At 46.8% G+C, this 57,671-nt stretch carries 59 protein-coding genes and 1 riboswitch (1 of these 60 cut by a window edge); of the genes, 30 read left to right on the top strand and 29 right to left on the bottom strand.

Features of this window, described 5'->3' with window-relative positions:
• Positions 1-10: 10 nt before the first annotated feature.
• A complete protein-coding gene (gene hemB, locus QWZ05_RS13020) occupies positions 11-1,015 on the bottom strand; it encodes a porphobilinogen synthase (protein WP_494338388.1) in 1,005 nt (334 codons plus the stop codon).
• 239 nt (positions 1,016-1,254) lie between these two features.
• Between hemB and QWZ05_RS13015 the strand changes: the two genes are divergently transcribed.
• Positions 1,255-2,016, top strand: a complete 762-nt coding sequence (locus QWZ05_RS13015; RefSeq protein ID WP_264874612.1) for a TatD family hydrolase — start codon at positions 1,255-1,257, stop codon at positions 2,014-2,016.
• 80 nt (positions 2,017-2,096) lie between these two features.
• Here the strand turns inward: QWZ05_RS13015 and tatC are convergent, their stop codons facing one another.
• The 7 genes from tatC to rmuC form a co-directional block, all read right to left on the bottom strand.
• On the bottom strand, positions 2,097-2,846 hold the full coding sequence (gene tatC, locus QWZ05_RS13010; RefSeq protein ID WP_264874613.1) for a twin-arginine translocase subunit TatC: 750 nt from the start codon (positions 2,844-2,846) through the stop codon (positions 2,097-2,099).
• 99 nt (positions 2,847-2,945) lie between these two features.
• Positions 2,946-3,368, bottom strand: a complete 423-nt coding sequence (gene tatB, locus QWZ05_RS13005) for a Sec-independent protein translocase protein TatB (protein WP_264874614.1) — start codon at positions 3,366-3,368, stop codon at positions 2,946-2,948.
• A gap of 3 nt (positions 3,369-3,371) precedes the next feature.
• Complete coding sequence (gene tatA / locus QWZ05_RS13000) at positions 3,372-3,608, bottom strand: Sec-independent protein translocase subunit TatA (RefSeq protein WP_264874615.1); 237 nt, start codon at positions 3,606-3,608, stop codon at positions 3,372-3,374.
• Positions 3,609-3,645: 37 nt separating this feature from the next.
• Positions 3,646-5,310 carry a ubiquinone biosynthesis regulatory protein kinase UbiB gene (ubiB, locus tag QWZ05_RS12995; protein WP_290298752.1) on the bottom strand — a complete coding sequence of 555 codons (1,665 nt, stop codon included), beginning with the start codon at positions 5,308-5,310 and terminating at the stop codon, positions 3,646-3,648.
• Positions 5,307-5,912, bottom strand: a complete 606-nt coding sequence (locus QWZ05_RS12990) for a ubiquinone biosynthesis accessory factor UbiJ (RefSeq protein ID WP_290298750.1) — start codon at positions 5,910-5,912, stop codon at positions 5,307-5,309. The genes ubiB and QWZ05_RS12990 overlap by 4 nt, the downstream gene beginning before the upstream one ends.
• Before the next feature lie 9 nt (positions 5,913-5,921).
• Complete coding sequence (ubiE, locus tag QWZ05_RS12985; protein ID WP_289960182.1) at positions 5,922-6,704, bottom strand: bifunctional demethylmenaquinone methyltransferase/2-methoxy-6-polyprenyl-1,4-benzoquinol methylase UbiE; 783 nt, start codon at positions 6,702-6,704, stop codon at positions 5,922-5,924.
• Between the two features lie 77 nt (positions 6,705-6,781).
• A complete protein-coding gene (gene rmuC, locus QWZ05_RS12980) occupies positions 6,782-8,311 on the bottom strand; it encodes a DNA recombination protein RmuC (RefSeq protein ID WP_264874619.1) in 1,530 nt (509 codons plus the stop codon).
• Positions 8,312-8,443: 132 nt separating this feature from the next.
• Between rmuC and QWZ05_RS12975 the strand changes: the two genes are divergently transcribed.
• Both QWZ05_RS12975 and QWZ05_RS12970 read left to right on the top strand, forming a co-directional pair.
• Positions 8,444-9,349: a DMT family transporter gene (locus QWZ05_RS12975; protein ID WP_264874620.1), complete on the top strand. Its 906-nt coding sequence runs from the start codon at positions 8,444-8,446 to the stop codon at positions 9,347-9,349.
• Between the two features lie 153 nt (positions 9,350-9,502).
• The gene (locus QWZ05_RS12970) at positions 9,503-11,557 is read left to right on the top strand and encodes a sensor domain-containing protein (protein WP_264874621.1); all 2,055 of its coding nucleotides are present in this window, start codon (positions 9,503-9,505) and stop codon (positions 11,555-11,557) included.
• Positions 11,558-11,620: 63 nt separating this feature from the next.
• On the opposite strand, the gene QWZ05_RS12965 is transcribed toward QWZ05_RS12970, so the two are convergent.
• From QWZ05_RS12965 to ftnA, 3 genes are all read right to left on the bottom strand, one after another.
• Positions 11,621-12,814, bottom strand: a complete 1,194-nt coding sequence (locus tag QWZ05_RS12965) for a BaiN/RdsA family NAD(P)/FAD-dependent oxidoreductase (RefSeq protein ID WP_264874622.1) — start codon at positions 12,812-12,814, stop codon at positions 11,621-11,623.
• Between the two features lie 108 nt (positions 12,815-12,922).
• Positions 12,923-13,246 carry a universal stress protein UspB gene (gene uspB, locus QWZ05_RS12960; protein WP_264874623.1) on the bottom strand — a complete coding sequence of 108 codons (324 nt, stop codon included), beginning with the start codon at positions 13,244-13,246 and terminating at the stop codon, positions 12,923-12,925.
• 78 nt (positions 13,247-13,324) lie between these two features.
• Positions 13,325-13,852: a non-heme ferritin gene (gene ftnA, locus QWZ05_RS12955; protein WP_264874624.1), complete on the bottom strand. Its 528-nt coding sequence runs from the start codon at positions 13,850-13,852 to the stop codon at positions 13,325-13,327.
• Positions 13,853-14,062: 210 nt separating this feature from the next.
• Here ftnA and QWZ05_RS12950 point away from each other — a divergent pair, with 210 nt between their 5' ends.
• Positions 14,063-14,488 carry a universal stress protein gene (locus tag QWZ05_RS12950; RefSeq protein ID WP_264874625.1) on the top strand — a complete coding sequence of 142 codons (426 nt, stop codon included), beginning with the start codon at positions 14,063-14,065 and terminating at the stop codon, positions 14,486-14,488.
• 9 nt (positions 14,489-14,497) lie between these two features.
• On the opposite strand, the gene QWZ05_RS12945 is transcribed toward QWZ05_RS12950, so the two are convergent.
• Positions 14,498-15,001, bottom strand: a complete 504-nt coding sequence (locus tag QWZ05_RS12945; protein WP_264874626.1) for a hypothetical protein — start codon at positions 14,999-15,001, stop codon at positions 14,498-14,500.
• 77 nt (positions 15,002-15,078) lie between these two features.
• The gene (locus QWZ05_RS12940) at positions 15,079-15,867 is read right to left on the bottom strand and encodes a class I SAM-dependent methyltransferase (RefSeq protein WP_264875452.1); all 789 of its coding nucleotides are present in this window, start codon (positions 15,865-15,867) and stop codon (positions 15,079-15,081) included.
• Positions 15,868-15,975: 108 nt separating this feature from the next.
• On the opposite strand from QWZ05_RS12940, the gene asnC reads away from it, so the two are divergent.
• Complete coding sequence (asnC, locus tag QWZ05_RS12935) at positions 15,976-16,434, top strand: transcriptional regulator AsnC (RefSeq protein WP_164649516.1); 459 nt, start codon at positions 15,976-15,978, stop codon at positions 16,432-16,434.
• A gap of 11 nt (positions 16,435-16,445) precedes the next feature.
• Here asnC and tsrA read toward each other — a convergent pair whose 3' ends face one another.
• Positions 16,446-16,730: an H-NS-like global regulator TsrA gene (gene tsrA, locus QWZ05_RS12930; protein WP_264874627.1), complete on the bottom strand. Its 285-nt coding sequence runs from the start codon at positions 16,728-16,730 to the stop codon at positions 16,446-16,448.
• Positions 16,731-16,895: 165 nt separating this feature from the next.
• Positions 16,896-18,080, bottom strand: a complete 1,185-nt coding sequence (locus QWZ05_RS12925) for a multidrug effflux MFS transporter (RefSeq protein WP_290298744.1) — start codon at positions 18,078-18,080, stop codon at positions 16,896-16,898.
• A gap of 108 nt (positions 18,081-18,188) precedes the next feature.
• On the opposite strand from QWZ05_RS12925, the gene QWZ05_RS12920 reads away from it, so the two are divergent.
• Together QWZ05_RS12920 and QWZ05_RS12915 are read left to right on the top strand one after the other, a co-directional pair.
• A complete protein-coding gene (locus QWZ05_RS12920; protein ID WP_264874629.1) occupies positions 18,189-19,124 on the top strand; it encodes a LysR substrate-binding domain-containing protein in 936 nt (311 codons plus the stop codon).
• Between the two features lie 68 nt (positions 19,125-19,192).
• Positions 19,193-20,989, top strand: a complete 1,797-nt coding sequence (locus QWZ05_RS12915) for an aminopeptidase P family protein (protein WP_290298741.1) — start codon at positions 19,193-19,195, stop codon at positions 20,987-20,989.
• 138 nt (positions 20,990-21,127) lie between these two features.
• Here QWZ05_RS12915 and thiH read toward each other — a convergent pair whose 3' ends face one another.
• The 12 genes from thiH to dnaA all read right to left on the bottom strand — a co-directional run bounded on the left by thiH (position 21,128) and on the right by dnaA (position 35,016).
• Positions 21,128-22,240: a 2-iminoacetate synthase ThiH gene (gene thiH / locus QWZ05_RS12910; protein WP_290298739.1), complete on the bottom strand. Its 1,113-nt coding sequence runs from the start codon at positions 22,238-22,240 to the stop codon at positions 21,128-21,130.
• Positions 22,241-22,256: 16 nt separating this feature from the next.
• The gene (locus QWZ05_RS12905) at positions 22,257-23,024 is read right to left on the bottom strand and encodes a thiazole synthase (protein ID WP_290298737.1); all 768 of its coding nucleotides are present in this window, start codon (positions 23,022-23,024) and stop codon (positions 22,257-22,259) included.
• A 3-nt stretch (positions 23,025-23,027) separates the two neighbouring features.
• Entirely contained in the window at positions 23,028-23,237 is a 210-nt protein-coding gene (thiS, locus tag QWZ05_RS12900; RefSeq protein WP_264874633.1) for a sulfur carrier protein ThiS, read from the bottom strand.
• Positions 23,238-23,252: 15 nt separating this feature from the next.
• Positions 23,253-24,038 carry a HesA/MoeB/ThiF family protein gene (locus tag QWZ05_RS12895; protein ID WP_290300794.1) on the bottom strand — a complete coding sequence of 262 codons (786 nt, stop codon included), beginning with the start codon at positions 24,036-24,038 and terminating at the stop codon, positions 23,253-23,255.
• Complete coding sequence (locus tag QWZ05_RS12890) at positions 24,028-25,296, bottom strand: thiamine phosphate synthase (RefSeq protein ID WP_264874634.1); 1,269 nt, start codon at positions 25,294-25,296, stop codon at positions 24,028-24,030. The genes QWZ05_RS12895 and QWZ05_RS12890 overlap by 11 nt, the downstream gene beginning before the upstream one ends.
• A 3-nt stretch (positions 25,297-25,299) precedes the next feature.
• Positions 25,300-27,234 (bottom strand): phosphomethylpyrimidine synthase ThiC, encoded by a 1,935-nt coding sequence (gene thiC, locus QWZ05_RS12885; protein ID WP_290298734.1) that lies wholly within the window; start codon positions 27,232-27,234, stop codon positions 25,300-25,302.
• Positions 27,235-27,353: 119 nt separating this feature from the next.
• Positions 27,354-27,452, bottom strand: a riboswitch (TPP riboswitch).
• A 74-nt stretch (positions 27,453-27,526) separates the two neighbouring features.
• Entirely contained in the window at positions 27,527-27,910 is a 384-nt protein-coding gene (gene crcB / locus QWZ05_RS12880) for a fluoride efflux transporter CrcB (RefSeq protein ID WP_264874636.1), read from the bottom strand.
• A 188-nt stretch (positions 27,911-28,098) separates the two neighbouring features.
• Positions 28,099-28,533, bottom strand: a complete 435-nt coding sequence (locus QWZ05_RS12875) for an Hsp20 family protein (RefSeq protein WP_264874637.1) — start codon at positions 28,531-28,533, stop codon at positions 28,099-28,101.
• 394 nt (positions 28,534-28,927) lie between these two features.
• Positions 28,928-31,345, bottom strand: coding sequence for a DNA topoisomerase (ATP-hydrolyzing) subunit B (gyrB, locus tag QWZ05_RS12870; protein ID WP_264874638.1), 2,418 nt, complete (start codon positions 31,343-31,345; stop codon positions 28,928-28,930).
• Between the two features lie 14 nt (positions 31,346-31,359).
• Complete coding sequence (gene recF, locus QWZ05_RS12865; RefSeq protein ID WP_264874639.1) at positions 31,360-32,451, bottom strand: DNA replication/repair protein RecF; 1,092 nt, start codon at positions 32,449-32,451, stop codon at positions 31,360-31,362.
• A gap of 1 nt (position 32,452) precedes the next feature.
• Complete coding sequence (gene dnaN / locus QWZ05_RS12860) at positions 32,453-33,553, bottom strand: DNA polymerase III subunit beta (protein WP_264874640.1); 1,101 nt, start codon at positions 33,551-33,553, stop codon at positions 32,453-32,455.
• Positions 33,554-33,609: 56 nt separating this feature from the next.
• Positions 33,610-35,016, bottom strand: a complete 1,407-nt coding sequence (gene dnaA, locus QWZ05_RS12855) for a chromosomal replication initiator protein DnaA (protein WP_290298729.1) — start codon at positions 35,014-35,016, stop codon at positions 33,610-33,612.
• Positions 35,017-35,380: 364 nt separating this feature from the next.
• On the opposite strand from dnaA, the gene QWZ05_RS12850 reads away from it, so the two are divergent.
• From QWZ05_RS12850 to glmU, 23 genes are all read left to right on the top strand, one after another.
• Positions 35,381-36,127: an amino acid ABC transporter substrate-binding protein gene (locus QWZ05_RS12850; protein ID WP_264874642.1), complete on the top strand. Its 747-nt coding sequence runs from the start codon at positions 35,381-35,383 to the stop codon at positions 36,125-36,127.
• A 95-nt stretch (positions 36,128-36,222) separates the two neighbouring features.
• The gene (locus tag QWZ05_RS12845) at positions 36,223-36,894 is read left to right on the top strand and encodes an amino acid ABC transporter permease (protein ID WP_264874643.1); all 672 of its coding nucleotides are present in this window, start codon (positions 36,223-36,225) and stop codon (positions 36,892-36,894) included.
• Positions 36,891-37,625 (top strand): amino acid ABC transporter ATP-binding protein, encoded by a 735-nt coding sequence (locus tag QWZ05_RS12840; RefSeq protein WP_290298726.1) that lies wholly within the window; start codon positions 36,891-36,893, stop codon positions 37,623-37,625. Before QWZ05_RS12845 ends, QWZ05_RS12840 begins: the two co-directional genes overlap by 4 nt.
• Before the next feature lie 285 nt (positions 37,626-37,910).
• Positions 37,911-38,045 carry a 50S ribosomal protein L34 gene (gene rpmH / locus QWZ05_RS12835; RefSeq protein ID WP_009600312.1) on the top strand — a complete coding sequence of 45 codons (135 nt, stop codon included), beginning with the start codon at positions 37,911-37,913 and terminating at the stop codon, positions 38,043-38,045.
• A 45-nt stretch (positions 38,046-38,090) separates the two neighbouring features.
• Positions 38,091-38,414: a ribonuclease P protein component gene (gene rnpA, locus QWZ05_RS12830; RefSeq protein WP_239502567.1), complete on the top strand. Its 324-nt coding sequence runs from the start codon at positions 38,091-38,093 to the stop codon at positions 38,412-38,414.
• Entirely contained in the window at positions 38,381-38,635 is a 255-nt protein-coding gene (gene yidD / locus QWZ05_RS12825) for a membrane protein insertion efficiency factor YidD (RefSeq protein ID WP_264874645.1), read from the top strand. The genes rnpA and yidD overlap by 34 nt, the downstream gene beginning before the upstream one ends.
• Positions 38,636-38,641: 6 nt before the next feature.
• A complete protein-coding gene (yidC, locus tag QWZ05_RS12820; RefSeq protein ID WP_264874646.1) occupies positions 38,642-40,255 on the top strand; it encodes a membrane protein insertase YidC in 1,614 nt (537 codons plus the stop codon).
• Between the two features lie 122 nt (positions 40,256-40,377).
• Positions 40,378-41,739, top strand: a complete 1,362-nt coding sequence (mnmE, locus tag QWZ05_RS12815) for a tRNA uridine-5-carboxymethylaminomethyl(34) synthesis GTPase MnmE (RefSeq protein ID WP_290298721.1) — start codon at positions 40,378-40,380, stop codon at positions 41,737-41,739.
• Positions 41,740-41,847: 108 nt separating this feature from the next.
• Positions 41,848-42,285 carry an FMN-binding protein MioC gene (gene mioC / locus QWZ05_RS12810; protein WP_264874648.1) on the top strand — a complete coding sequence of 146 codons (438 nt, stop codon included), beginning with the start codon at positions 41,848-41,850 and terminating at the stop codon, positions 42,283-42,285.
• A 476-nt stretch (positions 42,286-42,761) separates the two neighbouring features.
• Positions 42,762-44,660: a tRNA uridine-5-carboxymethylaminomethyl(34) synthesis enzyme MnmG gene (mnmG, locus tag QWZ05_RS12805; protein ID WP_290298719.1), complete on the top strand. Its 1,899-nt coding sequence runs from the start codon at positions 42,762-42,764 to the stop codon at positions 44,658-44,660.
• On the top strand, positions 44,657-45,289 hold the full coding sequence (gene rsmG, locus QWZ05_RS12800) for a 16S rRNA (guanine(527)-N(7))-methyltransferase RsmG (RefSeq protein WP_290298717.1): 633 nt from the start codon (positions 44,657-44,659) through the stop codon (positions 45,287-45,289). Before mnmG ends, rsmG begins: the two co-directional genes overlap by 4 nt.
• 14 nt (positions 45,290-45,303) lie before the next feature.
• The gene (locus QWZ05_RS12795) at positions 45,304-46,077 is read left to right on the top strand and encodes a ParA family protein (RefSeq protein WP_264874651.1); all 774 of its coding nucleotides are present in this window, start codon (positions 45,304-45,306) and stop codon (positions 46,075-46,077) included.
• A 23-nt stretch (positions 46,078-46,100) separates the two neighbouring features.
• Entirely contained in the window at positions 46,101-47,015 is a 915-nt protein-coding gene (locus tag QWZ05_RS12790) for a ParB/RepB/Spo0J family partition protein (protein WP_290298715.1), read from the top strand.
• Between the two features lie 149 nt (positions 47,016-47,164).
• Entirely contained in the window at positions 47,165-47,569 is a 405-nt protein-coding gene (locus QWZ05_RS12785; RefSeq protein ID WP_264874653.1) for an ATP synthase subunit I, read from the top strand.
• Positions 47,562-48,386, top strand: coding sequence for a F0F1 ATP synthase subunit A (gene atpB / locus QWZ05_RS12780; RefSeq protein ID WP_264874654.1), 825 nt, complete (start codon positions 47,562-47,564; stop codon positions 48,384-48,386). Before QWZ05_RS12785 ends, atpB begins: the two co-directional genes overlap by 8 nt.
• A gap of 44 nt (positions 48,387-48,430) precedes the next feature.
• Entirely contained in the window at positions 48,431-48,649 is a 219-nt protein-coding gene (gene atpE / locus QWZ05_RS12775; RefSeq protein WP_164646964.1) for a F0F1 ATP synthase subunit C, read from the top strand.
• Positions 48,650-48,724: 75 nt separating this feature from the next.
• Positions 48,725-49,195, top strand: coding sequence for a F0F1 ATP synthase subunit B (gene atpF, locus QWZ05_RS12770; protein ID WP_264874655.1), 471 nt, complete (start codon positions 48,725-48,727; stop codon positions 49,193-49,195).
• 15 nt (positions 49,196-49,210) lie between these two features.
• Positions 49,211-49,741, top strand: coding sequence for a F0F1 ATP synthase subunit delta (locus QWZ05_RS12765; RefSeq protein WP_264874656.1), 531 nt, complete (start codon positions 49,211-49,213; stop codon positions 49,739-49,741).
• Between the two features lie 16 nt (positions 49,742-49,757).
• Positions 49,758-51,299, top strand: coding sequence for a F0F1 ATP synthase subunit alpha (gene atpA, locus QWZ05_RS12760; RefSeq protein WP_264874657.1), 1,542 nt, complete (start codon positions 49,758-49,760; stop codon positions 51,297-51,299).
• Between the two features lie 34 nt (positions 51,300-51,333).
• Positions 51,334-52,203: a F0F1 ATP synthase subunit gamma gene (atpG, locus tag QWZ05_RS12755; protein ID WP_164649532.1), complete on the top strand. Its 870-nt coding sequence runs from the start codon at positions 51,334-51,336 to the stop codon at positions 52,201-52,203.
• Positions 52,204-52,237: 34 nt separating this feature from the next.
• Positions 52,238-53,641 carry a F0F1 ATP synthase subunit beta gene (atpD, locus tag QWZ05_RS12750; RefSeq protein ID WP_264874658.1) on the top strand — a complete coding sequence of 468 codons (1,404 nt, stop codon included), beginning with the start codon at positions 52,238-52,240 and terminating at the stop codon, positions 53,639-53,641.
• A gap of 24 nt (positions 53,642-53,665) precedes the next feature.
• The gene (locus QWZ05_RS12745; protein ID WP_164646971.1) at positions 53,666-54,082 is read left to right on the top strand and encodes a F0F1 ATP synthase subunit epsilon; all 417 of its coding nucleotides are present in this window, start codon (positions 53,666-53,668) and stop codon (positions 54,080-54,082) included.
• A gap of 114 nt (positions 54,083-54,196) precedes the next feature.
• Complete coding sequence (gene glmU, locus QWZ05_RS12740; RefSeq protein WP_290298712.1) at positions 54,197-55,558, top strand: bifunctional UDP-N-acetylglucosamine diphosphorylase/glucosamine-1-phosphate N-acetyltransferase GlmU; 1,362 nt, start codon at positions 54,197-54,199, stop codon at positions 55,556-55,558.
• 69 nt (positions 55,559-55,627) lie between these two features.
• Here glmU and fadA read toward each other — a convergent pair whose 3' ends face one another.
• Both fadA and fadB read right to left on the bottom strand, forming a co-directional pair.
• On the bottom strand, positions 55,628-56,803 hold the full coding sequence (gene fadA / locus QWZ05_RS12735) for an acetyl-CoA C-acyltransferase FadA (RefSeq protein ID WP_264874660.1): 1,176 nt from the start codon (positions 56,801-56,803) through the stop codon (positions 55,628-55,630).
• Positions 56,804-56,818: 15 nt separating this feature from the next.
• Positions 56,819-57,671, bottom strand: the 3' portion of a protein-coding gene (gene fadB / locus QWZ05_RS12730; protein WP_290298711.1) for a fatty acid oxidation complex subunit alpha FadB. Its footprint extends 1,319 nt past the window's final position; the window shows 853 of its 2,172 coding nt (coding positions 1,320-2,172); its start codon lies off the right edge, out of view; it ends in the stop codon at positions 56,819-56,821.

Raw genomic sequence — 57,671 nt, 5'->3', positions numbered from 1 at the left:
CCTAGTAAAATTAGTCGGACTTCAGCGCTTTCGCTGCTTGCGCGTTATCTTCAGCCAACCATTCAGCAACCTGTTTAGCAAAGTACGTCAAGATGCCATCGGCACCCGCTCGCTTAAAGCACAGTAGCGATTCAAGCACCGTATCACGCTCACTCAGCCAACCGTTTTGAATCGCCGCTTTGTGCATCGCGTATTCGCCGGACACTTGGTAAGCAAAAGTCGGCACTTGCAACTCACTCTTTACACGGCGCACGATATCAAGATAAGGCATGCCTGGTTTAACCATCACCATGTCAGCGCCTTCATTGATGTCCATCGCCACCTCTTGAATGGCTTCATCGCTGTTGGCTGGGTCCATCTGGTAGTTCTTTTTATTACCACCCTTCAGGTTCGATGCTGAGCCGACTGCATCACGGAATGGGCCGTAGTAGCAAGACGCATATTTCGCTGAATAAGCCATGATCTGCGTGTTCACATGCCCGGCTTCCTCTAATGCTTCACGGATAGCACCGATACGACCATCCATCATGTCCGAAGGTGCAACTACATCTGCGCCCGCTTCGGCATGAGACAACGCCTGCTTGATGAGCACCTCTGTGGTTTCATCATTTAATACATAGCCTTCATCGTCGATAATGCCGTCTTGGCCATGAGTCGTGAATGGATCAAGCGCTACGTCAGTGATCACGCCCATCTCCGGCACATGCTCTTTTAATTCGCGCACGGCGCGTTGCACTAAGCCCTCTGGGTTGAACGCCTCTGCTGCACATAGACTTTTCGCATCTTGATTCACCACCGGAAACAACGCGATAGCGGGTACACCAAGTTGAGCAAGGTATTGCGCCTCTTCGAGCATCAAGTCAATGGATAGACGTTCAATGCCCGGCATAGAATCAACAGACTCACGGCGATCTTTACCCATCAAAATAAACATTGGGTAAATCAAATCACTTGCAGAGAGCTGGTTTTCAGCCATTAAGCGACGGCTAAAGTCATGTTTGCGCATACGGCGCATACGGCGAAGTGGGAACTGACCTAATACTGCTGCTGACACAAGATTCTCCTTGGCTAGTAATATCCTCAAACTCAAGTAAGTCGGCATGTCATCGCCCTATCGCTTACTTGAGAAGCTCTGTTAGAATCATATCACTATGCGGTAATCTATCTAGCAAATACAACACAAAATCACTGCTTGCTTTGAAAAACCTCGAGAGTAAGCTATCCCCATTACTTACCGACGAATTTAGCACCGATATGATTGATACCCACGCTCACATCTATGCCAGTGAATTTGACCAAGACCGCGATGACGTGGTGCAACGCGCCCTTTCACAAGGTGTAAGTCAAATTCTGCTACCTAACATCGACCTCGACTCAATAGAGCCAATGCTTACGACCGAAGCCCGCTATCCAGACATCTGCCGTTCAATGATGGGGCTGCACCCTTGCTATGTTGACGGTGATGTCGAGCAAACACTGGCTATCATTAAAGCTTGGTTTGATAAGCACGCTTTTATTGCCGTTGGGGAAATCGGTATTGATCTCTACTGGGACAAAACCTACCGCAATGAGCAAGAGTGGGCTTTTACCACACAGCTGAACTGGGCCAAAGAACTTAACCTACCCGTCGTGATTCACACTCGTGATTCGATTGAAGAGACATTGACACTGCTTGAGAAAGAGCAAGATGGCCAACTTAGCGGGGTTTTCCACTGCTTTGGTGGCAGTGTCGAGGAGGCTAAAGCCATTAACGATCTTGGCTTTCATCTAGGGCTTGGTGGTGTCTCGACCTTTAAAAATGGCGGGATGGACAAGGTGATTCCACACCTCGATCTTAGCAAGGTGATTCTAGAAACCGACTGCCCTTACCTTGCGCCAGTCCCACACCGAGGTAAGCGTAACGAGCCAGCCTACACTCAGCTAGTCGCACAAAGAGTCGCTGACTTAAGGGAGATGGACGTCAACGCTGTTGATGAGCTTACGACACACAATGCGAGACAGCTGTTTAAGCTCTGAAAACGTAATAAAAAATAACGCGCAAAAACAAAAAGACCAAGCGGATTTAGCTTGGTCTTTTTCGTTGAAATGAGCACTTATTATTCTTGCTCTTCCGCTTCAGGTACTTCTTTACGAGTGTAGAACCGAGCAAAGAACAGACCAACCTCAAACAGCAAACACATCGGTATCGCGAGCAGTGTTTGTGAGATCATATCGGGTGGTGTGAGCATCATGCCCACGATAAAAGCCCCCACAATGATATATGGACGCTTCTCTGATAGAGTTTTTGGATCGGTCGCTCCAGTCCAGCACAATAGAATAATGGCAACCGGCACTTCAAAAGCTATACCAAACGCCATAAATAGCGCCAATACAAAGTCTAGGTAGCTCGAAATATCGGTGGCAAACTCCACCCCGCCTAATGAAATGGCGGTAAAGAAGCCAAAGACCAACGGAAACACGACAAAATACGCAAAAGCCACACCACAGTAAAAGAGCAGCGAGCTAGAGAACATCAGCGGCATAATCAGCTTACGTTCATGTTTGTACAAACCCGGCGCTACAAAGGCCCAAACCTGATACAAAATAAACGGTACTGCCACAAACACCGCGCTGATCAAAGTCAGTTTGAGTGGTGTAAAGAACGGTGAAGCAACATCGGTTGCGATCATCGTTGCCCCTTCTGGTAGACGCTCTACCAGTGGCGCTGAAACAAATTCATAGATTTCGTTTGAAAAGTAAATCAAGCCAATAAAGATCACCAATACGGCAGCAATGGCACGCAGTAGTCGATCGCGCAACTCTAATAGGTGCGCTATCAAAGGCTGGGTTTGCTCAACAGAAGACATAATCATCCTCTTGGGAGTGACCATTAACATGTGCCTTGCGACGCACAAGTCATGGGGTTCATAAAGGCAAAAAGAGCTGCAAAAATGCAGCTCTTTATACTAATCAGCTTTAGAGTCTGACTGCTTAACATTCAGTGATTCTGTCGCCGGAGGCTCACTCACTGATGTTTTAGGCTGAGTATCAACCGTTTCTGCTTGAGTCGGCTCAGCAGGCACTTTATCTGACGAGGCCGCGTATGGTCGCTGCACGTCTTGCGCTGCTTGCTTTAGCTCATCGATGGAAGACTTTAACTCTGGAGAGAGGTCTTGCATTCCCATTTGCTCAGCTTTCTTTAGGTTCTCTTGCAGTTCTTGAACCTTGAGCTCATGAGACAGTTCATCTTTGACATTATTCGCCATTGCTTTCGCGCCGGAGATAAATCGAGACACACTGCGAATCGCATGGGGAAGGCGTTCTGGTCCAAGCACCACCAGCCCCACTACAGAGATTAATACCAGTTCCCAAAAACCGATATCAAACACGGATTAAGCCTGCTCTTTGTCTTTCTTCGTTTCAGCAGAAGCTTCTGTCTTCTGCTGCTCGATGTTCTTCTGTTCGAAGTCAGCGTCTTTCTTTGCTGCTTCCTCATCACTCATCGCGTTCTTGAAGCCTTTTACAGCGCTACCTAGATCACCACCGATGTTACGAAGCTTTTTCGTGCCAAACAGTAGAACAACGATTACGGCAATAATAAGAAGTTGCCAAACACTAATACCACCCATTCTCTATTCCTCGGGTTATTATTAAGAAAAGTCTCAATTAACGACGGTATGCTCGCCAGCTAAACAGCCAAGCCACACATCCACCTGCCGCACCAACCAGTGAGAGATCATCATACTGATGGTGATTCATAAGTATCGCTGAACACACCATAAGTGTGGCACCGATACCAAACAAAAATTGTCCAGTCGCTTGATTACGTTTGGAATCTCGATACCCTTGATAGAGCTTTTCCATTCTCACGTTCATCGACTTACCTTGCTTCAAACTATCGTACAGCAGTTCTGGTAGTTCAGGCAATTTTTCAGCCCAAAATGGTGCGCGATCTTTCACCGCGTTCACAACCGCTTTTGGCCCCACCTGATTCATCATCCACTCTTCAAGAAACGGCTTGGCCGTATCCCATAAGTCTAGTTGCGGATAAAGCTGTCGACCTAATCCTTCAACATAAAGTAGTGTTTTTTGCAGTAAGACCAGCTGCGGCTGAACTTCCATATTAAAACGACGTGCTGTGTTGAACAGATTAAGCAGTACATGACCAAACGAGATTTCACACAACGGCTTAGCAAAAATCGGCTCACACACTATGCGAATAGCAAACTCAAACTCATCAACGTTAGTTTCACGTGGAACCCAGCCCGACTCGACATGCAGCTCTGCCACACGGCGATAATCGCGATTAAAGAAGGCTAAGAAGTTTTCAGCAAGATAACGCTTATCGTCACTATTCAATGTGCCAACAATACCGCAGTCTAAGCCAATCCATTGCGGGTTCTCTGGATGAGCCTTCTCAACGAACACGTTACCTGGATGCATGTCGGCATGGAAGAAGCTATCGCGAAACACCTGAGTAAAGAAGACACTCACTCCACGCTCAGCCAGCAGCTTCATGTTGGTGCCGTTGGCTTTTAAGCCTTCAATGTCTGAGACCTGATAGCCGTAAATACGCTCTGATACCATCACCGTTTGATTGCTAAAATCGGTGATCACCTCCGGCACATACAGCTCTTCGCTGCCTTCAAAGTTACGACGCAGTTGAATAGCATTCGCCGCTTCACGACGTAAATCAAGCTCATCAAGTAGCGTTTTTTCGTATTCACGAACGACTTCAACCGGCTTTAGCCGACGCGCTTCTGGCAGCATTTTTGCAACCAAGCGCGCCATGCGATACATCAGCTTGAGATCAGCATCAATCACCGAGCGAATGTCTGGGCGAATAACCTTGAGCACCACCTCTCGGCCACTGTCTTTCAACTTGGCCGTATGAACTTGCGCGATAGAGGCAGACGCAAGCGGCACCTCATCAAAGCCAACAAACCACTGCTCAAGTTTACCGCCCAGTGCTTGCTCCATTTGCTCACGCGCTAAACGCCCGTCAAAAGGAGCAACGTTGTCTTGTAGCTCAGCTAAAGGATCAGCGATATGCGGAGGAAGCAAGTCGCGACGCGTCGACATCATCTGGCCGAACTTGATCCATACCGGGCCAAGCTCTTGCAGTGCTTCGCGCAGACGCTCACCCAACTCACGGTCAGTGTGGCGATTCTTCATCCAAAAGAGAGATTTGCGTAACAAGCGCGGGGCTTTGAAGCGCTGGGAAACATCAGCACTAAAGTTTGACTGCTCATTCGGCAATAGGTCATCTAGCCCATACTCTAGATGGACTTGAATGATTCGATAGAGACGCTTTAGCTCTGACGGGCTCATAGCGACTCCAGTAAAGCATTCAGACGCGCTTCAATGCGCGCCGCTTGGCTTTTTACATCATCTACCTGATCACAAAAATGCGCCACTTCAAGCGGTGGTGGCGCAATACGCCACTCTTCTGTCAGCACTTCTGCGATGTGTTGTTGATGACGCTGCGCGCGCTGCTGCACAAACTGCCCAACCTGCTTCGCACTATACACAGCGGTATGTGCAAAGGCATCACCGGTCGCTTTGGACAGCCACTCTTCGAGGTTCGGCTTCACCTCATCAAGCAGCTTGGCTAAAGATTGAGCGAGTTGAATATCGCCCTCTAACTCAAGCTTATCTTGTTTGATCAAGCGTGTAATATTCGATTGGTCTTTCAGTTCTGGCAATACTGCAAGGGATAAAGAGAGATCACAATCTGGCTCACCTTCGTAAGCCGCTAGCACATCTATCTGCTGACTAAATACAAACGTCAAAGCATGATTGAGCTCTTTCAGGTGAACTCGAATCACCTTACCTTTCAGGCGAGTAAGGCGTTGCTGGGCTTCATCGCTCTCTTTAATACACAGATTCAGCGCTGTTTCGATTCCAGCAGTGACCAAAGGCATCAATGGCATAGTGACTCCCTAAAACTTGTAGCCTCGGTGCAGCGCAACAATACCACCCGTTAGGTTGTAGTAGTTGGTTTGCTCAAAACCGGCTTCTTCCATCATGCCTTGCAGCGTATCTTGATCTGGGTGCATGCGAATGGATTCTGCTAGGTAGCGGTAGCTCTCAGCGTCATTCGCTACCAGCTCACCCATTTTTGGTAGCAGGTGGAATGAGTACGCGTCATAGATTTTTGAAAGCGGATCTAAAATAGGTTTTGAGAACTCAAGAACCAGTAAGCGACCACCTGGCTTTAGCACTCGGTACATAGAGCGTAATGCTTTGTCTTTGTCTGTTACGTTACGCAGACAGAAACTGATGGTGATCGCATCAAAATAGTTATCAGGGAATGGCAGCTCTTCAGCATTTGCCTGTACGTAGTGGACATTGCCGACAATGCCGGAATCACGCAACTTATCGCGACCCACATTGAGCATGGAGTTGTTGATATCCGCTAAGATTACATGGCCCTTCTCACCCACAATGCGAGAGAATTTTGCGGTTAAGTCACCAGTACCACCACCAAGGTCAAGAATGCGCTGACCTGGGCGGGCACCACTGCAATCAATGGTAAAGCGCTTCCAGATGCGGTGAATACCACCTGACATCAGGTCATTCATTAGGTCATATTTTGCTGCCACAGAGTGGAAGACTTGCGCTACTTTCTGCACTTTCTCTTCTTTAGCGACTGTTGTGAAGCCAAAGTGAGTGGTGCTTTGATTATCTTGCTCTAGTTGCGTGTTTACACTGGTGTCCGTCATTATCTTTCCTCTTGGTGCAGCGAACCTCGTGGGGAAGAACTTAAGCGTATGTCACGCCTCCCAAATGCTGCAGCGGACTAGTTTACTTTATCCTCTATCGGTTGTCTTTCTGCTTGTTGCATTTGTGTATCTGGATCATTGTGCGACAGCTCAGCTAGCGCCGGAGAGATCGGTCTTTTGATTTCAACCCCTAACTGTTTAAAGCTTTCAGCCTGACGAATCGCATTTCCACGCCCTGTGGCAAGCTTATTCATTGCGCCTTGGTATTGTTGATTGGCTTTATCTAATGCGCCACCAAGCCCTTCCATATCATCGACAAACAGGCGCAGCTTGTCATAAAGCTTGCCCGCTCGCTCGGCGATCAATTTGGCATTTTGGTTCTGCCGGTCATTGCGCCATAAATTGTCAATGGTACGCAGCGCGACAAGTAACGTGGTTGGGCTCACCAACAAAATGTTGTTATCGAATGCATCACTCACAAGGCTTGGGTCTGCTTCAATCGCCACTTGGAAAGCCGGCTCGACCGGAATAAACATCAACACATAATCGAGGCTCTCAATGCCCTGTAGTTGATGGTAATCTTTCTGGCCAAGTCCTTTTATATGACCTCTAACCGATAGCAAGTGCTCACTTAATGCACTATTTCGCTCAGCATCATCTTGCGCATTAAAGTAGCGCTCATACGCTACAAGCGTCATTTTTGCATCGATAATCACCTGCTTTCTTTGTGGCAGGTTAACGATGACATCTGGCTGATAACGCTTACCGGACTCGTTTTTGTAACTGGTTTGCGTCGTGTATTCGTGCCCCTCGCGCAGGCCAGATTCCGCTAGTACTCGCGCTAACACCACCTCACCCCAGTTGCCTTGTTGTTTGTTATCCCCCTTCAAGGCATTGGTCAGGTTCACCGCCTCTTGCGTCATTCGCGCATTGAGCTGTTGCAACTTGTGCAGCTCGTGAATTAGAGTGTGGCGCTCTTTGGCTTCTACAGTAAAGCTATCATTTACCTGTTTCTTAAAGCCTTCGAGTTGCTCTTTAAGGGGTAACAGTAAACCCTCTAGGCTGATTTTATTTTGCTGATCGACCTTGGCGGTTTTGCTCTCAAACACCTGATTTGCCAGCTGTTCAAACTGTTGCTTTAGCCGCTCTTCTGCCTGCTCTAACAGTTGCACCTTCTCTTGGTTAGCCTTGCTCTCTTGCTGATGACGCGCTTCCTGCTCTCGCAAGCTCGCCTCAAGCTCTGATTTATGCTCACGCATGCTATCGAGGTCACGCGCATACTGCTCTCGCTCTTGGCGCAGTGCATCAAAGTGGCGTAGCTTTTCTAACATCGCCATCATTTTGCCGTGGGTCTGTTTGAGCTCATGCGCTGCTTTATCACGCTCAATATCTAGCTCATCTAACTCTTGCTGACTCGAGGCTAAGCTCTGTTTAAGCTGCTGGGTTTCCGCATTGAACAGCTGGCTTTTAAGCGCTAGCTCTTGCTCAAGAAGCTGACATTGAGTCTGCATTTTGTTTTTCATCCACCAGCTCGCCACTGCAGCACTGACCAAGCTGCCTCCTGCGAGAGCCAATAGTGTGGTTTGATGATCCAGTAGCCACTGCATGGGCACTTTCCTTTTATCAGCGAGTTAACCTTCAATAATGGTATTTTTATACTGGATAAATGTCCAGTTTTGACTCATAACAGAGTGACTATAAACTAAGCTCCCTTTCTCCTAGCTTTAATGGAATGCATCATGAACGAGCGCCGTGCGCTGTTATTTGGCTTATCTGCTGTTTTACTTTGGTCAACGGTCGCCACCGCTTTCAAACTGACTCTGGCTGAGTTTTCTCCGATCCAAATGCTCACTATCGCCAGTATGGTTTCCGCACTTGCACTGTTTATCGTCTGCGCGCTCAAAGGCACACTCCAGCAGATCGTGCCAACCTTCGTAGCGAACCCTTGGTACTACCTTCTGCTCGGTTTAATTAACCCGCTTGCTTACTACCTAATTCTATTTAAGGCTTATGACTTGCTGCCAGCATCACAGGCACAAGCGATAAACTACAGCTGGGCAATCACGCTCACATTGATGGCGGCGATGTTCCTTGGTCAAAAAATCCGTAAACAAGACTGGGTTGCCTGTGGGTTGAGCTACTTCGGTGTGATTGTGATTGCGACTCAAGGGGATCTATTAGCCCTTGATTTTGAGAGCCCTCTTGGTGTTGGTCTTGCCCTGCTCTCTACTCTGCTTTGGGCGGGCTACTGGATCCTGAATACAAAAAACAAAGCAGACCCCATCGTAGGTGTGTTGCTTGGCTTCTTCGTCGCTATTCCTTTTGCCGTTGCCTTGATGGTGTATGAAGGTATTGGCTTTGCAAACGTCAGTCACAAAGGTTGGTTGGCTGTCAGCTATGTCGGTTTGTTTGAGATGGGCATTACATTTGTGCTGTGGTTATCTGCCTTGAAGTTAACTAATAATACGGCTCGTATCAGTAACCTGATCTTTGCCTCACCCTTTATCTCTCTTATTCTACTTTCCACCATCATCGGTGAAGAAATACACCCGAGCACACTCATGGGCCTGGTATTGATCATCACCGGATTGGTGATTCAACAACTTAAGTTTAAAGCACGTCAAAGTATCACTGAACAGGGATGAGAGTAGCCTTCAATATAATTGCATCCCAACTCGATCATATCCAATGATAGGCGTATGATTGCGCCTTGATTGATTTGCTGTATCAAAAGCACCCTGTGTAGCAAGCGCCGAATGCATCATAGAGTGCAAAATAACAAAGGATTGAAGCACCACATGTCCAATAATAAGCCAGCAATGCTTCAAGCGAGCCTTAAGCAGTTTTGGAACGGCCTTGATGACCATGCCTGGATTAAAGACCTTAACGGGGTCTATGTGCAATGTAATGCTGCCGTGGAAAAAGCGTGGCAAAAAAACCTCTCGTCAATTATCGGTAAAACGGACTATGAAATTTTTGATCGCGACCTAGCGGACAAATTTCTCATTACCGACAATATTGCACTCACGACGGGCAAGCAGCACATCGTTGAAGAGTGTGCTCGAGCAAATAGTGATGGCCAAGAGATCTGGCTAGAGACGATTAAGTCACCCGTTGTAGACGAAGATGGCAATATTATTGGTGTATCGGGCATGACACGAAATGTGACTCGTCGTAAGCAAGTAGAAAACCAACTCGCCCTCGCAGCAAAAATCTTTCACAACTCGAATGAAGGCATGATGATCACCGATGTGCGAGGCAACATCATGGACGTCAATCCTGCCTTTTCACAGATCACCGGATTTGAGTTAAGTGAGGTCATTGGTCGCAACCCGAGAATGCTCCAATCAGGCCTGCATAAAACCGACTTTTATCGGGCGATGTGGGACAACCTAGACAATGAGCATCAATGGAAAGGCGAGTTTATCAACCGCCGCAAAGATGGCTCTCTATACCCACAGCTGACGACAATCACCAAAGTCTTCGATAACGATCATCAGTTGATGAACTTCATTTGTGTGTTTGAAGATGTCTCAGTGCAAAAAGCGCATGAAGAGAAACTAGAGAAGCTGGCATTTTTCGACCACCTAACTGAGCTGCCCAACCGAGCAACACTGCTCAATACGATGAATGAGCAGATCATTCACGCTCGTACGGCAAAACAGATGTTCGCCACGCTGTTTCTCGATATCGACCACTTCAAACACATTAATGATTCATTTGGCCACCAAAGTGGAGACCAAATACTGACAGAACTGGCTCGACGCTTACGCACACAGCTTGGTCGTCAAGACCATATTGCGCGTATTGGGGGTGATGAGTTCGTGATATTAATCACTGACATCGTCTCTGCCGTTGAGGCAACCGCAATCGTCGAACGTATATTCAGCCTATTCAGTCAAAACTTCGACCTGCTGCCTAATGAGTCACTGCGTATCTCTACCAGTATCGGCATTGCAATGTATCCAAATGATGGACTGGATGCAGAATCTCTGCTCAAAAATGCGGATACTGCGATGTATCTCGCCAAGAACAATGGACGCAATGGTTATGCGTTTTATACGCCCGAGCTGACCGATGTTGCCCTATCTCACGTGCGAATGCAGTCGGCACTGTATAATGCACTGGAGCACGATCAGTTCCACCTTGTTTATCAGCCACAATATTCACTATCTGATCACTCCCTAAAAGGCTTTGAAGCCCTGCTCCGTTGGAACCATCCTGAATTGGGCTTTGTTTCACCCGCGCAGTTTATCCCTATTGCTGAGCGTACTGGGCTCATTCAACCCATCGGTTACTGGGTGTTAACTAGAGCCTGTCAGCAAGCTAAGCTGTGGCTGGATGAAGGACGTAAATTTGGCAAGATTGCGGTCAACGTTTCCGCGGTGCAGCTAAGGCAGCGCAACTTCATCGACAAGCTAACACAAATCTTGCTCAACACGGGTTGCCCAGCAAGCCGGATAGAAATCGAAATTACCGAGGGATTTCTGATTGAGAATAAAGACCAAGCGATTCATGACTTACAACTGTTGCAAAAGCTCGGGGTAACGGTTGCACTTGATGATTTTGGCACTGGCTTCTCATCACTCTCATACCTCAAAGGCTTGCCACTGAATAAACTCAAAATTGATCGCTCATTTATTAACGATGTGCCCGATGATAACGAGAGCAACTCAATTGTGAATGCGATCATTGCCATGGCACAAACCCTATCGTTAGAGGTTATTGCTGAAGGCATTGAACACCCTGAGCAGCTAAAGCACCTCAAGAATAATGGCTGCGATAGTGGCCAAGGCTACTTCCTAGGAAAACCACTCTCGGTTGAGGATGCGAGCAAACTGATTGCTGAATAAAATCAACCCACCAAGCGTTGTAGCGTTTGGTGGGTTGCTGTGACTTTGCGTTATTGTGGCGAGTTATACCCACTGCCCGGCAACAAAACCCGAGCTCCAGCACCATTGGAAGTTATAGCCTCCCAACCAACCGGTGACATCCATCACTTCACCAATGAAGTAGAGACCTTTTATTGATTTACACTCCATGGTTTTAGATGAAAGCTGATCCGTATCTACGCCGCCAAGCGTCACTTCTGCCGTGCGGTAGCCTTCAGTGCCGTTTGGCAAAATAGTCCAGTTCTCTAGCAGGTGTACAATTTGTTCAAACTGCTTCGCGTTGTATTGCTTGAGTGGCTTGTCATCTAACTCTCGACGAGCAATCAACACTTCTACGAGGCGCTTTGGTAGCACCTTGGCCAGGGTATTCTTTAGGCTTTGATTCGGGTGTTTCTCGCGAGAATTCTCAAGCAGTGTTGCGATATCGTCATTCGGAACTAGGTTAATGCTAACCGACTGACCGGCCTTCCAGAACGAAGAAATTTGTAAAACAGACGGGCCAGACAAACCACGGTGCGTAAATAGCAGCGCCTCTGTAAACATAGTGCCGTCTTGCGCGGTAATTTCACTTGGAATCGCAATGCCAGAAAGCTCATCGAGCGCTTGCTTATCTTCTTTGTGTAGCGTGAATGGCACAAGCCCTGCGGTCGTAGGCATCACAGATAAGCCAAATTGCTCTGCAATCTTATAGCCAAATGGCGTAGCGCCTAATTTAGGCATTGATAAACCACCTGTCGCAACCACTAACGAGTCACACGTGAAAGCCTGTGTGTTCACAGTTAAAGCAAAGCCTTGCTCTTGCTGCTCAATGGAATGGACGTCGGCTTGGTACTGAAAGGATACGTTCGGCATATCACACTCAGCCAGCAGCATCTTGACGATATCTTTGGCAGTATGATCGCCAACACAGAACAGCTGACCATGATCGCGCTCTTCAAACTCAATACCATGCTTGCTCACCATGGAGATAAAATCCCAGTTGGTGTATTGCGAGAGCGCTGATTTTACGAAGTGAGAGTTATTGCAAAGGTAGTTTTGAGCAGTGACATCATAGTTAGTGAAGTTACAACGACCGCCACCAGAAATCAGAATCTTACGCCCAGGTTTCTTAGCATGATCAACAACGAGTACACGACGCCCTCGCTTACCAGCTTCAGCCGCACACATTAATCCTGCTGCGCCCGCACCAATAATCACCACATCGACGTGCTTACTCATTACTCTTTACCCACTTCTGAAAATAAAAAAGGATGCGCAAATGCACATCCTCCATGATTGGTGGCTATTTTAACGGCAAAGCCTATGAGTGCCAACTGTAGATTTAGATCACAGAATAAACACAGCCAACACCGTTACAGCAAGTAGCGACATACTCAATACAAATAACCCCCTGACACGAACACACTTATCGATGAACGTATTGTCATGGTGTTGTAGGTACTCTCTGGTTCGCAGGTAGTGGAACAGTCTTACCTGTTTCGTATAGTTACCATGCGTTGTAAAGAATCCGCCACCATCGACCTGTTGATACAACAGTGGGTGGGCTTCGCGCATTATGTATATTAGGGATCGCAGTGCAGTGAGATACCGGGCCAAATTGACCATACTCACTACCATTAATGAAAATAGAATTACATCGCTGCTGATCATCTCTCCTCCCTACATCTTGTCATGGGCAAGCAGAGACGATCAGACTGTTCCTTAGCGCAGGGCTAGCAGGATGAGATCTTACTCCGCAGGCGTATCCATAATCGAAGATGAACCTTCTTTTGCCATTGCCGCTAGATCCTTATCAATGAAGAACAACGCTTTACCATCTTCACCAACCAGATCCAGCTTGTCTAAAATCCCCTTAAATAGCTTCTCTTCCTCGTGCTGTTCTGCGACGTACCACTGCAAGAAGTTAAAGGTAGAATAGTCTTGAGACGAGAACGCCACGTGAGCCAATTTGTTGATTTTTTGCGTAATCATCTGCTCGTGCTCATAAGTTTCTCGGAACACATCTCCCAAGCTATTAAATTGGTGCTTTGGTGCTTCAATCGCACCCAGAATCGGCATCGCACCCGTCTCACTTACATACGTAAATAGACGCTGCATGTGCTCCATCTCTTCTACAGCATGAGCACGTAAGAATTCAGCCGCTCCTTCAAACCCCTTATCTTCACACCAAGCACTCATTTGTAAGTATAGATTGGATGAGAAAAATTCCAGATTAATTTGCTCGTTGAGCTGTTCGACCATCTCTTTCGCTAACATTGGAACTCCTAGTACCTTTATTCTAATATCCGCTATTGTACGCCCGCAACACACGCAATAACGTGACTTGTTTTTGACTTATCGGCATACCATTGAGCACAAAGATAACACTTTGTACCAAAGAAGTGGATATGAGATCACCGCAACATTCCCCCATAGGGGTTAGTGCTAAGCTGAAGTTAACTAAACGATATTCAAGGAGGTGTTGTTATGAGTTATCAACATATTCTAGTCGCTGTCGACCTCACGCCAGACAGCCGATTATTGATCGATAAAGCCGTCTCTCTCGCCCAGCCGCTTGGAGCAAAAGTGTCACTGGCACACATCGATGTGAATTACGCTGAACTTTATACTGGGCTGGTGGATATCAATCTTGCACAAACGCAAGATCAGGCTGCGGCGGGTTCGTTGCGCCAGCTGAACGAACTATGTGAAGAGACCGATTATACGATATCAAACACACTCGTAGGTGCGGGCGATCTCAGCAGTGAACTGTGTGATTCGGTAGAAGAGATGGATATCGACCTTGTGGTCTGTGGTCACCACCAAGACTTCTGGAGTAAGCTGCTTTCATCTACTCGACAGTTAATCAACTGTACGCCGGTTGATGTGCTTGTGGTGCCAATTAAAGACTGACCGCCACAACTAGTGTAGAGGAGGACAAGAAGCGTCTTCACTTAAGCTTGGAATCGACACTTGTTCGATTTTACGCTGCAGTTTGAGGTGCTTCTTGGCTAGCTTACGCTGCTTTTTCAATACTTTCTTCATCGCCTTGAGATGCTTTTTTTGCTTCTTGAGGGCTTTCTTGGCTTTTTTCAACGACGCTTTGCTGTCTTGATTATCTGCACCGGATTCTGTGCTCTTTTGAAGCGCAACCGGTCTGCTCACGTCTTCTGTTTCTATCTCAGTTTGACTCACCGAAGAAGAGAGCGCCTCTTGGAGCAAACCACACTGGCTTTGCTCTGCTTTCTGTGCGCGGTTTTGACATGAGATAGGAGGAATGGCGGCAGGCTTACATAGGCGAGATTGATCGTCAGCACTGCGAGCGCATGAACGACATACAAACTTAGGCTCGGCCACCAAGCGGTGGATATCCCCAAGATGCTCTTGAATGTCACGTCGATTCAGTTTGCACAAACGTTTTGTCATCTCGCTCAACCTAACTATAAATAATAATGATTCTTAGTTAGGTATAACTCGAATTATCGCTCGGTGCAAGCGGTGAATTAGTTCGTACTGTCCATTGCTGCTTTGACATAAACATCAAAGCGATTCTTCTTGGTTTCAATCTTCATTGATGGAGTTTGCTCGGCAAGATATGGTGCGTAGTCTGGTCTTTTTACCACGACACGCTTGGCCGCTAGATTCATCGCTGGCTGCCACAAACCATCAGCATCATGATCAGCCCCAACAAGTGACTGGAATACTCGCATCTCTTTTTTTACTAGTGCTGATTTTTTCTTATTTTCTGGGTGCGGATACATAGGATCAAGGTACACCACATCTGGCTGAACAAAACCCTCGCGTGAGGCCAGTTCATCTAACGCATCGTGGCTTGAAGCATGGATTAAAGACATTCGCTCGCTCACCCATGGGCCGATTTCTTGGTCTTGCATCGCGCGTGAGAGGCCATCATCTAACAGTGCAGCAACGACTGGGTGACGCTCTACCATTTGCACGCGACAGCCTAATGAGGCAAAGACAAATGAATCACGCCCTAGCCCTGCTGTACCATCCAACACCGTTGGCGTAACCCCTTTGTTCAAACCTACTGCTTTGGCGATTGATTGCCCTTTACCACCACCAAACTTACGACGGTGTGCGACAGCGCCGGAGACAAAATCGACAAAGATGGCACCGAGCTTTGGCTCATCCAATTTACGTAGCTCTAAGCGGCCCTGTGACAATACCAACGCAAACTCACTATTGCCGTCATGATGGAGCCCCCAACGAGCAACCAGTTGATCAAAATGAGTCGATTGAGAGGTATCTTCACAGATAAGCTGTAGATGCAAGGTAAGCTCCAGAGAATTTGAAATAGTCACAATGAGAGTGTACCCAATTTTACTGGGATGCTCTAAGATGAACAGCACTTTTCACCAATAGCAATAGAGTCTACCGATATGCAGACAACCAAACTGGATGACCTTGACCGTGCAATCCTAAAAACCCTGATGGAAGACGCACGTACGCCTTATGCTGAAATGGCTAAAGAGTTTGATGTCAGTCCAGCAACCATTCATGTACGTATCGAGAAGATGAAAGCCGCAGATATCATTCAAGGCACAGAAGTTATCGTTAACACCAAAAAACTGGGTTATGACGTGTGCTGTTTTATTGGTATTAATCTCAATGCTGCGCGTGATTATCACTCGGCGCTAGAGAAGCTGAATGCGCTAGATGAGGTGGTGGAAGCCTACTACACAACGGGGGCGTACAATATCTTCGTTAAGTTGATGTGTAAGTCGATTGAGGAGCTGCAGTTTGTTTTGATCGATAAACTGCAAGCGATTGATGAAGTGCAATCAACAGAGACACTGATCTCTTTGCAAAACCCCATCAATCGCAATGTAAATCCGTAGTTGGCTACAGATTATTTTTTAGCAAGGAACTCGCGTAGCTCTTCTGCACTGATACCTTGCTCTGCCAATTGCTTGGCTAAGATATCCACTTGCTCTGACTTACGTGATTCGATCACTGCTTGAAAATGGAAAACCATATCGCGTAGATTCTCGATTGGCACTTGTTTGGCTGCGCTTCGAATACGCTCCGCGCTTTGGTTGCCCAGCTCACTAAGTAGCTTACCGAACATCACCTTCTCTGGGCTCGACTCTAATTGCTCGAGTACTTTTGCCATTTCATAAGTCGTTAACGACATGATAGTTTTCCACTGTCTGAACCCAAACTCAGTATTTTATTAGAACGTATTTTACAAGCAAAGCCTAAGGCCGACCTGAGTGGGTAGTTGAAAAGAATTTAAGGCGTACAAATATACCCACAAAGTGCGCAAAAACAAAGCACTGAACGTCATGTTTGATCGCAGTTAAGCAAGTTTTGTGTGCCAGCGTTTACCTTGCTCTGTCAGGAGAATAATCAGCCCAGGTGCACTTAGTAGCATTAAAAACACCATATGATGGCTCGACTGGCCAAACCAGCCTTGAGTCAATGTAACCAACATACCTGCGCCTGTCATTTGAAATAGGCCAAGCAGCGCCGATGCGGTTCCCGCCTTATCGCCAAACGGCGCTAAAGCTTGTCCAGCCGCTGCGCCAAGAATCAACGCAAACCCGGTTGAAGCAATAAACACAGGCAGCATAAACGCGATCGGTTGTGTAGAGCTTGCGCCATAGCCCATTAATACCGCTGCGAACAACAGCAGGCTAATACCTAGAATCAATGTTCGGTAAGCGCCTAGGGATTGCAGAAACTTAGGTCCAATAAAGCAAGCGGCAATATTAATAACCGCATTAATAGTAAACCAAAAGGTAAACTCAGACATTGATAAACCAAGTTGTCCCATCAATAGATTCGGCGCTGCGGTTACATAACCTAAGATCACTCCCATCGCAATCAGACACAGGGTGGCATGGAACAAGAAATGGCTATTACCCAATACATCTTTATAGTGCTGAACGTTAACCAACTTCACCGCTTGTTTCGGTTGATTGGAGCTTGGCATCAACAGCATCACGATACCACCAACAACCACAGCAAACACGGCCATTGTGGCGAAGTTAGCGCGCCAACCAAACCATTGAGTTAACCACGCGCCTAAAATTGGCGCCATAGCTGGAATAAAACAGATAATGCCATTGAGGTAGCTGATCATCTTGCCACTGTTTTTTGCGCCATAGATGTCGCGCACGGAGGCAAAAGCAGCAACCGAGGTCGCACACGCACCAACGCCTTGAAGGATACGTGCCGCCAGTAGCCACTCAATACTACTACTGAACCACGCTAACACCGATGACACTCCATATACAGCAGCACCAAGCAACGCGACTTGTTTACGGCCTACGCTATCGGCGAGTGGTCCTGCAAACAGCTGGCCTACGCCCATCGCAATCATAAACCAAGTAATCGTATCTTTTACGAGCTCTGGTTCCACGTGAAACTCTGCGCCAATCTCTGGCAAGGCAGGCAAATAAATATCAATGCCGAGTGGGCTAAATAGGACCAGCAAAGCTAATACGATAAACATCGACTTAGAAGCAGATTGGGATGACATAGGGGGCTCACCTTGAATAGTGTAATTTGGTGAGCATCGTATAGAATCATAGGTATGACTAGAAGTGGTAATTAGTCATAACTATTATTCCATAGAGATATAAAGCGTATGAACAAACTCAACCGTATCGATCTCAATTTATTGGTTCAGCTCGATGTATTGTTTGAAGAGCTAAACGTCACTCGTGCAGCACAGCGCCTCTACCTAAGCCAGTCTGCGGTGAGTAAAAACCTCGCTAAGCTGAGAGAGCAGTTCGATGACCCACTTTTTAACCGAACCCCGCAAGGCTTAAGCCCCACTCCACGAGCACTAAAGCTGCAACCGAAGATTCGTCAAATGGTTCACCAGCTCGAACAGATCACCGAACCTGAGATCTTTCTGCCACAAACCAGCCAACACCGATTTCAGATTGCCGCGGTGGAAAGTGTTTACCCACTCGTGCTTCCCTACTTCATGCCCGAAGTCTTTAACCATGCACCGAACATCAACTTCTCAACCCATACTTGGGATAGAAATACCTTTAAGCGAATTCTCGATGGCGAATTGGATATGGGCATCACAGGCAAAGATATTGATATCAGAGACGCACGCCTCACGATGCTCGCGCCTCATGGTATTGCCGAACAAGAGATTTATCGCGACGAACAGATGTGTGTTGTACGCCACGATCACCCAGTGCTCAAGCAAGATTGGAATCTAGAAACCTATTTAGCTTCGCGACATGTTCAAGTGCGTTGTGATGGTAACGACCGCTGGTTACTCGACTATCGATTGGCTGACCAAGGCCTAGAACGAGATATCGCCATAACCGTCCCTGATTTTAATAGTGCCGCCAGTCTTTGTACCTATTCCGACCTCGTGTTCACTGCACCGGCCCATTTTACCAAAATGGTCAGTCACCAACTTGGGCTCAAGCTACTGCCATTACCGATGGACTTCCCACCCATGGCATACACTTTGTTTTGGAGTAAAGAGAGAGAATCTGACCCAGCAATAGACTGGCTTAAGCAGATTATCGTAGAAAAAACCGCCCATCTGAGATAAAAAGAAGGTATAGACACTCGTATCACCCTAGGCATGCGAGCTCAATAACAACAAAGGAATACGTCCTCATGGATCAACAAACACAGCAAAAAGTTAGCGAGCTAAGAGACTGGCTCACTGCACAACAATTTGACGCCTTTATCCTTCCTCATGAAGATGAATATCTGGGCGAATACATTCCCGCTCACAACGAGCGCCTGCACTGGCTAACCGGTTTTACTGGCTCGGCTGGTGCCGCAGTGATTGCCCAAGAGAAAGCCGCCATTTTTGTTGATGGCCGCTACACTGTGCAAGTTACTAAGCAAGTCCCACAAGACGTATTTGAGTATCGCCACCTTATCGAAGAGCCTGCGCTTGATTGGATCATTGACAATGTACCAGCGCAAGGCCGCATTGCGATCGACCCACGTATGCATAACGCCAATTGGCTTGAGACAGCACAAGCGAAACTGAGCAAAAAACACCAGGTGGTATTGATTGATAGCAACCCAATCGACCTACTTTGGAGCGATCGCCCTGCACCGCTGCTGTCTGATGTACGTCTAATGCCAAGCCAATCCGTTGGTGTCGATAGCGCCACAAAGCGCAGCAACATCGCAAAGATTGTTGAAAAAGCAGATGCTGATGCTGCCGTGATTACCGCGCTTGACTCTATTGCTTGGTTGCTGAACATTCGTGGTCTCGATGTGTCACGCTTACCAGTGCTGCTCTCTCACGCGATATTGCACAAAACAGGTCAGGTAGAGTTTTTTATTGATCCAGCAAGACTGCCGAGCGATTTTGGCCAGCACGTAGGCAAAAGCGTTGATGTATTCGCACCAGAACAACTCCAAGCTAGACTTGAGCTTCTCACTGACCAAGCTGTGATTGTAGACCCTGCAACTTCAAATGCATGGATTAAGTTAGTTCTGCAAAATTGTGGCGCTAAGGTAATTGCGCAAGCTGATCCTTGCTTGCTGACTAAGGCACTTAAGAACGAGGTTGAAATTGCTGGAATGAAAGCCTGTCACGTTCGTGATGGTGTCGCGATGGTGAAGTTCCTATCGTGGTTAGACAACAATGTTGCGCAAGGCAATCTGTTCGATGAAGCGCAACTCGCTGATCAGTTGGAGGCATTCCGTCGTCTTGATCCTACTCTGATTGACTTGAGCTTTGATACCATTTCAGCAGCAGGCGGTAATGCCGCTATGTGCCACTACAACCATGAGAACCAGCCACAGCCAGGTCAACTAACAATGGACTCACTCTACTTAGTCGACTCAGGTGGTCAGTACCTCGACGGCACAACTGACATCACTCGTACGATTGCGATTGGTACGCCAAGTGAGGAGATGAAGCGTCAGTTTACTCTCGCACTAAAGGGCCATATCGGTATCGCACGCGCAAGATTCCCTGCTGGCACTCGTGGCTATCAGCTTGATACTCTCGCTCGCCAACATCTTTGGGCGGAAGGGTTTGATTATGACCACGGTACAGGCCATGGAGTCGGCCACTTCTTGAGTGTGCATGAAGGGCCACAAAGCATTTCCAAACGACAAATTGACGTAGCATTAGACAAAGGTATGGTGTTGTCGAATGAACCTGGCTACTACCGTGCAGATGCCTTTGGTATTCGCATAGAGAACCTTGAGTTGGTTGTAGAGCAGCCAACACAAGGTGACTTCCCAGTGCTAACGTTTGAGTCACTAACACGCTGTCCAATTGATGTACGTAACATCGACGTCAATCTGCTGACTAAGCCTGAGCTTGCATGGCTCAACCAATACCATACTAAAGTGTGGGAAGATCTCAATTCACTGGTTGAAGGAGACGTACGCGAATGGTTGCAGCAAGCGACTCAGCCGCTACACCATAGTAAATCGTAACGACGAATAACCGATACCCAATATAGAAAAAGCGCCTCGAGGATAACTTCGAGGCGCTTTTTATTATGTTTGTGTTTCCAAGCTCATGTAGTGTTTCACGTGAAACACTACATGATTAATAGCAAGTTGTTGTTACTACTATCCAGAATAGGCTGAATGCCAATCACGCCACACTGGGGCAAAACCCTTCGCTTCAATCGCGTGCTCTACCTGCTCTGCACTGCGCTCATCACTGATTTCAAACTGCTCAAGTTCAATATCATCCATAGCATAACCGCCAGGTTGTGTCTTGGACGCTGCCGACATAGTCGTGATACCCAAGGGCAACACTGCATCGCGAAACGCCTGAGACTCTCGAGTTGAAAGTGATAATTCAACCTCTGGATTAAGCAGACGGTAAGCACAAATCAATTGCACTAATTGTTTGTCATTCATTACCGACTTTGGCTGCAATCCACCTTCACATGGGCGTAACCGTGGAAAGGAGATCGAATATCGCGTCTGCCAATAGGTTCTTTCTAGATAGTCTAAGTGTGCTGCAACATAGAAGCAGTCAGTACGCCACTCTTCTAGCCCAATCAACGCACCAATACCGATCTTATCGATACCTGCCTGTGCTAAACGGTCGGGCGTTTCTAAGCGGTAATTGAAGTCTTGCTTCTTACCACGTAGATGATGCTGAGCGTACGTTGAAGGGTGATACGTTTCTTGGTACACCATCACCGCATCTAGGCCGAGTGTTTTTAGCTCAGCGTATTGCTCTTGTTCAAGTGGCTGAACTTCCATAGCGAGATAGTTAAACTGCTGCTTGATAACTGGGACCATCTGCCTGAAATAGTTCATGCCGACTTTGGTTTCATGCTCACCCGTCACTAACAACACACTATCAAACTTCATCTTTTTAATAGCAGCTAACTCGGCTTCAATTTCCTGCTGGTTAAGCGTACGCCTTTTGATTCGATTCTCCATAGAGAAACCGCAATATGTACAGGCATTAGCGCAAAGGTTTGATAGATACAATGGAATATACAACGACATCGTATTGCCAAAACGCTTGCGAGTTAGTGCGTATGACTGCTGAGCCATCTGCTCCAGATAAGGTTCTGCAGCGGGGGAAATCAACGCTTTGAAGTCCTCAAGGTCACGCTTGGATTTACCCAATGCCCTTTTGACATCCGCTGCTGTTTTGCTCATTATTGATAACGAAATGTCATCCCAGTCGAGTTGATTAAAGCGCTGTAAAAAGCTCATGCCGTGTCCTTATCGATTACAATTCATCAAGGAATGATGTCAGAGGGCTTGATGCAACCGCATGTGATACTTGCCCTGCTAGTCCAGCTTCATAAGCACTGCGCCCAGCCTCAACCGCTTGTTTAAACGCACGAGCCATCGCGACTGGATTCGAGGATGCGGCAATCGCCGTGTTGACTAACACCGCATCTGCACCCATCTCCATTGCACGTGCTGCGTGAGACGGTGCCCCTATCCCTGCATCCACGACCACTGGTACATTGGCTTGGTCGATTATTATCTCGAGAAAGTCATGCGAAGCAATGCCCTTGTTCGAACCGATAGGCGCACCAAGTGGCATTACCGCAGCGCAGCCCACTTCTTCAAGTCGCTTGCACAAGACAGGGTCGGCGTGACAATACGGGAGTACAACAAAGCCATCACGCACCAACTGCTCAGCGGCGGCAAGTGTCTCGATTGGGTCTGGCATTAGATATTTAGGGTCGGGATGAATTTCTAACTTGAGCCAATTTGTGCCGAGCGCTTCACGTGCCAAATGAGCAGCGAAGATAGCATCTTTGGCATTCTTCGCACCCGAAGTATTCGGCAGTAAGTTAACGCCACACTCCACCAACGGCTTAAGAATATCGTCTTGTGTATCGTTAACATCAACACGTTTTAGCGCCATGGTCGCAAGTTCACTTGCAGACTCTTTAATAGCTTGAGCCATTAATTGGCTATTAGCGAACTTGCCTGTTCCGGTAAACAGGCGAGATGAAAAGGTTTTATCGGCAATCGTAAGCATGGTTTATCCCCCAGCAATCGCTTGAAATAGTGAAATGGCGTCACCCTCATTGAGGTGAGTCGACGGCCATTTATCACGTGAAATTACATGGTTATTGATCGAAAAGACGCAGCCCATACTTGGCAGCGAGAACTGAGTAATTATGTCTTCTAAGCTCGACTTCGCTTCTACTTGATGGGCTTGGTCGTTAATCATTATGGTTATCGTATTCATCATTTTTAGAAGTAACTATTGATTTGGATTCTCTGACTGACTGCCGCGATCGCTACATACATGGCAGGTGCTATCCACTGAAGTAGATAGGGCTTGCCAAGTTAAGCTGAGGCCATCAAACAGGTGAAGTGTATTTGTCTTTAACACTAGCGATTGCAGCGCCAAATATTGGATCGCCGCTAGCGCTTGATAGTTGCCCATCGTGCCAACCACTGGACCGACTACCCCACTGTCTGAGCATTTCCCAGCCTGAGGCAGTTCATCAAATGGGTAGATACAGCGATAGCAGCCTTGGTCTTTGTGATGCTTAAAATCAAACATACAAAACTGACCTTGCCACCCAATAGCCGATGCAAAGATGAGTGCAGTAGATTGATTGAAGCAGACTCGGTTAATCAGCTGCCTCGATTCGATGTTATCCGTGCAATCGAGTACCGTGTCCGCAAGCATGACTTCAAGGCTTAGCTGCGCTTCATCTAGGCGTTTGTTGATTGTGCGAATCTGACAACTGGCATTAAGCAAACGCAACTGATGAGCCATCGCATCAGCTTTACCGTGTCCGACTTGTTCTTCACGATAGACAACCTGACGCTGTAGATTGCTCGAATCTACAGCGTCATCATCAACAAGTACGACACGGCCGACACCAGCGGCGGCCAAATAGAGCGCAGCTGCTGAGCCTAAGCCCCCACAACCAACAATAAGTACATGGCTGCTTCGTAGCTTGTTCTGCCCTGCTTCTCCAATGTTTGGCAGCGCAATCTGACGTTGGTAACGGATAAACTCTTTATCAGACAGCATCGGTGAATACCTTGCGCTCATGCTTATCACCGTCACGATTTTCGGACTGCATTAGTGCATCAAACGCTTTTTTCACTTGCAGTGGCTCATCAGCAAGCGTGATTGCTCTGACAACCGCGAGGCTCGAAACACCACACTCCCAGACCTGTTGAGCATTGCTCAAGTCGATACCGCCGATCGCTACCGTTGGATAACCTAACTGGTCTTGCGCATAGGGTATCGAATCAATCAATTTCTGATAATGAGCCAAACGTACTAAGCCCTGTGGTTTGGAAGGCATCTGCTTGGTTGTCGTTGGAAAGATATGGCCTAACGCGATATAGCTAGGGTTAATCTGAACAATACGCAGCAGCTCATAATAACCATGCGTCGATAATCCTAGGCAAATACCCGCCTTAGCGAGTTGGCTAAGATTCGACTCTTCAATATCCTCTTGCCCAAGATGCACACCATACGCACCATGCTTAATCGCTAACTGCCAATAATCATTAATAAACACCTGAGCGTCGTATTGACGTCCAACTTCAATGCTTCGTTGGATCTGCTGCTCTAGATCCGGAGTGCTCGCATCTTTGATTCTTAACTGCGTTGTTTTGACTCCCATCTCCAATAGGCGCTCAATCCAGTCAGCGCTATCGACAACTGGATATAGCCCTATTGCTTCTTTATCCATAGCTGGAAACTGGGTTTGCTCAGCATTTGCCGCCCACCCAACACGAACACCTAACCTAGACTCTTCGAGAACGGGGGTTGGGAAATCACGAAAATCGTGCGCCCATGTTTCACGTGAAACATTCATCTGTGCACGCGCAAACGTAAGAGCATCTTCGAGCGGAAAATCTAAAGCCAGCAGTGTGACGACCCACGTGAAGTGATCGCTTGAGTCGCGGTTAGAGCGATCGGAGTAACGTATTACCCGAGTCTCACCTTGATGTTGCCAGACATCCATCAAGCTCCCTTCATCGATGACTGAGAGTAAGATACGATTTTCAGTACGCTCAAGTAGAGCAGCATCGGTTATGCAGAGCGTGGTTTGATAGGCAAATTCCAAGTCAACTTCACACCCACTGTCTTGTGGGTGCTGTAGGTTGTGCTTAAGGGTTAGCGTTTTTGTATCGGTTTGAATCTGGAAGCAAGGCGTTGGGCTTATGCCCAATTCAATGGCATCAATCGCAAAGCCGTGCTGCTTTGCGACCGATAAACACTGCTGTAGCGATTCCGTTAATTCAATCTGCTGACGCGGTACGAGCAGTTGCATTATTTAGTCCTCTAACGTTGCCGCTGGATGATAAAGTTCAGAGCCAGTCTCTAGAAATTCTTGGGATTTTTGACGCATACCTTCAAGCGGGTTATCGAGCATCTTTATCTCAATCGCTTGGTCAGCAGCGACTTGCTCTGTGTCTTTTGCGTATTCGCGTACCTCTTGAGAGATCTTCATTGAGCAGAACTTTGGCCCACACATCGAACAGAAGTGTGCCACCTTACCCGACTCTTGGGGTAACGTTTCGTCATGGAAACAGCGAGCCGTATCAGGGTCAAGAGACAGATTAAACTGATCTTCCCAACGGAACTCAAAGCGAGCTTTTGACAGCGCATTGTCACGTACCTGAGCGCCAGGGTGGCCTTTTGCGAGATCGGCGGCGTGAGCAGCGAGCTTATAAGTAATAAGGCCTGTCTTAACATCATCTTTATTCGGTAAGCCTAAGTGCTCTTTCGGTGTGACATAACACAGCATCGCGCAGCCATACCAACCAATCATGGCCGCACCAATCCCTGAGGTAATGTGGTCGTAGCCGGGAGCGATATCGGTAGTCAGCGGACCTAACGTGTAAAATGGCGCTTCATGACAGTGTTTAAGCTGTTCATCCATGTTCTCTTTGATCATATGCATTGGCACGTGACCTGGGCCTTCGATAATGACCTGAACGTCATACTCCCAAGCCACTTTAGTCAGTTCACCAAGGGTGCGTAGCTCAGCAAACTGCGCTTCATCATTAGCATCAGCAATCGAACCCGGACGCAACCCATCTCCCAACGACAACGCAACATCGTACTTGGCACAAATCTCACAGATCTCGCGGAACTGGGTATAAAGGAAGCTCTCTTGGTGGTGAGCCAGACACCATTTAGCAATGATAGAGCCACCGCGAGATACAATGCCCGTCACACGCTTTGCAGTCATAGGCACATAACGCAGTAGCAGGCCGGCATGAATGGTAAAGTAATCTACCCCCTGCTCTGCTTGCTCAATCAGCGTGTCACGCATCACTTCCCAATTAAGGTTCTCAGCAACACCATTTACTTTCTCGAGCGCTTGATACATAGGCACAGTACCAATCGGCACTGGGCTATTACGCAGTATCCATTCACGCGTTTCATGAATGTTTCGTCCCGTTGAAAGGTCCATTACTGTATCTCCCCCCCAACGTGTCGACCACACTAGCTTCTCAACTTCCTCTTCAATAGATGAAGAAACTGAAGAGTTTCCGATGTTGGCGTTCACTTTGACGAGGAAGTTGCGACCGATGATCATCGGCTCTGACTCTGGGTGGTTTATATTGGAAGGGATAATCGCGCGGCCTTCTGCAACTTCTTGGCGAACGAACTCAGGGGTAATGTCTTGTGGAAGGTTCGCACCAAAATGCTGACCAGGATGCTGCTGAGTCAGCACTTGATCGCGATATTTTGCGCGCCCCATGTTCTCACGAATCGCGATGTATTCCATTTCTGGCGTTACAATACCTTTGCGCGCATAGTGCAACTGCGTGACACGTTGTCCCGCTTTCGCGCGGCGAATACGCGGCAAATTGCCGTAGCGCAGTTCATCTAAAGTATCATCTTCTAGACGCTGCTTGGTGTACACAGAGCTCACATCATCGAGTAACTCTGTATCAAGACGCTCTTCGATCCACGTTTCGCGTAGCTTTGGTAAGCCACTATAGAGGTCGATAGTATGCTCAGGGTCGGTGTAAACACCAGAAGTATCATAGACGCGAATCGCCTCATTGGGCTCATAAATAGGCTGCTCTTTAGTGCCACCTACGAGAGTATCTGCAAGCGCTATTTCGCGCATTGGGACACGGATATCGGGGCGTGAGCCCTCAACATATACCTTGCTTGAATTTGGGTATGGTTGGACAGATAAGGTATCAATAAACTGTTTGGCTTCCAGTCTCGCTTGTTTGCGATTCGACATAGCATTTTTCCTTTATAACTATAATTGGGATAAAAATGCTTGGCGGATAGATGCGACAAGAGGCGTCGAAAGAGGTTGAGCGGTTCTTCCGAGCTTAATAAAGGTTCATATAGAATAGTTGAACGCTTTCTCTTGTTCCCTTCGCTGGTATTAACCAGATCAGGTTCAACGGATCCCGAATGAACGGTCTCAGCCTTAAGGCACTCCGACAAGTATCAGCTCACTATGTTGCTGTGAGTGGTTCGATTATAGAAAAATGTTGGCGACAAACCAATCGGATCACTCAATATTGTTAGCTCTTTATCAAAATTTGAAAGCCAATCCAGGCCGCTGAAATACTTAGAAATACATTGAGCAGCACATTAAGACCCATCTTAAAGAAAGCGCCTTGCTGCATCAGCAGCACATTGTCCATAGAAAAAGTAGAGAACGTAGTCAGTGCCCCTAAGAAGCCTAACCCAATAATTTGACGCCATGGCTCAGTAGCGAGAAGTTCATTCTCAAAGGCAGCGATCAGGCAGCCCATCGCAAACGAACCGATGACATTGACGGTCAATGTGCCATAAGGGAAACCACGACCAAAAAGCTGTACACACAACTCAGAAACTAAATATCTTGAACAAGCACCAAAAGCACCACCGAGCGCGATGAAGCCCAAAATGGAAAACTGACCCATTTCCCCTCTCCCTTTTTTGCAAAAACTGCCGAAAATTTATGCTGATAAGTATACGTGTATACCAGCAAACGACAACAAAATGAGAAAGTTACAGGCGTCACTTATTCCAAGCTAACAACGCTTTACTGGTCAGCATGCACAAAAAAAGGTGCCCAATGGACACCTTTCTTAAAATCGAGGTTTGATGATTAACCTTCTAGCAAGTTATTGCCGTTAATAGCAATCTTGCGAGGTTTCATCGCTTCAGGGATCTCGCGCTCTAGATCAACGTGCAACAAGCCGTTTTCCATCGTCGCACCAACCACCTTGACATAATCTGCTAGTTGGAACTTACGCTCAAAGTCGCGCTCTGCAATACCTTGATAAACGTAGTTCTTACCCTCATCTGCTTTACGCTCACCTTTTACGATCAACATATTTTCTTTCTGTGTCAGATCGATTTGGTCATCGGCGAAGCCTGCTACTGCCATAGTAATGCGGTAGTGGTTTTCATCTTTTTGCTCGATGTTGTATGGAGGGTAACCGCCTGAAGTATTTTTCGCTGAGTTTGCTTCCATCATATTGAATAGACGATCGAAGCCAATTGCGTTGCGGTAAAGTGGAGTGAAATCTACAGTTCTCATAATGCTATCCTTTTAGTAAGCAATAGTCTTAGCGTTAATACTGATGATCAAAACTGTGGCTGATCATTTTGCTCGCTAAGAGATCTCTCGGCACTCCTCTTGGTCTCACCTCGGACGACTCTGGGACATGCTTACGGATCAAGTTTAAATTGTTTGCCACTTCCCTATCCTCTCGTGAGCAATAGTTCGTTGGCACTTTAAAGAGGGAAAACTTCTAGTCTCTAGCAAGTTCGTCCACCTCTTCATAAACAGATATAGGGACGAGTCAAAACGCTTTCAAGAGAATAAATACAAATAATTTATAACTGCATGATTTTATGTAGATTAAAAACTAAAAAACACCGCCGTTTTTAAGGGCGGTGTTTTAACTTGAGTCGTGATTGAGAGCGAGAATCTAGACGTCTAGGTTCGCTACTTTCAATGCATTTTCTTCAATAAAGTTACGACGTGGCTCAACTTGGTCACCCATAAGAGTCGTGAACAGTTGGTCAGCACCCACCGCATCTTCAATCGTTACCTGCATCATACGACGCGTTTCTGGATCCATTGTCGTTTCCCAAAGCTGATCTGGGTTCATCTCACCTAGACCTTTGTAGCGCTGTAGGCTTAGACCACGACGAGACTCTTTAATTAGCCAGTTTAGGGCTTCAACGAAGCTGTTTACTGCTAGAGTACGCTCACCACGCTTGATGTAAGCACCCTCTTCGATCAAACCATTTAGCGCTTCAGAAAGCTCAGCCAGCTTGCTGTATTCTTTAGAGTTGATAAAGTCTACTGAAAGTACATGCTCATGAACAACGCCATGAGTACGAACGATGATCTTAGGTAGATTTAGACCAAGCTCTGCATGCTGCTCAACCTCAAAGCTGTACTGGCTTGCACCCACTTCTTTGGCGTTTAGCTGCTCAACTAATGTCTTAGTCCAAGCTTCAACTTCAGCGGTATCGTGACACTGCTCTGCTGTTAAACGCGGCGTGTAAACAAGCTCATGCACTAACGGTTGTGGGTAGCGACGGCTCATGCGCTCCACCAGCTTCATGCCTTTGTTGTATTGCTTAACCAAAGACTCAAGAGCTTCACCGGCTAATGCTGGTGCTTCAGCGTTCACGTGCAGAGATGCGTTATCTAGCGCAAGTGCAACCTGGTATTGGTTCATTGCATCTTCGTCTTTGATATACTGCTCTTGCTTACCTTTCTTCACTTTGTAAAGCGGCGGCTGAGCGATGTACACGTAGCCACGCTCAATAAGCTCTGGCATTTGACGGTAGAAGAAGGTCAATAGTAGCGTACGAATGTGCGAACCATCGACATCGGCATCGGTCATGATGATGATGTTGTGGTAGCGTAGCTTGTCTGGGTTGTACTCGTCACGACCGATACCACAGCCAAGAGCTGTAATTAGGGTTGCAACCTCTTGTGAAGAGAGCATCTTATCGAAACGCGCTTTCTCAACGTTTAGGATTTTACCTTTCAGAGGAAGAATCGCTTGATTCTTACGGTTACGGCCTTGTTTTGCGGAGCCGCCTGCCGAGTCACCCTCCACTATGTAGAGTTCAGACAGTGCAGGGTCTTTTTCCTGACAGTCAGCAAGTTTGCCTGGCAGACCAGCGAGGTCTAGTGCGCCTTTACGACGAGTCATCTCACGCGCTTTACGCGCTGCATCACGTGCACGCGCTGCATCGATAATCTTAGTACATACTGTTTTCGCTTCTGCAGGGTGCTCAATCAAGAACTCTGATAGCTTCTCACCCATTGCAGATTCAACCGCTGATTTCACCTCAGATGAAACTAGCTTGTCTTTGGTCTGGCTTGAGAATTTAGGATCAGGAACCTTAACTGAGATAACGGCAGTCAAACCTTCACGCGCATCATCACCTGATGTTGCTGTTTTTGCTTTCTTCGAGAAGCCTTCTTTGTCCATGAACGAGTTCAGGGTACGAGTTAGGGCCGCACGGAAACCAGCAAGGTGAGTACCACCATCACGCTGCGGAATGTTGTTAGTGAAACAGTAAATATTTTCTTGGTAGCCATCGTTCCACTGCATTGCCACTTCTACTGCAATGCCATCTTCACGCTCTGAGTTGAAGTGGAATACTTTCTCGATGATTGGCGTCTTGTTGGTGTTCAAGTGCTCTACGAACGCTTGGATACCACCCTCATACATGAAGTGGTCACCTTTATCTTCTTCGCGCTCGTCGCGTAGCTTAATCGATACGCCAGAGTTTAGGAAAGAAAGCTCGCGTAGACGCTTAGCTAGGATATCGTAATGGAATTCAGTGTTTGAGAATGTCTCTTCACTTGGCCAGAAACGGATTTCTGTACCGGTTTTATCAGTATCGCCAATCACGCCTAGTGGCGCTTGCGGCTCACCATGGTGATAAGTTTGAGTATGAATTTGACCACCACGATGAATCGTTAGTGTAACTTGCTTAGACAGTGCGTTTACTACCGAAACACCAACACCGTGCAGACCGCCCGAAACCTTGTATGAGTTGTCATCGAACTTACCGCCCGCGTGAAGTACCGTCATAATAACTTCCGCCGCAGAGACTTTCTCTTCTGGGTGCAATTCTGTTGGGATACCACGACCGTCATCGCGTACTGAAACCGAGTTATCCTCATGAATAGTCACAATGATGTCTTTACAGTGACCTGCCAACGCTTCATCAATTGAGTTATCCACCACCTCAAATACCATGTGGTGCAGACCTGTACCATCGTCTGTATCGCCGATGTACATACCCGGACGCTTACGTACCGCATCCAGACCCTTCAGTACTTTAATACTCGATGAATCGTAATTTTCAGACATGAGTTACTCTCTATTTATCCTTGCTCAATATTGCCCTGTTCCACATGGAACAGCCTACCAGTGTCATCTCGCATATCAGCGATCTGCTCCTCGGTAATTGAGCTTACAAAAACTTGAGCCCCCGTCGCCTTTAAGCAGTCAGCAAGACGCTTACGACGTTGGCTATCTAATTCAGATGCAAAGTCATCAATCAAATAGATACACGGCTTATCCGTTACTTGTGTCAAATGCTGACCTTGAGCAACGCGTAGCGCGCATACCATTAATTTTAGTTGACCGCGTGACAGCACATCCTCAACCGGAGTGCCGTTCACTTTAATGCGCAGATCAGCCTTATTTGGGCCACTAAAAGTGTACCCGAGTGACTGATCTCGCTCGAAATTTCGTTCTAGAAGCTGGTCATAAGGGGTATCCTTTTCCCAGCCCCTATAATACTTCAATTGAATATCAAATTCTGGCAAAAATGCTTGGCACATCTCCTGTGCCACTGTGGTCATCTGCGCCACATACGCTTCACGCCACGAACTGATTTTTTCAGCCAGCTCTGCTAGCTGCTTATCCCAATAACTCAGCTCGCGATAGCTTTTGGCATCTTTGAGCAACGCATTGCGCTGCTTGTTAAGGCGCTTAAACCGCCCCCAAGCTTCATGGAACCCTGCCTCGGTGTGAAACACGCCCCAATCAATGAACGCGCGGCGAAACTTAGGCCCATCAGTGAGCAATTCAAACCCTTCTGGGTGAATTAATTGCAGCGGTAATATCTTGGCAAGCTGCGCCAACTTTTGTCCAGACTGACCGCCTATTTTAACCTCTGTTGAGCCATCGCGCTGCTTATTTATGCCAACAGGTAGCTCAAATTGGTCTTGTGTCAAAGAATGCTCTTTAACACGGCCATGAACGAACAGCTCTGGCTGCTCATTTTGAATCACACGACCGGTTAACGTACTTTTAAAAGAACGGCCGTGCCCAAGCAAATAGATTGCTTCTAGGACACTGGTCTTGCCGCTGCCATTAGCTCCGACAAGAAAATTAAAGCCTGGTGACGGGGTGATGTCACAGGCTTTAATATTACGGAATTGCTGAATAATCAGCCGAGAGAGAGGCATTCTAGAGTCGAATTGGCATCACAACATACATTGCGCTGTCGTCGTCTGCATTCTCTAGTAGCGCACTCGCATTGGCGCTCGACATGGATAAGCGAACCGTGTCGCAACGCAACGTGTTCAATACATCGAGTACGTAGTTAACATTGAAGCCGATTTCAATCGCATCACCCTCAAACTGAACATCAAGCAACTCTTCTGCTTCTTCTTGTTCAGGGTTATTCGCAGTGATACGCATCTCACCACCATCTAAGTTGACACGCACACCACGGAATTTTTCATTCGACAGGATAGCGGCACGTGAGAACGCTTGGCGCAGCTCATCACAGCTTGCTTCCAGTGTTTTATCGGTGCTTTGTGGCATTACGCGGCGGTAATCAGGGAAGCGACCGTCCACCAGTTTGGAAGTAAAGATGAAGTTGTTTACCTCTGCGCGCAGATTTGAGCTGCCAATTTGCAGTTCAACCAACTGCTCTGGAGCATCGAGCAATTTCACCAACTCTTGCACACCCTTACGTGGCAAGATGATCTGCTGCTTCTCTGCCGATGCTGTCAGTTCTGTTTGCGAGACCGCCATACGGTGGCCATCTGTTGCAACACTGCGCAGTGTCGTGCCATCAATCTCAAACAGCATACCATTGAGATAATAACGTACATCTTGGTTAGCCATTGAGAACTGAGTTTTGTCTATCAGAGCCTTCAATTCAGCCTGAGTTAAGCTGATGGCCTCTTCGCTTTGCCAATCTTCAATATTAGGGAAATCATTCGCAGGGAGTGTGGCTAATGAGAAGCGGCTGCGACCAGAACGCACCTGAACACGCTCAGCTTCGAGAACAAACGTGATTTGTGCAGAATCAGGTAGGCTGCGACAGATATCGAGAAACTTACGTGACGGAACAGTAATGCTGCCCGCTTCACAATCACCTTCAAGCGCAACTTTACTGACTAGCTCGACCTCAAGGTCTGTCGCGGTCATAGAAAGCGTGTTGTTCTCTACTTTGATCAGAAGGTTGCCCAAAATAGGTAAGGTCGGACGACCACCCAACGCACCAGACACTTGCTGAAGCGGTTTAAGTAGGTGTTCACGTGCAATAGTAAATTTCATTGTTTGCTCTAATCGTTTATTTGAACAAGGTTTTGTCTAGCTTAACCCGAACCGCTTTATGACGATAGTGTACGGATTAGGTTAGAGTAGTCTTCTTTAATGTCGTGGCTCTCTTCGCGCAATTGTTCTATCTTGCGACACGCGTGTAGCACCGTCGTATGGTCACGACCACCAAATGCATCACCAATTTCCGGTAAGCTATGGTTTGTCAGCTCTTTAGCGAGTGCCATCGCCAATTGACGTGGACGCGCGACTGAGCGAGAGCGTCGTTTAGACAGCAGATCCGCAACCTTAATCTTGTAGTACTCGGCCACTGTCTTTTGAATATTATCAATAGTCACGAGCTTCTCTTGCAGAGCTAACAAGTCACGCAATGCCTCACGAACGAAATCAATCGTAATTGGTCGCCCAGTAAAGTTAGCGTTGGCGATAACACGGTTCAATGCACCTTCAAGCTCACGAACATTGGAGCGAAGTCGTTTGGCAATAAAGAACGCCACTTCATCGGCAAGGTGGATCTGGTGGTCTTCTGCCTTTTTCATCAAGATCGCTACGCGAGTCTCAAGCTCTGGTGGTTCGATCGCGACGGTTAGGCCCCAACCAAAGCGAGACTTAAGACGATCCTCTACCCCACTGATCTCTTTTGGATAGCGATCAGATGTCAAGATGATCTGCTGATTGCCTTCAAGTAACGCATTGAAGGTATGAAAGAACTCTTCTTGCGAGCGCTCTTTGTTTGCAAAGAATTGGATGTCATCGATAAGCAGCGCATCAACACTACGGTAGTAGCGTTTGAACTCTTCAATCGCGTTGTTTTGCAGTGCTTTAACCATGTCTTGAACGAAACGCTCAGAGTGCATGTACACCACTTTCGCGTTTGGCTTGTTATCAACAATCGCGTTACCTACCGCATGCAATAGGTGAGTCTTACCAAGGCCCGTTCCACCATATAAGAATAGAGGGTTATAGGCAGCACCTGGGTTATCTGATACCTGACGCGCCGCAGCTAAACCAAGTTGGTTTGACTTACCCTCAACAAAGTTCTTAAAACGATGCTTCGGGTTTACATTTGAGCGGTGATTAATATCGGCGATCGCCTGTACATCATCATCCCAAGTTTTGTGTACAGGTTTACGTGCCTGCAACTGCGCAGGTGCTGAAGACTCAGCAGCAACGTCTGCAGGTGTGCGCGTTGGCGCCGGTTTTGGTGCTTGAACTCGGCGACTGCCGACCTCAAAGCGAAGATTCGGTACGTCATTGCCACAAAACTGTTGCAGCAGACGATTGATATTATTGAGGTACTTGTCGCGAACCCAGTCAAGAACGAAACGGTTTGGCGCAAAAAGCGTCAACGTGTTGTCGTTTAATTCAGCCTGTAGAGGGCGAACCCACATGCTAAATTCTGTAGCAGGTAACTCCTCTTGGAGCTGCTGCATAACTTGCAACCAAAGCGAAGATGACACGGTGACCCCACTCAATAGATAGATAAACTTGGAAAGACCCGCAATTTTACCTGTTGATAACTAAGATCGCCAGCAAATGATCGGCCGATCAGTGAATAAGATCGAAGTTATTCACAGATATTTTGCCGAAAAAGCTGAGATCATCACATCGATCACCCAGATTACTCACAATATGATCCACATTCGGCCACTTTTCCCCAGATCCGCACTTTGGTGATAACTCTGTGAATTACGTGGATCAAAGGTGTGTTTTGCGACTCATCTCAACTTATTACAATGCAACATAGGTTATGCCACAAAGTTATTTATTCAAACGTAATAAGAAAACGTAGTATCTCCCTCTACATAATTAAGGAGTTGTATTATGAAAAACTGGATGAAGGCAGCCATTGCTGCTATTGCACTATCAGCAGCAACGGTACAGGCCGCTACGGACGTTAAAGTCGGCATGTCAGGACGCTATTTCCCATTTACGTTTGTTAAGCAAGACCAACTGCAAGGTTTTGAAGTTGATCTATGGGATGAAATCGGTCGTCGCAACGATTACAACGTTGAGTATGTGACTGCGAACTTCTCTGGTTTATTCGGGCTTCTTGAAACCGGTCGTATTGATACGATCTCAAACCAAATCACCATGACTGACGCACGCAAAGCCAAATACCTTTTTGCAGACCCTTATGTTGTGGATGGCGCGCAAATTACAGTACGTAAAGGCAATGACAGCATCAAAGGCATTGAAGACCTTGCAGGTAAAACCGTGGCGGTCAACCTAGGCTCGAACTTTGAGCAATTGCTGCGTGAACGTGACACCGACAACAAGATCAACATCAAAACCTACGATACAGGTATCGAGCATGATGTGGCGCTTGGCCGTGCCGACGCGTTTGTCATGGATCGCCTATCGGCTCTTGAACTGATCAAAAAAACCGGTCTTCCGCTACAGTTAGCAGGTCAACCGTTTGAAACGATTGAAAATGGCTGGCCATTTGTTGACAATGAGCGTGGTGCAGAACTGCGTGATGAAGTGAATCAAGCGCTTTCTGCTATGCGTGAAGATGGTACGCTAGCTAAAATTTCTGAAAAATGGTTTGGTGGCGATATCACTCAGTAAGCGCATCCATAGTGAGTAATCACTAATCTATAATTTGAATGTTTGTCCAGGTGGGATTCTAGGATTCCACCTTTTTTATTTATTAAGGGAAAGTCATGGGTTTTGATTTTAACTACATGCTCGAACTGATGCCGATTCTTCTTAAGTACTTAGGTACAACGATGGAGATGGCGGTATGGGGGTTGGTCTTTTCACTGATTTTGGCCGTGGTTATCGCCAATATTCGAGTTTTTAAAATTCCTGTACTCAACCAACTCAGTCAGCTTTACATCAGCTTCTTTCGTGGTACACCTCTGCTGGTCCAACTGTTCCTCCTTTATTACGGTCTACCACAGATCTTCCCTTTCTTAGTTGGGCTTGATGCATTCAGTGCATCAGTGATTGGTTTAACGTTGCACTTTGCTGCTTATAAAGCAGAAAGTATCCGTGCTGCCATTATTGGTATTGATCGCAGTCAGATGGAAGCCAGCCTATCGGTGGGAATGACAACCCCACAAGCAATGCGCCGAATCATTTTGCCGCAGGCAACACGTGTCGCGTTACCTTCATTGATGAACTACTTCATCGATATGATCAAATCCACCTCTCTCGCCTTTACTCTCGGAGTCGCAGAGATCATGGCGCGCGCACAAATGGAAGCCGCTTCCAGCTTTCGCTTCTTTGAAGCTTTCCTCGCGGTAGCACTTATTTACTGGGTCGTCGTGATTGTGCTGACCCGCGTACAGATTTGGGCAGAAGAGAAACTCAATAAGGCGTATGTAAGATGATTAAGCTAAATAACATTCATAAGTCATTCGGTGATACCGAAGTACTCAAAGGTGTGAGCTTTGATATCAAACAAGGCGAAATCATCGTGATTATTGGCTCTAGTGGTACCGGAAAGTCCACCCTATTACGTTGTGTGAACTTTCTAGAGCAAGCTGACCAAGGATCAATCGCGATTGATGATATTGAAGTCGATGCGCAGCAACATACCAAGTCTGAAGTGCTCGCATTGCGCCGCAAAACTGGCTTTGTATTCCAAAACTATGCGCTGTTTGCCCATATGACGGCACGTCAGAACATTGCTGAGGGGTTAATCACTGTCCGTGGCTGGAAAAAAGACCAAGCCCACGAAAGAGCGCAGCAAATTCTCGATGATATTGGTCTGGGAGACAAAGGGGATAGCTACCCTGCAGCCCTGTCTGGTGGACAGCAGCAACGGGTGGGTATTGGCCGCGCAATGGCTCTACAACCTGAACTACTGTTGTTTGATGAGCCAACATCCGCACTCGACCCTGAATGGGTGGGCGAAGTTCTTAACCTAATGAAAAAGTTGGCAACTCAGCACCAAACTATGCTGGTAGTAACCCACGAAATGCAGTTTGCCAAAGAAGTTGCTGACCGAGTGATCTTCATGGCAGAGGGCCATATTGTCGAGCAAGGTTCTCCACAGGATATTTTTGATAATCCACAAGATCCTCGCTTGCGCAAGTTTTTAAACCAAGTTGGAGCTTAACGCTAAAGATCATCTTCGATCGAAAGATCCTTGAGATTTTATTTTGTCTCCGTATAATCGCCCGACCGGAATTGTCACACTATGAAAATTGACGCCTAAGTTGATATTTCATGCACTGACACAGAATCTGTGATTGACAGTAAATGTGACAGTGATTACAATTCCGCCTCTTTGTTGAGAGGCGTCGGTACTTAACGCTACCTTTCCTCTTATATATAGAAGAAAGCAATAGCCGCCCACGCCGGGTTAACATTGACCTAAAACTGATCAGTAAAGGTATATATCATGAAACGCACTTTTCAACCTTCAGTTCTAAAGCGCAAGCGTTCTCACGGTTTCCGTGCACGCATGGCGACTAAGAACGGTCGTAAAGTAATTAATGCACGTCGTGCAAAAGGCCGTGCGCGCCTTTCAAAATAATTCGCGATTATTTTGAATAAGTACGCATTCCATCGGGAGTTACGCTTGTTAACTCCCGAGCATTACCAAAATGTCTTCAAGCAAGCTCACCGAGCTGGCTCACCTCATTTCACTATCATTGCTCGAGAAAACTCTCTTTCTCATCCAAGACTTGGCCTCGCCGTTCCTAAAAAGCAAATCAAGACTGCGCCTGCTCGCAACCGCTTTAAACGTATTGCGCGAGAAAGCTTCCGTTTACGTCAGCACAAACTTCCTAACAAAGATTTTGTTGTCATTGCCAAAAAAAGCGCCCAAGATCTAAGCAATGAAGAAATGTTCAAGCTATTTGATAAGTTATGGCGCCGTCTTTCTCGCCCCTCGCGTGGCTAGCAATCGCCCTAGTCTATCTATATAGATGGATTATTAGTCCTATGATTGGGCCGCGTTGTCGCTTCACTCCTACTTGCTCAATGTATGCCATTGAAGCATTGAAAGCTCACGGTTTTTTAAAAGGTTGTTGGTTATCTGGCCAACGTCTATTAAAATGCCACCCAATGAATGATGGCGGGTATGACCCCGTCCCTCCGCCCAAAAACAAAGACAGAGATTAAACAACGATGGATTCTCAACGTAATATTCTGTTAATCGCTTTGGCTTTGGTCTCTTTCCTACTCTTCCAACAATGGAATGTAGAGAAGAATCCAGCGCCTCAGACGCAGCAGACACAATCAAACAGCACATTGCCTGCCCCGGGTTTTGCTGACGATCTCGATCCTATGCCTTCGCAGCAAGCTTCAGCGAAAACGATTACTGTGACGAGTGACGTATTGACTCTGTCAATCGATACAGTAGGCGGTGATATCGTTGCAGCTGATCTAAACCAATACGCTGCAGAGCTAGATTCAGAAGAGCGTTTCGTTCTACTACAGAATGAGCAAGGTCATCAGTTCATCGCACAAAGTGGTCTAGTTGGCCCACAAGGCGTTGACCGTAGCAGCACTGACCGCCCTACTTACTCTGTTTCTGCAGATAGCTTTACACTTGCAGACGGTCAAGACGAGCTTGTGATTCCAATGTCGTACACAGCTGACGGCATCGAATACGTTAAGACTTTCACTGTTAAGCGCGGCAGCTACGCAATTGATGTGGCTTACGACATCGTGAACAACTCTGGTAGCACAGCTAACGTGGGTATGTACGCACACCTACGTCAGAACGTAACAGACTCTGGTGGCAGCCTAACGATGCCAACTTACGCTGGTGGTGCATACTCAACTGAAGATACTCGCTACAAAAAATACAGCTTTGACGATATGCAAAGCCGTAACCTATCTCTGAACCTACCAAACGGTCAGGGTTGGGCTGCGATGATTCAACACTACTTTGCGACAGCGTGGATCCCACGCGATGAACCAGGTACAAGCCTCTACACTCGCGTGATTGGTAACCTTGGTGACATCGGTGTTCGCATGCCTAACAAAGCAATCGTAGATGGCGGCGAAGCTCAATTCAAAGCAACACTATGGGCAGGCCCTAAGCTACAAAGCGAAATGGCTGACACTGCACCAAACCTAGACCTTGTAGTTGACTATGGCTGGCTATGGTTCATTGCTAAACCTCTACACACTTTGCTTTCATTCATTCAAAGCTTCGTGGGTAACTGGGGTCTGGCTATCGTAGGTCTGACGTTCATTGTTCGTGGTGCAATGTACCCACTAACAAAAGCGCAATACACCTCAATGGCAAAAATGCGCATGCTTCAGCCTAAGCTACAAGCAATGCGTGAGCGTCTAGGCGATGATCGCCAACGCATGAGCCAAGAGATGATGGAACTGTATAAGAAAGAGAAAGTAAACCCACTGGGTGGCTGTCTGCCTCTTATCCTACAGATGCCTATCTTCATCGCTCTATACTGGGCGCTAATGGAGTCGGTTGAGCTACGTCACGAGCAATTCCTATGGCTACAAGATTTGGCCGCAATGGACCCGTACTTCATCCTGCCTCTTCTAATGGGTGCAAGTATGTTCATCATCCAGAAGATGAGCCCAACAACAGTGACAGACCCAATGCAGCAGAAGATCATGACCTTTATGCCGGTGATGTTTACCTTCTTCTTCCTATGGTTCCCATCAGGTCTAGTACTTTACTGGCTAGTATCGAACATCGTTACTTTGATCCAGCAAACACTTATCTACAAAGCGCTTGAGAAAAAAGGTCTACACTCTAAGTAACCTTTAAGCTTCAAGAAACTCGAAGAAAGGCGGCCAAAAGGTCGCCTTTTTGTTTGAGGCTGATTACAATTCTTCCCATTACTATTTATGCCCACTGGGCTCAAAGTGTTTAAGGTCATCTTATGACAACAGAGACTATCGTTGCTCAAGCTACCGCCACAGGCCGCGGTGGTGTTGGTATCATTCGTGTATCCGGCCCGAAAGCCAATGACGTAGCCCTTGCAGTAACAGGCAAGGCACTTAAGCCACGTTATGCCGAATACCTACCATTTAAGACAGCACAAGGCGTAGAGCTTGACCAAGGCATCGCACTCTACTTCCCTAACCCACACTCCTTCACCGGTGAGGACGTTCTTGAACTACAAGGTCACGGTGGCCCTGTGGTGATGGATATGCTTATTAAGCGCATCCTTGAAATTGAAGGCGTGCGACCAGCTCGACCTGGTGAGTTCTCTGAGCGTGCATTCCTCAACGATAAAATGGATTTGACCCAGGCTGAGGCGATTGCTGACTTAATTGATGCAAGCTCGGAAGAAGCGGCAAAGTCCGCTCTCCAGTCTCTACAAGGCCAATTCTCCAAGCGAATTAACACGCTGGTGGAATCACTTATTCATCTACGTATCTACGTTGAAGCCGCTATCGATTTTCCTGAAGAGGAGATCGACTTTCTCGCTGACGGCAAAGTCGCGGGAGACCTTCAGCAGATCATCAATAACCTTGACGCGGTTCGCAATGAAGCCAACCAAGGCGCAATCATGCGTGAAGGGATGAAAGTGGTTATAGCAGGTCGTCCAAATGCCGGAAAATCCAGCCTACTCAATGCCCTTTCAGGCAAAGAGTCTGCTATCGTGACCGATATTGCAGGGACCACACGTGATGTCCTGCGAGAGCACATCCATATTGATGGTATGCCTTTACATATTATCGATACAGCAGGCCTACGCGATGCGTCTGATGAGGTAGAAAAAATCGGTATCGAGCGCGCTTGGGAAGAGATAGAACAAGCCGATCGCGTGCTATTTATGGTGGATGGCACAACAACAGACGCGACCGATCCAAAAGAAATTTGGCCTGATTTTGCCGATCGTCTTCCTGATAATATGGGTATAACCGTGATCCGCAATAAAGTCGATCAAACCCAAGAAGAGCTCGGTATCTGCCATGTGAATGCCCCGACACTTATCCGCCTGTCAGCCAAGACAGGCCAAGGTGTTGACGCGCTGCGCACCCACCTTAAAGAGTGCATGGGCTTTGCTGGTAACAGCGAAGGGGGCTTTATGGCACGTCGCCGTCATCTAGATGCGTTAGAGAAAGCCGCTCAGCACCTTGATATTGGCCAGACCCAACTTGAAGGCTACATGGCAGGAGAGATCCTAGCTGAAGAGCTGCGTATTGCACAGCAACACCTCAATGAGATTACCGGTGAGTTTAGTTCTGATGACCTGCTCGGCCGGATTTTTTCATCATTCTGTATCGGCAAATAAGTTTAAAGGGAGGGTCATCTGGCCTTCCCTTTTGTTTTTATCACTATCTGTTCTCAATGCGTTTAGCGCTGAATACAGCGTGCTAAACGACGACAAAAGGAAGTAACAATGATCCACATTATCACAGGGAGTACGCTTGGCGGCGCTGAATACGTGGGTGACCACTTAAACGATCTCTTGCAAGCGCAAGGGCTAGAAACTCAGGTACACAACCAGCCTAACCTCGATGAAATCGAACACAGCGGTACCTGGTTACTGGTTACCTCTACACATGGTGCGGGGGAATACCCTGATAACATTCAACCTTTTATCCAAGCTCTGCAAGACACACCACCAAAGATGAGCAACGTAAAGTTTGCGGTTGTTGCTATTGGCGACTCCAGCTACGACACATTCTGCGCGGCAGGAAAACACGCCTATGATCTTCTGGAAGATATTGGCGGCACTCCTGTCACCGATTGCCTACTGATCGATATACTTGAGCAAGCCGTGCCAGAAGATGCCGCTGAAGAGTGGATCAATACACATATTGAGCGATTTAAGTAGCAAACAGCCATCCTGGTCCTGTAAAAGCAGCCTAAAATTGGCTGCTTTTTTATCGCCTGTGTATAAGTGATGAAGAATCAAGATGTTTAACTGATGGATTTGTGAACAGCTCACCTGTGGATAACTAGTCAACTTTCCTATGATCAAACTATAGTTATCCCGAGAATAAGTTTTAAATCTCGCTGCCCCTGTGAATAACCACGGTTTTTGATCCCAGCTAATCCTCGATCAGATCAAGGTAAGATCACAAGATATGATCGCCTTGAGATCCATGATCCTATTGATCATTTTTGATTTATCCACAGAGATCGTCTTCCTTAATAATAGATCTAATAAAAGATCTATATATAGATCATAGATAAATACAATCTTGATCCCTTCCTGACAAAAAATGGAAAAGCGATTTTCTCTCCACCAGAAAAGAGGTAAAATACCGCTCTTTTATTTTATTTGCTTTGAATACCTGAGGTCGGTTCATGCTTTATCAAGAGAAATTTGACGTCATCGTTGTCGGTGGTGGTCATGCAGGAACGGAAGCCGCACTTGCGTCAGCTCGCACAGGACAGAAAACGCTATTGTTAACTCACAATATCGATACATTGGGCCAAATGTCGTGTAATCCGGCAATTGGTGGTATTGGTAAGGGGCATCTTGTAAAAGAGGTGGATGCAATGGGTGGTCTAATGGCCCAAGCGATCGATCATGCAGGTATTCAATTTAGAACACTGAACGCTTCAAAAGGTCCAGCAGTACGAGCGACTCGTGCTCAAGCTGATCGTGCGCTTTACAAAGCGTATGTGCGTAATGTTCTAGAAAACACGCCTAACCTAACGCTATTCCAACAATCGGTTGATGATCTGATCGTAGATAATGATCAAGTGATCGGCGTTGTGACGCAGATGGGTCTTAAGTTTCATGCCAAAGCAGTCGTTTTGACAGTAGGAACTTTCTTGGGCGGCAAACTGCACATTGGTCTTGAAAACTTCTCTGGTGGTCGTGCTGGTGATCCACCGTCCATTGCTTTAGCGGATCGTCTACGTGAAATGCCTTTCCGTGTTGATCGCCTAAAAACGGGTACGCCACCGCGCATAGACGCACGCAGCGTCGACTTCTCTCAACTTGAAGTACAACATGGTGATAACCCAACGCCGGTGTTTTCATTCATGGGAAATCGAACTCAGCATCCGCGTCAAATTCCATGTTTTATTACTCATACCAATGAGAAAACGCATGATGTTATTCGCGCTAACCTAGATCGCAGCCCGATGTACGCTGGTGTGATTGAAGGTATTGGCCCGCGTTACTGTCCATCGATTGAAGACAAAGTCATGCGCTTTGCCGATAAGAACAGTCACCAGATCTTTATTGAGCCGGAAGGTTTGGATACGCACGAGCTGTATCCAAATGGTATCTCCACCAGCTTACCGTTTGATGTCCAAATTGAGATTGTTCGCTCGATGAAGGGATTTGAGAATGCGCATATTGTGCGCCCTGGTTATGCGATTGAGTATGACTTCTTTGATCCGCGTGACCTAAAACAGACTTATGAGACAAAATTTGTTCGTGGTTTGTTCTTTGCTGGGCAGATTAATGGTACAACCGGGTATGAAGAAGCGGCTGCACAAGGCCTCATGGCAGGTCTAAACGCGAGCCTCTTTAGTCAAGACAAAGAGGGTTGGAGCCCACGTCGTGACCAAGCGTACATGGGTGTATTGATTGATGATCTGTCAACGATGGGCACCAAAGAGCCGTACCGTATGTTCACGTCTCGAGCAGAATATCGTTTGTTGCTCCGTGAAGATAACGCGGATTTGCGCCTAACGGAACAAGCTCGTGAACTCGGTCTAATTGATGATGCTCGTTGGGCTCGTTTCAACGAGAAGATCGACAACATCAGCAAAGAGCGCCAACGCCTAAGTGAAACGTGGATCAATCCCAAATCCGAGGGGGTTGAAGCACTCAATGAGCTGCTAAAAACACCAATGGCACGTGAAGCGAGTGGCGAAGATCTTTTACGTCGTCCAGAAATTACTTATTCACAGCTGACTGAGCATGATCATTTTGCACCAGCACTCGATGATCAGCAGGCGGCAGAGCAAGTTGAGATCCAAGTGAAATACGAAGGGTATATCAAGCGCCAACAAGACGAGATTGAGAAGTCTTTGCGTCATGAAAATACTCAGATTCCGTCAGACATCGATTTTTCTGATGTGAAAGGTTTGTCGAATGAAGTCGTTCACAAGCTGAACGAAGCAAAACCAGAAACGATCGGCATTGCTTCGCGTATTTCTGGTATTACACCAGCAGCTATCTCTATCTTGCTGGTTTATTTAAAAAAGCACGGCATGTTGAAAAAAGGTGAGGAAATACAATGAGCGCATTACGAGCCAAGCTAGACCTACTCTTAGCTCAAACGGACCTCGAAGTTTCTGAACGCCAACGTGAGCAGCTTGTCGGGTATGTCATGCTGTTGGATAAGTGGAACAAGGCGTATAACCTCACCTCTGTTCGCGACCCAATGGACATGCTAGTGAAACATATTCTCGATAGTGTCGTGATCAGTAAATACCTTGATGGTGAGCGATACATCGATGTGGGTACCGGCCCTGGTTTACCGGGGATTCCTCTGGCAATCATGCAGCCAGACACCTCGTTTGTTCTACTCGATAGTTTGGGCAAACGAATTCGATTTATTAAACAGGTGATTCATGAGCTTAAAATCTCAAATGTCACCCCAGTGCAAAGTAGGGTCGAAGAGTATGACCCTGGAGAAGGATTCGATGGCGTATTGAGCCGAGCGTTTGCTTCCCTAAAAGATATGATTGAGTGGTGTCACCACCTTCCAAAGCCGGATAAAGGCGTATTCTTAGCTCTTAAAGGACAGTACTCAGAGGATGAGTCGGCAGAAATTCCAGCATGGTGTTCTGTGATCGATATCAAATCTTTGCAAGTTCCTGAATTGGAAGGTGAGCGACATCTTGTAATCTTATCACGCACTGCATAACAGCGAGATGGACCGTGGGTAAGATTGTAGCGATAGCAAATCAGAAGGGTGGCGTGGGGAAAACGACCACCTGTATCAATTTAGCCGCCTCAATGGCGGCGACAAAACGTAAAGTATTGGTGATTGATTTAGACCCTCAAGGGAATGCCACAATGGCAAGTGGGGTCGATAAGTACGATATTGAAACAACTGCTTACGATTTATTGGTCGAAGACGTGCCATTTGAAGAAGTGGTCTGTCGTACAACAAGTGGTCATTTTGACTTAATTGCCGCCAATGGAGACGTCACAGCGGCTGAAATTAAGCTTATGGAGGTGTTTGCGCGCGAAGTTCGCTTAAAAAATGCCCTTGCCCCAATTCGCGATAACTATGATTTCATATTTATCGATTGTCCTCCCTCTCTAAACCTTCTTACTATCAATGCGATGGCAGCGGCTGATTCAGTGCTTGTTCCTATGCAGTGTGAATACTTCGCACTTGAGGGCTTGACGGCATTGATGGATACTATCAGCAAGTTAGCAGCAGTAGTAAATGAAAACCTCAAGATAGAAGGTTTGCTGCGTACGATGTACGATCCTCGCAACCGCCTCTCTAACGAAGTTTCTGATCAACTTAAGAAACACTTCGGCAATAAGGTGTATCGCACGGTGATTCCGCGCAATGTTCGCCTAGCTGAAGCGCCAAGTCATGGTAAGCCCGCGATGTATTACGACAAATACTCTGCGGGAGCAAAAGCTTATTTGGCACTGGCCGGAGAGATGCTTCGACGCGACGAAGTCCCTGCTTAATCAAAATATAATAGGAACTATTGATGTCAAAACGTGGTCTAGGTAAAGGGTTGGATGCGCTACTCGCAACCAGCTCATACGCGCGCGAAAAACAACAAGTCGCGACGCAAAGCCAAGCGCTGTCCAATGATGGCACGCTGGCTGACTTATCAATCCACCAGCTTCAACCCGGTGTGTACCAGCCTCGTAAAGATATGTCTGATGAAGCGCTTGCAGAGCTTTCCGCATCGATTCAATCACAGGGCATCATTCAACCTATCGTAGTACGAAAAGTTGCGGAAGAGCGCTACGAAATCATTGCCGGTGAGCGTCGCTGGCGTGCTGCTAAACAGGCGGGCTTGAAACAAGTCCCTTGTTTGATCAAAAACGTGCAAGATCGTGCGGCAGTCGCTATGTCCCTGATCGAGAATATTCAGCGTGAAGATCTCAATGCGATTGAGGAGTCTCAAGCGCTAGAGCGATTGCAAGAAGAGTTTCAACTGACACACCAGCAAATTGCGGATGTGATTGGTAAATCTCGTGCTACGGTTAGCAACTTGTTACGCTTGAATCAACTAGAAGAGCAAGTGAAACTCCTTGTTGAGCAAAAGTCGCTTGAAATGGGGCATGCTCGCGCACTACTTGCGCTAGAGTCAGAGTCGCAATATCAAGTAGCAGAGCAAATTGTCAAAAAGAGCTTAACGGTTCGTCAAGCTGAAGCCTTAGTTAAGAAAACGCTCGCAGCCCAACAAAGTGGCGAAAAACTCGAAAATCTTCCAGTTGCTAACACAACTGTCAATGAAGAAACTTACTCTAAGCTAGAAAAGTTACAACAAGCCTTAGCGACCAAGGTTGACGTTAAGGTAGCAAAGAACGGTACAGGTAATGTCCTTATTAATTTCAAGGACGAAAATCAACTTGTTACAGTTTTGAAACAATTAGAAGCGATTGTTAAGTAATCATAGGTCACATTCTTAATCGAATGTTAATGCTGTCGATGGGCAAGCAATTGTCTTTTAGTTGATTGCAGATATAATTCTGCATGCTTTTTCATCTGTTTGCGTCTTATTCGCAGATAGGTGGATAGAAAGGGAAACAGGTACTCTAGATGTTAATTTCAAATAGAAGTGCACAAGGAAGGGCCGCATTACGCGTGGTTCATCTCCAGCTGATATTTGTCATGCTTATCGCGAGTATTGCGTACATGAAGTTTGGCCAAGATTCAGCTCGCTTTGTTCTTAAGGGTGGGTTGATCGCAGTCTTTGCCAACTACATTTACGCTCTGTTTGCGTTCCTTCCTCGACCGGATGCTGATGGCAGTGTGCTATTGGGATTCATACTCATAGGTTGGGCGCTAAAGCTGGTGTTTACCATGGTGATGTTTGTGTTGGTGTTCTCAGTATCTGAACTGCTCCAACCCGGGGCGTTTTTTACTGGGTACAAGCTGACCATCCTGATCTTCTGGTTATCACCAATATTATTTTTTCAAAAAAATGGGATTAACCATGGCTGATACTCCGCAGGAATATATCCAGCACCACCTCACCAACGCCAAGGTGTGTTTGGTCGACGGTGGCATCGCAACCAATAAAGGTTGTTATGACGCTGGGTTCTGGACGTTGCACTGGGACTCTCTGTTGGTCTCTGTGACGCTAGGCGCACTATTTTTGTGGTTGTTTTATCGGGTCGGAAAAAATGCAACCACGGGCGTTCCTGGAAAGTTTCAATGTTTCGTTGAAATCATGATCGAGCAGGTCGATGAGATCTGTAAGAACGCTTTCCATGGGCGTGATAAGTTAGTCGCACCGCTGGCGTTAACCTTGTTCACTTGGATCTTCTTAATGAACCTTATGGACTTGGTGCCGGTAGACTTTATCCCTCATCTGATGGGAGTGGCTGGTTTTGAATACTTCAAGCTTGTACCTACGGTAGACTTGAATATCACACTAGCGCTTGCACTAGGTGTCCTTGTACTGACGATTTTTTACTACATCAAGTACAAAGGGTTTAAGGGGTTTGTAAAGGAATTTACGCTTCATCCGATCAACAACAAAGCGTTGATACCTTTCAACTTAGTTCTGGAAACCGTTTCATTACTGGCTAAACCTGTATCCCTCTCATTACGTCTGTACGGTAACATGTACTCGGGTGAACTTATCTTCATCCTGATTGCCGTAACGTACAGCGCTGGTGTAGTGCTAGGTGGTCTAGGTGTTATAGCTCACATTATTTGGGCGATTTTCCATATTCTGGTTATTGTTCTGCAAGCCTTTATTTTTACAATGCTGACGATTGTGTATCTAAGCATGGCAAGCAATGACTCTCACTAATTATTAACTGTTTAATTCATTAAAAAACTATTTCGGAGATTATTATGGAAATTTATATGGTTGTAGCTCTACTACTAGGTATGTGTGCAATTGCTACTGGCTTCGGCTTCGCAATCCTAGGTGGTAAGTTCCTTGAGTCTGTTGCTCGTCAACCAGAGATGGCACCTGTACTACAAACAAACATGTTCATCCTTGCAGGTCTATTGGATGCGGTTCCAATGATCGGTGTTGGTATCTCAATGTACATGCTGTTCGCACTGTAAGATCCCTTTCTCTTTATTGAGTTACATCGTCTCGAGATGATGCTCGAGACATATCATAGATAAAGGAGGGTCATTGTGAATATCAATGCAACTCTGCTGGGACAAGCGATAGCGTTTATCCTCTTCGTATGGTTCTGTATGAAACATGTTTGGCCGCCAATCATCGCGGCTATCGAAGAGCGACAAAAGAAAATCTCTGAAGGACTAGAGTCAGCACAACGTGCCGATAAAGCTTTAGAGTTAGCGCAACATAACGCAGCAGATCAGTTAAAAGATGCTAAGAAGCAAGCACTAGAAATTATTGAGCAAGCAAACAAACGCAAAACTCAAATTCTAGATGAAGCACGTCAAGATGCACTGCAAGAGCGTGAGCAGATCCTTGAACAGGGTCGCTCAGAGCTTGAAGCAGAAACATTACGTACACGTAATGAGCTGAAGAAAGACGTTGCTGAGCTAGCGGTTTTAGGTGCTGAGAAAATTATCGAACGTTCGATCGACCCAGCTGCTCATCAAGATATTCTTGATGGGATTTCAGCGAAACTGTAACGGGAGGGCATCAGCATGTCGGATTTGACAACTATTGCTCGACCATACGCTAAGGCAGCATACGGCTATGCAAGCGACAATGGGGCCGTTGAAAAATGGTCTGAAATGTTGGCGTTTGCAAAAGAGATGTCTCTAGTTAAAGAACTAAAGACAGCAGCGTTAAGCCTGCAGCCAGAGCAATTGGTGCAATTGTATGTTGATGTTGCCGGTGAACAGTTTGATGAGCACTTTCAAAACTTCTTGAAAGTGATTATCGAAAATCACCGTACCTCAGCGCTCAGTGATATTTATCAGCAATACACGCGCTTAACTGTTGAAGCCTCTAATTCAAAAGAAGTATCTGTGATTACTGCTTTTGCAATGACTGAAGCTCAAATGACTGAACTTACTTCAAGCCTTGAAAAGCGTCTTGATTGTAAAGTACAGCTTGTTTGCACAGTAGATGAGGAGCTTATCGGTGGTGCTGTCATCCGTATCGGTGACACAGTATTGGATAACTCACTAGTTAGCCGTTTAACACGTCTAAAAGACACGATTCAGTCTTAATAGGGGAATTGGAGCAATGCAACTTAATTCCACGGAAATTAGCGAACTAATCAGACAACGAATTGAAAAGTTCGAAGTAGTTTCTGAAGCTCGCAACGAAGGTACTATCGTTTCTGTAAGCGACGGTATCATTCGCATTCACGGCCTTGAGGACGTGATGCAAGGTGAAATGATTGAGCTTCCGGGCAATCGTTTCGCACTAGCACTTAACCTAGAGCGTGACTCTGTAGGTGCTGTTGTTATGGGTCCTTATGCCGACCTTAAAGAAGGCATGAAAGTAACGGGTACTGGTCGTATCCTTGAAGTACCAGTTGGTCCTGAACTGCTTGGTCGTGTTGTAAACACGCTAGGTCAGCCTATCGATGGCAAAGGTCCAATCAACGCTTCACTGACTTCTCCTGTAGAAGTGATTGCACCGGGTGTAATCGACCGTAAATCGGTAGACCAGCCAGTTCAAACAGGCTACAAGTCTGTTGACTCAATGATCCCAATCGGCCGTGGTCAGCGTGAGCTAATCATCGGTGACCGTCAGACTGGTAAAACAGCGATGGCGATCGATGCGATCATCAACCAGAAAGATTCTGGTATCTTCTCTATCTACGTAGCAATTGGCCAAAAAGCGTCAACTATTGCCAACGTAGTACGCAAGCTAGAAGAGCACGGCGCACTGCAAAACACTATCGTAGTGGTTGCATCTGCATCTGAATCTGCTGCACTACAATACCTAGCGCCATACGCGGGTTGTGCAATGGGTGAGTACTTCCGTGACCGCGGTGAAGATGCACTGATTGTTTATGATGATCTATCTAAGCAAGCGGTTGCTTACCGTCAGATCTCTCTACTACTAAAACGCCCACCAGGCCGTGAAGCATTCCCAGGTGACGTATTCTACCTCCACTCTCGTCTACTAGAGCGTGCTGCTCGTGTAAACGAACATTACGTAGAGCGTTTCACTAACGGTGAAGTAAAAGGTAAGACTGGTTCTCTAACAGCTCTGCCAATTATCGAAACGCAAGCTGGTGACGTATCTGCATTCGTACCGACCAACGTAATCTCGATTACCGATGGTCAGATCTTCCTACAGACTGAACTGTTCAACGCAGGTGTTCGCCCAGCGGTTGACCCAGGTATCTCAGTATCTCGTGTAGGTGGTTCAGCGCAGACTAAAATCATCAAGAAGCTATCTGGCGGTATCCGTACAGCTCTAGCACAGTACCGTGAACTTGCTGCATTCGCCCAGTTCTCGTCTGACCTTGATGAAGCAACGAAGAAGCAGCTAAACCATGGTCAGAAAGTAACAGAGCTTATGAAGCAGAAACAGTACGCGCCAATGTCTGTTTTTGATCAAGCACTGGTTGTCTTCGCTGTAGAACGTGGTTACCTAGAAGATGTCGAGCTAGACAAGCTAGGCGACTTCGAGGCAGCTCTGCTTTCATATGCTCGTGCTCAGTATGCTGACTTTGCCGCTGAAATCGATAAGTCGGGCGCTTACAATGATGAAATCGAAGCGAAGCTTAAAGAGCTAGTGGACGATTTCAAAGCGACTCAAACTTGGTAAATGCCACTAGGTTTGACACTGACGGAGATTAATGATGGCCAACTCGAAAGAGATTCGTAATCAGATTGGGAGCGTAAAAAGCACCCAAAAAATCACGAAAGCAATGGAAATGGTTGCCACCTCCAAGATGCGTCGCACTAAAGACGCAATGGAAGGCCCACGCCCATATGCAGAGAGCATACGTAAAGTCATTGGTCATGTGGCAAATGGTACACTGGAATATAAGCATCCTTTCTTACTAGAAAGAGAAGCACAACGTGTGGGATACATTATTATCTCAACCGATCGTGGTCTATGTGGTGGCTTGAACATTAACATGTTCAAGCAAGCAACTATGTCGATGAACGAGTGGGCTGAAAAAGGTGTTGAAGTTGAGCTGGCAGTTGTCGGTGCAAAAGCAACATCTTTCTTTAACAGCCTAGGTGCAAACGTTGTGGCTCAGACTTCAGGTTTGGGTGATAACCCAACACTTGACGACTTAATTGGTGTTATCCAAGTAATGTTGAAAAAGTGTACAGAAGGGGTTTTGGACCGTTTGTACTTGGTGTCGAACGAGTTTGTTAACTCGATGACCCAAACACCGAAAATTGACCAATTGATACCTTTGCCTAAACAGCTAAGTGAAGATGATGATCAATTCAAACACGCGTGGAGCTATATGTTTGAATCGGATCAGAAAGTCCTGCTTAACACGCTAATGAACCGATTCATTGAATCGCAGGTTTATCAGGGTGTGGTAGAGAACTTAGCTTGTGAAACAGCAGCTCGAATGATTTCGATGAAAGCGGCATCTGACAACGCAGGAAACCTGATTGAAGAGCTAGAGCTTGTTTATAACAAAGCTCGTCAAGCAGCAATCACTCAAGAGCTTTCTGAGATTGTTTCAGGCGCGGCAGCGGTTTAATTTAGGTAAAAGAAACTAATTTAGAGGATTAACGATGGCTACAGGTAAGATCGTACAGATCATCGGTGCGGTAGTCGACGTAGAGTTCCCACAGAGCGAAGTACCAGCGGTATATGACGCTCTAAACGTTACAGAATCGAAAGAGCGTCTTGTTCTTGAGGTTCAACAACAGCTAGGCGGTGGCGTAGTTCGTTGTATCGTTATGGGTAGCTCTGATGGTTTACGTCGTGGCGTTGATGTAGTAAACACAGGCGCGCCAATTTCAGTACCAGTAGGTACTAAGACACTTGGACGTATCATGAACGTTCTAGGTGATGCAATCGACGAGCGCGGTGAAGTAGGTGCTGAAGAGCTTTACTCAATTCACCGTGAAGCACCAAGCTATGAAGAGCAGTCAAACGCGACTGAACTACTAGAAACTGGTGTTAAGGTAATCGACCTAATTTGCCCATTCGCTAAGGGTGGTAAAATCGGTCTATTCGGTGGTGCAGGTGTAGGTAAGACCGTTAACATGATGGAACTTATCAACAACATCGCACTTCAGCACTCTGGTCTATCAGTATTTGCTGGTGTAGGTGAGCGTACTCGTGAGGGTAACGACTTCTACTACGAGATGCAGGAAGCTGGCGTTGTAAACATCGAGAAGCCTGAAGAATCTAAGGTTGCGATGGTTTACGGTCAGATGAACGAGCCACCGGGTAACCGTCTACGTGTTGCACTGACTGGTCTAACAATGGCAGAGCGCTTCCGTGATGAAGGCCGTGATGTACTATTGTTTATCGATAACATCTACCGTTACACGCTAGCGGGTACAGAGGTATCGGCACTTCTAGGTCGTATGCCTTCTGCGGTAGGTTACCAGCCAACTCTAGCAGAAGAGATGGGTGTTCTTCAGGAGCGTATCACGTCAACGAAGAGCGGCTCTATCACATCTGTACAGGCGGTATACGTACCTGCGGATGACTTGACTGACCCGTCTCCAGCAACAACGTTCGCGCACTTGGATGCAACGGTTGTACTTAACCGTAACATTGCAGCTATGGGTCTATACCCAGCGATCGACCCACTAGACTCAACGTCTCGTCAGCTTGATCCACTGGTTGTTGGTCAAGAGCACTACGACGTAGCACGTAACGTTCAGCAAACGTTGCAACGCTACAAAGAGTTGAAAGACATCATTGCGATTCTAGGTATGGATGAGCTTTCTGAAGAAGATAAGCAAGTTGTATCTCGTGCACGTAAGATTGAGCGTTTCCTAACTCAGCCTTACCACGTAGCAGAAGTCTTCACGGGCGACCCTGGTGTTTACGTATCACTAAAAGAAACGCTACGTGGCTTTAAAGGTCTACTAGCGGGTGAATACGACGACATCCCTGAGCAGGCGTTCATGTACTGCGGTACTATCGACGATGCGCTAGAGAACGCGAAGAAGCTGTAACCTGAAACTGAATAAGGAGGCTTTATGAGTACCTTCCATTTGGACGTAGTGAGCGCTGAGAAGAGAATTTTCTCTGGTTCAGCTGCGAGCATCCAGGTTTCGGGTGAACAGGGCGACTTGGGTGTGTTGGCGAACCATACGCCACTACTGACTCGAATTCGTCCTGGTATGGTGCGTATCGTAACTAAGGACAAAAAAGAAGAGATTGTTTACCTGTCTGGTGGCATTCTTGAAGTCCAAGCTTACGATGTGACCATCTTGGCTGATACTGCAATTCGTGGTGAAGACCTTGACCAGGCAAAAGCTGAAGAAGCGAAGCGTCGTGCTGAGCAGCTCTTCAACGAAAACCATGGTGATGTAGACTTCGCACGTGCATCGGCAGAGCTTGCGAAAGCAATCGCTCAGCTGAAAGTAATCGAGCTGGTGAAAAAGCGTCGCTAATTCATCAACGATTGCATTCAAATCGAACAAAGGCAGCCTGTTGGCTGCCTTTTTGTTTGTTTTTTAGCTAAAATAGCAAGTCTTTAAAAAATATTAGAACTAGAGAGTTTTTCAATGAAGTTTAGCGCGGTGATTCTAGCGGCGGGCAAAGGGACCCGTATGTACTCCAACAAGCCAAAGGTTCTGCATACGCTTGCAGGCAAGCCGATGGTGAAGCACGTTATCGATACGTGTAATGGTTTAGGAGCGCAGAATATCCACCTAGTGTATGGTCACGGTGGTGAGCAAATGAAAGCGACCCTTAAGCAAGAAACCGTTAACTGGGTCTTGCAGGCGGATCAGCTTGGTACCGGTCACGCGGTAGATCAAGCATCACCAAGCTTTGCTGATGACGAAAAGGTTCTTGTTCTGTACGGTGACGTACCGTTGATCTCTGAAGAGACGATAGAAGCACTGCTTGATGCGCAGCCAACAGGTGGTATCGCACTACTGACTGTCGTGTTAGACAACCCAATGGGCTATGGCCGTATTGTGCGCAAGAACGGCCCTGTGGTGGCAATCGTTGAGCAAAAAGACGCAACGGAAGAGCAGAAACTGATTAAAGAGATCAACACTGGGGTACTGGTTGCTACTGGTGGTGATCTCAAGCGCTGGTTGTCAGGTTTGAACAACAACAACGCTCAGGGTGAATACTACTTAACTGACGTCATTGCGGCGGCGCATGACGAAGGCCGTGCCGTTGAAGCGGTGCACCCACAAAGTGCGATTGAAGTAGAAGGTGTTAATGACCGTGCACAGCTAGCGCGTCTTGAGCGCGCCTTCCAGCAGGGTCAGGCTAAGAAACTGCTAGAGCAAGGTGTAATGCTTCGTGATCCTGCACGTTTCGATCTTCGTGGTGAGCTGCAGTGCGGTATGGACTGTGAAATTGACGCTAACGTGATCATCGAAGGCTCAGTGTCTTTAGGTGATAACGTGAAAGTTGGCGCTGGCTCGGTACTGATTGATTGTGAGATTGACGACAATACCGTGATTCGCCCATACAGTGTGATTGAGGGTGCGACGGTTGGTGAAGAGTGTACGATTGGGCCATTTACCCGTCTGCGTCCAGGCGCTGAAATGCGCAATGACTCGCACGTTGGTAACTTCGTTGAAGTGAAAAATGCCACATTAGGTCAAGGCTCGAAAGCCAATCACTTAACGTATCTTGGTGATGCGAAGATTGGTCAACGTACCAACATTGGTGCGGGCACAATTACCTGTAACTACGATGGCGCGAATAAGCACCAAACTATCATTGGTAATGATGTTTTTGTGGGCTCAGACTCGCAACTTGTTGCGCCAGTGACGATTGAAGATGGTGTGACCATTGGTGCTGGCACTACGGTGACGAAATCGGTTGAGAAAGACCAGCTGGTGATTACCCGTGCTAAAGAGCGTCGCATTAATGGATGGCAGCGTCCGGTTAAAAGTAAGTAATTACTAACCTGATATAACTCTGAAAGAGCAACACTGAGAGAGTGTTGCTCTTTTTTATGGGTTGTTAGTCTATGGACGTTCAAATACGGTAGCGATACCTTGTCCCAAACCAATACACATGGTGGCAAGGCCGTATTTTGCTTCTTTGGCTTCCATCAAGTTGATTAATGTCGTGGAGATGCGAGAGCCAGAGCAGCCAAGTGGGTGGCCTAGTGCAATTGCGCCACCATTGAGATTCACTTTCTCATCCATCACATCCAGTAAGCCCAGATCTTTAGCACAAGGTAAAGACTGAGCAGCAAAGGCTTCATTCAGCTCAATCACATCCATATCATCGATAGTGAGTCCTGCTCGCTTAAGTGCTTTCTGCGTAGCGGGAACAGGGCCGTAACCCATGATTGACGGATCGCAGCCTGCGATAGCCATGCCTTTGATGCGGGCTCGAATCTCAAGACCAAGTTGCTGTGCTTTATCTTCACTCATGATCAGCATTGCTGATGCGCCATCAGATAGTGCTGAAGAGGTGCCCGCTGTTACTGTGCCATTTGCAGGGTCAAATACGGGGCGCAGTTGTGAAAGGCCTTCTACAGAGGTTTCCGGTCTAATGACCTCATCATGATCTAGGGTGAATAAGGTTCCGTCTTCGGCATGTGCTTCCGTCGGAAGAATTTCTGCCTTAAATCGACCTTCTATGGTGGCAGCATGTGCTCTAGCGTGTGAGCGCGCTGCAAATTCATCTTGTTGCTCACGGCTGATACCATGCAGTTTACCTAGCATTTCAGCGGTTAACCCCATCATGCCAGCTGCTTTAGCGACGTGTTTCGACATGCCCGGGTGAAAATCAACACCATGATTCATTGGTACATGGCCCATGTGCTCGACACCGCCAATAAGGCAGATTTCAGCATCCCCAGTCATAATGGCGCGAGTACCATCGTGCAGGGCCTGCATGGAAGAACCGCATAAACGGTTAACAGTTACCGCTCCAATTTCAATCGGTAAGCCTGCCAGTAACGCTGCATTTCGCGCAACATTAAAACCTTGCTCTAGAGTTTGCTGTACACAACCCCAATAAATATCTTCTATTTCAGTAGGGTTAACTTGTGGGTTGCGCGCTAATATCCCTTTCATTAAATGAGCAGAGAGATCTTCAGCGCGAGTATGTCTGAAAGCGCCACCTTTAGAGCGGCCCATTGGTGTGCGTAGACAATCTACGACGACAACATTTCTTGTTTGCATAGTCATTGTGTTCATCCCTCCTTAGATTGAGCCTTGCTGTTGTTGGCCATAGAACGTCGTGCCTTTTGCTGCCATATCTTGCAACAACTGTGGTACCTGATACATAGCACCAAGTTCAGCATACTCTTTTGCCATAGCAACATACTCAGCAATACCAATACTATCGAGATAGCGGAATACCCCGCCACGGAAAGGAGGGAAGCCCAGACCATAAATGAGCGCCATATCTGCCTCTTGAGGGGTTGCAATAATGCCCTCTTCAAGACACAACACTACTTCATTGATCATAGGAATCATGACACGTTGAATGATGGTTTGGTCATCAAACGTTTGTGGTTCAGCACACACATCACTGAGCGTAGATAGAATCTCCTGGTTGAATGTCTTCTTAGGTTTACCTTTTCTATCAAGGGTGTAGCTATAGAAGCCGTGACCATTTTTTTGACCGTATTTATCTGCGTCAAATAATGCATCAATCGCATCACGACCTTCTTTCGCCATTCTTTCAGGGAATCCTTGGGCCATTACCGCTTGGGCGTGGTGTGCGGTATCGATACCGACGACATCAAGCAGATATGCCGGCCCCATTGGCCAGCCGAACTTGCGTTCCATGACTTTGTCTATTTGCGTAAAGTCAGCCCCATCACGGAGTAACATGCTAAATCCACCAAAGTATGGGAATAAAACGCGATTAACGAAGAAGCCAGGGCAGTCGTTGACAACAATCGGGGATTTACCCATTTTTGCAGCGTAGGCAACAACGCGGTTTATAGTTTCATCTGAGGTGTGTTCACCTCGGATGATTTCAACCAAAGGCATGCGGTGTACAGGGTTGAAAAAGTGCATACCACAGAAGTTTTCTGGCCGTTTAAGG

It is taken from the genome of Vibrio agarivorans (assembly GCF_030409635.1).
GTDB lineage: Bacteria > Pseudomonadota > Gammaproteobacteria > Enterobacterales > Vibrionaceae > Vibrio > Vibrio agarivorans.
This window is presented reverse-complemented; position numbering and strand designations above follow the sequence as displayed.

Excerpts from the sequence above, each read along its gene's own strand:
- hemB (WP_494338388.1), bottom strand. The coding sequence starts at position 1,015 with ATGCGCCGTATGCGCAAACATGACTTTAGCCGTCGCTTAATGGCTGAA.
- QWZ05_RS13015 (WP_264874612.1), top strand. The coding sequence starts at position 1,255 with ATGATTGATACCCACGCTCACATCTATGCCAGTGAATTTGACCAAGAC.
- tatC (WP_264874613.1), bottom strand. The coding sequence starts at position 2,846 with ATGTCTTCTGTTGAGCAAACCCAGCCTTTGATAGCGCACCTATTAGAG.
- tatA (WP_264874615.1), bottom strand. The coding sequence starts at position 3,608 with ATGGGTGGTATTAGTGTTTGGCAACTTCTTATTATTGCCGTAATCGTT.
- ubiB (WP_290298752.1), bottom strand. The coding sequence starts at position 5,310 with ATGAGCCCGTCAGAGCTAAAGCGTCTCTATCGAATCATTCAAGTCCAT.
- QWZ05_RS12990 (WP_290298750.1), bottom strand. The coding sequence starts at position 5,912 with ATGCCATTGATGCCTTTGGTCACTGCTGGAATCGAAACAGCGCTGAAT.
- ubiE (WP_289960182.1), bottom strand. The coding sequence starts at position 6,704 with ATGACGGACACCAGTGTAAACACGCAACTAGAGCAAGATAATCAAAGC.
- rmuC (WP_264874619.1), bottom strand. The coding sequence starts at position 8,311 with ATGCAGTGGCTACTGGATCATCAAACCACACTATTGGCTCTCGCAGGA.
- QWZ05_RS12975 (WP_264874620.1), top strand. The coding sequence starts at position 8,444 with ATGAACGAGCGCCGTGCGCTGTTATTTGGCTTATCTGCTGTTTTACTT.
- QWZ05_RS12970 (WP_264874621.1), top strand. The coding sequence starts at position 9,503 with ATGTCCAATAATAAGCCAGCAATGCTTCAAGCGAGCCTTAAGCAGTTT.
- QWZ05_RS12965 (WP_264874622.1), bottom strand. The coding sequence starts at position 12,814 with ATGAGTAAGCACGTCGATGTGGTGATTATTGGTGCGGGCGCAGCAGGA.
- uspB (WP_264874623.1), bottom strand. The coding sequence starts at position 13,246 with ATGATCAGCAGCGATGTAATTCTATTTTCATTAATGGTAGTGAGTATG.
- ftnA (WP_264874624.1), bottom strand. The coding sequence starts at position 13,852 with ATGTTAGCGAAAGAGATGGTCGAACAGCTCAACGAGCAAATTAATCTG.
- QWZ05_RS12950 (WP_264874625.1), top strand. The coding sequence starts at position 14,063 with ATGAGTTATCAACATATTCTAGTCGCTGTCGACCTCACGCCAGACAGC.
- QWZ05_RS12945 (WP_264874626.1), bottom strand. The coding sequence starts at position 15,001 with ATGACAAAACGTTTGTGCAAACTGAATCGACGTGACATTCAAGAGCAT.
- asnC (WP_164649516.1), top strand. The coding sequence starts at position 15,976 with ATGCAGACAACCAAACTGGATGACCTTGACCGTGCAATCCTAAAAACC.
- tsrA (WP_264874627.1), bottom strand. The coding sequence starts at position 16,730 with ATGTCGTTAACGACTTATGAAATGGCAAAAGTACTCGAGCAATTAGAG.
- QWZ05_RS12925 (WP_290298744.1), bottom strand. The coding sequence starts at position 18,080 with ATGTCATCCCAATCTGCTTCTAAGTCGATGTTTATCGTATTAGCTTTG.
- QWZ05_RS12920 (WP_264874629.1), top strand. The coding sequence starts at position 18,189 with ATGAACAAACTCAACCGTATCGATCTCAATTTATTGGTTCAGCTCGAT.
- QWZ05_RS12915 (WP_290298741.1), top strand. The coding sequence starts at position 19,193 with ATGGATCAACAAACACAGCAAAAAGTTAGCGAGCTAAGAGACTGGCTC.
- thiH (WP_290298739.1), bottom strand. The coding sequence starts at position 22,240 with ATGAGCTTTTTACAGCGCTTTAATCAACTCGACTGGGATGACATTTCG.
- QWZ05_RS12905 (WP_290298737.1), bottom strand. The coding sequence starts at position 23,024 with ATGCTTACGATTGCCGATAAAACCTTTTCATCTCGCCTGTTTACCGGA.
- thiS (WP_264874633.1), bottom strand. The coding sequence starts at position 23,237 with ATGAATACGATAACCATAATGATTAACGACCAAGCCCATCAAGTAGAA.
- QWZ05_RS12895 (WP_290300794.1), bottom strand. The coding sequence starts at position 24,038 with ATGCTGTCTGATAAAGAGTTTATCCGTTACCAACGTCAGATTGCGCTG.
- QWZ05_RS12890 (WP_264874634.1), bottom strand. The coding sequence starts at position 25,296 with ATGCAACTGCTCGTACCGCGTCAGCAGATTGAATTAACGGAATCGCTA.
- thiC (WP_290298734.1), bottom strand. The coding sequence starts at position 27,234 with ATGTCGAATCGCAAACAAGCGAGACTGGAAGCCAAACAGTTTATTGAT.
- crcB (WP_264874636.1), bottom strand. The coding sequence starts at position 27,910 with ATGGGTCAGTTTTCCATTTTGGGCTTCATCGCGCTCGGTGGTGCTTTT.
- QWZ05_RS12875 (WP_264874637.1), bottom strand. The coding sequence starts at position 28,533 with ATGAGAACTGTAGATTTCACTCCACTTTACCGCAACGCAATTGGCTTC.
- gyrB (WP_264874638.1), bottom strand. The coding sequence starts at position 31,345 with ATGTCTGAAAATTACGATTCATCGAGTATTAAAGTACTGAAGGGTCTG.
- recF (WP_264874639.1), bottom strand. The coding sequence starts at position 32,451 with ATGCCTCTCTCTCGGCTGATTATTCAGCAATTCCGTAATATTAAAGCC.
- dnaN (WP_264874640.1), bottom strand. The coding sequence starts at position 33,553 with ATGAAATTTACTATTGCACGTGAACACCTACTTAAACCGCTTCAGCAA.
- QWZ05_RS12850 (WP_264874642.1), top strand. The coding sequence starts at position 35,381 with ATGAAAAACTGGATGAAGGCAGCCATTGCTGCTATTGCACTATCAGCA.
- QWZ05_RS12845 (WP_264874643.1), top strand. The coding sequence starts at position 36,223 with ATGGGTTTTGATTTTAACTACATGCTCGAACTGATGCCGATTCTTCTT.
- QWZ05_RS12840 (WP_290298726.1), top strand. The coding sequence starts at position 36,891 with ATGATTAAGCTAAATAACATTCATAAGTCATTCGGTGATACCGAAGTA.
- rpmH (WP_009600312.1), top strand. The coding sequence starts at position 37,911 with ATGAAACGCACTTTTCAACCTTCAGTTCTAAAGCGCAAGCGTTCTCAC.
- yidD (WP_264874645.1), top strand. The coding sequence starts at position 38,381 with ATGGCGCCGTCTTTCTCGCCCCTCGCGTGGCTAGCAATCGCCCTAGTC.
- yidC (WP_264874646.1), top strand. The coding sequence starts at position 38,642 with ATGGATTCTCAACGTAATATTCTGTTAATCGCTTTGGCTTTGGTCTCT.
- mnmE (WP_290298721.1), top strand. The coding sequence starts at position 40,378 with ATGACAACAGAGACTATCGTTGCTCAAGCTACCGCCACAGGCCGCGGT.
- mioC (WP_264874648.1), top strand. The coding sequence starts at position 41,848 with ATGATCCACATTATCACAGGGAGTACGCTTGGCGGCGCTGAATACGTG.
- mnmG (WP_290298719.1), top strand. The coding sequence starts at position 42,762 with ATGCTTTATCAAGAGAAATTTGACGTCATCGTTGTCGGTGGTGGTCAT.
- rsmG (WP_290298717.1), top strand. The coding sequence starts at position 44,657 with ATGAGCGCATTACGAGCCAAGCTAGACCTACTCTTAGCTCAAACGGAC.
- QWZ05_RS12790 (WP_290298715.1), top strand. The coding sequence starts at position 46,101 with ATGTCAAAACGTGGTCTAGGTAAAGGGTTGGATGCGCTACTCGCAACC.
- QWZ05_RS12785 (WP_264874653.1), top strand. The coding sequence starts at position 47,165 with ATGTTAATTTCAAATAGAAGTGCACAAGGAAGGGCCGCATTACGCGTG.
- atpB (WP_264874654.1), top strand. The coding sequence starts at position 47,562 with ATGGCTGATACTCCGCAGGAATATATCCAGCACCACCTCACCAACGCC.
- atpE (WP_164646964.1), top strand. The coding sequence starts at position 48,431 with ATGGAAATTTATATGGTTGTAGCTCTACTACTAGGTATGTGTGCAATT.
- QWZ05_RS12765 (WP_264874656.1), top strand. The coding sequence starts at position 49,211 with ATGTCGGATTTGACAACTATTGCTCGACCATACGCTAAGGCAGCATAC.
- atpA (WP_264874657.1), top strand. The coding sequence starts at position 49,758 with ATGCAACTTAATTCCACGGAAATTAGCGAACTAATCAGACAACGAATT.
- atpG (WP_164649532.1), top strand. The coding sequence starts at position 51,334 with ATGGCCAACTCGAAAGAGATTCGTAATCAGATTGGGAGCGTAAAAAGC.
- atpD (WP_264874658.1), top strand. The coding sequence starts at position 52,238 with ATGGCTACAGGTAAGATCGTACAGATCATCGGTGCGGTAGTCGACGTA.
- QWZ05_RS12745 (WP_164646971.1), top strand. The coding sequence starts at position 53,666 with ATGAGTACCTTCCATTTGGACGTAGTGAGCGCTGAGAAGAGAATTTTC.
- glmU (WP_290298712.1), top strand. The coding sequence starts at position 54,197 with ATGAAGTTTAGCGCGGTGATTCTAGCGGCGGGCAAAGGGACCCGTATG.
- fadA (WP_264874660.1), bottom strand. The coding sequence starts at position 56,803 with ATGACTATGCAAACAAGAAATGTTGTCGTCGTAGATTGTCTACGCACA.